This is a genomic window from Oceanobacillus rekensis (assembly GCF_002153375.1).
In the GTDB taxonomy this organism is placed as follows: domain Bacteria; phylum Bacillota; class Bacilli; order Bacillales; family Amphibacillaceae; genus Oceanobacillus; species Oceanobacillus rekensis.
The window spans coordinates 576715-634385 of record NZ_MTBQ01000001.1 but is presented as its reverse complement, the minus strand read 5'-3'; the positions used below and the strand labels follow the sequence as shown (position 1 = coordinate 634385).

The 57671-nt window shown below is 37.9% G+C and carries 54 protein-coding genes and 4 pseudogenes (2 of these 58 only partly in view); 36 read left to right on the top strand and 22 right to left on the bottom strand.

Going from position 1 to position 57671, the window contains the following annotated elements; translation table 11 throughout:
* The 8 genes from BV906_RS03255 to BV906_RS03220 form a co-directional block, all read left to right on the top strand.
* Positions 1–590, top strand: the 3' end of a protein-coding gene (locus BV906_RS03255; protein WP_087972022.1) for a glycoside hydrolase family 32 protein. Its footprint begins 913 nt before the window's first position; only the last 590 of its 1503 coding nucleotides appear in the window; its start codon lies beyond the left edge, outside the window; it ends in the stop codon at positions 588–590.
* Positions 591–975: 385 nt separating this feature from the next.
* Positions 976–1803 (top strand): PHP domain-containing protein, encoded by an 828-nt coding sequence (locus BV906_RS03250; protein WP_087972021.1) that lies wholly within the window; start codon positions 976–978, stop codon positions 1801–1803.
* Positions 1800–2594: a sugar phosphate isomerase/epimerase family protein gene (locus BV906_RS03245; protein ID WP_087972020.1), complete on the top strand. Its 795-nt coding sequence runs from the start codon at positions 1800–1802 to the stop codon at positions 2592–2594. The genes BV906_RS03250 and BV906_RS03245 overlap by 4 nt, the downstream gene beginning before the upstream one ends.
* Positions 2591–3376 carry a 5'/3'-nucleotidase SurE gene (gene surE, locus BV906_RS03240; protein ID WP_087972019.1) on the top strand — a complete coding sequence of 262 codons (786 nt, stop codon included), beginning with the start codon at positions 2591–2593 and terminating at the stop codon, positions 3374–3376. The genes BV906_RS03245 and surE overlap by 4 nt, the downstream gene beginning before the upstream one ends.
* Entirely contained in the window at positions 3377–4426 is a 1050-nt protein-coding gene (locus BV906_RS03235) for an ABC transporter substrate-binding protein (RefSeq protein ID WP_087972018.1), read from the top strand. It abuts the gene before it with no gap.
* A 31-nt stretch (positions 4427–4457) separates the two neighbouring features.
* Positions 4458–6200, top strand: a complete 1743-nt coding sequence (locus BV906_RS03230) for an ABC transporter permease (RefSeq protein WP_087972017.1) — start codon at positions 4458–4460, stop codon at positions 6198–6200.
* Complete coding sequence (locus BV906_RS03225) at positions 6197–7273, top strand: ABC transporter ATP-binding protein (protein ID WP_087972016.1); 1077 nt, start codon at positions 6197–6199, stop codon at positions 7271–7273. Before BV906_RS03230 ends, BV906_RS03225 begins: the two co-directional genes overlap by 4 nt.
* Positions 7274–7860: 587 nt before the next feature.
* On the top strand, positions 7861–9072 hold the full coding sequence (locus BV906_RS03220; protein ID WP_087972015.1) for an SEC-C metal-binding domain-containing protein: 1212 nt from the start codon (positions 7861–7863) through the stop codon (positions 9070–9072).
* Positions 9073–9257: 185 nt separating this feature from the next.
* Here the strand turns inward: BV906_RS03220 and BV906_RS19325 are convergent, their stop codons facing one another.
* Both BV906_RS19325 and BV906_RS03215 read right to left on the bottom strand, forming a co-directional pair.
* Positions 9258–9398, bottom strand: coding sequence for a hypothetical protein (locus tag BV906_RS19325; RefSeq protein WP_176330224.1), 141 nt, complete (start codon positions 9396–9398; stop codon positions 9258–9260).
* Between the two features lie 417 nt (positions 9399–9815).
* Positions 9816–10715: a LysR family transcriptional regulator gene (locus BV906_RS03215; RefSeq protein WP_087972014.1), complete on the bottom strand. Its 900-nt coding sequence runs from the start codon at positions 10713–10715 to the stop codon at positions 9816–9818.
* A 144-nt stretch (positions 10716–10859) separates the two neighbouring features.
* Between BV906_RS03215 and BV906_RS03210 the strand changes: the two genes are divergently transcribed.
* The 6 genes from BV906_RS03210 to BV906_RS03190 all read left to right on the top strand — a co-directional run bounded on the left by BV906_RS03210 (position 10860) and on the right by BV906_RS03190 (position 14812).
* Positions 10860–11567, top strand: coding sequence for a CoA transferase subunit A (locus BV906_RS03210; protein ID WP_281254104.1), 708 nt, complete (start codon positions 10860–10862; stop codon positions 11565–11567).
* A 10-nt stretch (positions 11568–11577) separates the two neighbouring features.
* Entirely contained in the window at positions 11578–12243 is a 666-nt protein-coding gene (locus BV906_RS03205) for a 3-oxoacid CoA-transferase subunit B (RefSeq protein WP_087972013.1), read from the top strand.
* A complete protein-coding gene (locus BV906_RS03200) occupies positions 12236–13432 on the top strand; it encodes an acetyl-CoA C-acetyltransferase (protein ID WP_087972012.1) in 1197 nt (398 codons plus the stop codon). Before BV906_RS03205 ends, BV906_RS03200 begins: the two co-directional genes overlap by 8 nt.
* A gap of 90 nt (positions 13433–13522) precedes the next feature.
* Positions 13523–13681 carry a 3-keto-5-aminohexanoate cleavage protein gene (locus tag BV906_RS19085; RefSeq protein WP_140321947.1) on the top strand — a complete coding sequence of 53 codons (159 nt, stop codon included), beginning with the start codon at positions 13523–13525 and terminating at the stop codon, positions 13679–13681.
* A 33-nt stretch (positions 13682–13714) separates the two neighbouring features.
* Positions 13715–14137: an acyl-CoA thioesterase gene (locus tag BV906_RS03195; protein WP_087972011.1), complete on the top strand. Its 423-nt coding sequence runs from the start codon at positions 13715–13717 to the stop codon at positions 14135–14137.
* Between the two features lie 357 nt (positions 14138–14494).
* Positions 14495–14812, top strand: coding sequence for an iron-sulfur cluster biosynthesis family protein (locus BV906_RS03190; RefSeq protein WP_087972010.1), 318 nt, complete (start codon positions 14495–14497; stop codon positions 14810–14812).
* A gap of 219 nt (positions 14813–15031) precedes the next feature.
* Here the strand turns inward: BV906_RS03190 and BV906_RS03185 are convergent, their stop codons facing one another.
* Both BV906_RS03185 and BV906_RS03180 read right to left on the bottom strand, forming a co-directional pair.
* Positions 15032–15916 carry a fructose bisphosphate aldolase gene (locus BV906_RS03185; RefSeq protein ID WP_087972009.1) on the bottom strand — a complete coding sequence of 295 codons (885 nt, stop codon included), beginning with the start codon at positions 15914–15916 and terminating at the stop codon, positions 15032–15034.
* Positions 15917–16058: 142 nt separating this feature from the next.
* On the bottom strand, positions 16059–17189 hold the full coding sequence (locus BV906_RS03180) for a CAP domain-containing protein (RefSeq protein WP_087972008.1): 1131 nt from the start codon (positions 17187–17189) through the stop codon (positions 16059–16061).
* Between the two features lie 516 nt (positions 17190–17705).
* On the opposite strand from BV906_RS03180, the gene BV906_RS03170 reads away from it, so the two are divergent.
* The gene (locus tag BV906_RS03170) at positions 17706–18152 is read left to right on the top strand and encodes a cupin domain-containing protein (protein ID WP_245843859.1); all 447 of its coding nucleotides are present in this window, start codon (positions 17706–17708) and stop codon (positions 18150–18152) included.
* Positions 18153–18470: 318 nt separating this feature from the next.
* Here BV906_RS03170 and BV906_RS03165 read toward each other — a convergent pair whose 3' ends face one another.
* Entirely contained in the window at positions 18471–18815 is a 345-nt protein-coding gene (locus BV906_RS03165; protein WP_342744337.1) for a CHY zinc finger protein, read from the bottom strand.
* Between the two features lie 838 nt (positions 18816–19653).
* On the opposite strand from BV906_RS03165, the gene BV906_RS03160 reads away from it, so the two are divergent.
* Positions 19654–20508: an MBL fold metallo-hydrolase gene (locus BV906_RS03160; RefSeq protein WP_087972005.1), complete on the top strand. Its 855-nt coding sequence runs from the start codon at positions 19654–19656 to the stop codon at positions 20506–20508.
* Between the two features lie 139 nt (positions 20509–20647).
* Here BV906_RS03160 and BV906_RS20200 read toward each other — a convergent pair.
* The 3 genes and pseudogenes from BV906_RS20200 to BV906_RS03145 form a co-directional block, all read right to left on the bottom strand.
* Positions 20648–20722: pseudogene (locus BV906_RS20200) on the bottom strand (YjcZ family sporulation protein); the annotation flags it as partial.
* Between the two features lie 157 nt (positions 20723–20879).
* Positions 20880–20996, bottom strand: coding sequence for a YjcZ family sporulation protein (locus BV906_RS03150; RefSeq protein WP_087972003.1), 117 nt, complete (start codon positions 20994–20996; stop codon positions 20880–20882).
* A 226-nt stretch (positions 20997–21222) separates the two neighbouring features.
* Positions 21223–22728: pseudogene (locus BV906_RS03145) on the bottom strand (efflux RND transporter permease subunit); the annotation flags it as partial.
* A gap of 352 nt (positions 22729–23080) precedes the next feature.
* Between BV906_RS03145 and BV906_RS03140 the strand changes: the two are divergent.
* Together BV906_RS03140 and BV906_RS03135 are read left to right on the top strand one after the other, a co-directional pair.
* Positions 23081–23272, top strand: a complete 192-nt coding sequence (locus BV906_RS03140) for a hypothetical protein (RefSeq protein WP_087972164.1) — start codon at positions 23081–23083, stop codon at positions 23270–23272.
* Positions 23273–23796: 524 nt separating this feature from the next.
* Entirely contained in the window at positions 23797–25740 is a 1944-nt protein-coding gene (locus BV906_RS03135; RefSeq protein ID WP_245843807.1) for an FUSC family protein, read from the top strand.
* A gap of 47 nt (positions 25741–25787) precedes the next feature.
* On the opposite strand, the gene BV906_RS03130 is transcribed toward BV906_RS03135, so the two are convergent.
* Genes BV906_RS03130 through BV906_RS03120 form a run of 3 tightly spaced genes read right to left on the bottom strand, consistent with a single transcriptional unit; the run spans position 25788 to position 27380 of the window.
* The gene (locus BV906_RS03130; RefSeq protein WP_087972001.1) at positions 25788–26093 is read right to left on the bottom strand and encodes a monooxygenase; all 306 of its coding nucleotides are present in this window, start codon (positions 26091–26093) and stop codon (positions 25788–25790) included.
* Positions 26093–27031: a DsbA family protein gene (locus BV906_RS03125; protein WP_245843857.1), complete on the bottom strand. Its 939-nt coding sequence runs from the start codon at positions 27029–27031 to the stop codon at positions 26093–26095. Before BV906_RS03125 ends, BV906_RS03130 begins: the two co-directional genes overlap by 1 nt.
* Positions 27032–27041: 10 nt before the next feature.
* The gene (locus BV906_RS03120) at positions 27042–27380 is read right to left on the bottom strand and encodes a winged helix-turn-helix transcriptional regulator (protein WP_087972000.1); all 339 of its coding nucleotides are present in this window, start codon (positions 27378–27380) and stop codon (positions 27042–27044) included.
* A 158-nt stretch (positions 27381–27538) separates the two neighbouring features.
* Between BV906_RS03120 and BV906_RS03115 the strand changes: the two genes are divergently transcribed.
* Positions 27539–28411, top strand: a complete 873-nt coding sequence (locus tag BV906_RS03115; protein WP_087972162.1) for a transporter substrate-binding domain-containing protein — start codon at positions 27539–27541, stop codon at positions 28409–28411.
* Positions 28412–28489: 78 nt separating this feature from the next.
* On the opposite strand, the gene BV906_RS03110 is transcribed toward BV906_RS03115, so the two are convergent.
* Positions 28490–28882, bottom strand: a complete 393-nt coding sequence (locus BV906_RS03110; protein ID WP_087971999.1) for an RDD family protein — start codon at positions 28880–28882, stop codon at positions 28490–28492.
* Between the two features lie 120 nt (positions 28883–29002).
* Between BV906_RS03110 and BV906_RS19990 the strand changes: the two genes are divergently transcribed.
* Together BV906_RS19990 and BV906_RS03105 are read left to right on the top strand one after the other, a co-directional pair.
* Complete coding sequence (locus tag BV906_RS19990) at positions 29003–29128, top strand: hypothetical protein (protein ID WP_281254103.1); 126 nt, start codon at positions 29003–29005, stop codon at positions 29126–29128.
* Complete coding sequence (locus tag BV906_RS03105) at positions 29121–29489, top strand: DUF1801 domain-containing protein (protein WP_087971998.1); 369 nt, start codon at positions 29121–29123, stop codon at positions 29487–29489. Before BV906_RS19990 ends, BV906_RS03105 begins: the two co-directional genes overlap by 8 nt.
* A gap of 64 nt (positions 29490–29553) precedes the next feature.
* Here BV906_RS03105 and BV906_RS03100 read toward each other — a convergent pair.
* Positions 29554–29724, bottom strand: a pseudogene (locus BV906_RS03100) (5-methyltetrahydropteroyltriglutamate--homocysteine S-methyltransferase); the annotation flags it as partial.
* Positions 29725–29914: 190 nt separating this feature from the next.
* Between BV906_RS03100 and BV906_RS03095 the strand changes: the two are divergent.
* The 3 genes from BV906_RS03095 (at position 29915) to BV906_RS03085 (ending at position 31721) form a co-directional block, all read left to right on the top strand.
* Positions 29915–30757, top strand: coding sequence for an aldo/keto reductase (locus BV906_RS03095; protein WP_087971996.1), 843 nt, complete (start codon positions 29915–29917; stop codon positions 30755–30757).
* Positions 30758–30888: 131 nt separating this feature from the next.
* Positions 30889–31122, top strand: coding sequence for a hypothetical protein (locus BV906_RS03090; RefSeq protein WP_087971995.1), 234 nt, complete (start codon positions 30889–30891; stop codon positions 31120–31122).
* A 416-nt stretch (positions 31123–31538) separates the two neighbouring features.
* Complete coding sequence (locus BV906_RS03085; protein ID WP_245843805.1) at positions 31539–31721, top strand: Spo0E family sporulation regulatory protein-aspartic acid phosphatase; 183 nt, start codon at positions 31539–31541, stop codon at positions 31719–31721.
* A 248-nt stretch (positions 31722–31969) separates the two neighbouring features.
* On the opposite strand, the gene BV906_RS03080 is transcribed toward BV906_RS03085, so the two are convergent.
* The gene (locus BV906_RS03080) at positions 31970–33181 is read right to left on the bottom strand and encodes an MFS transporter (RefSeq protein WP_087971994.1); all 1212 of its coding nucleotides are present in this window, start codon (positions 33179–33181) and stop codon (positions 31970–31972) included.
* Positions 33182–33329: 148 nt separating this feature from the next.
* Positions 33330–33737 (bottom strand): annotated as a pseudogene (locus tag BV906_RS19710) (purine-cytosine permease family protein); the annotation flags it as partial.
* A 240-nt stretch (positions 33738–33977) separates the two neighbouring features.
* Between BV906_RS19710 and BV906_RS03070 the strand changes: the two are divergent.
* From BV906_RS03070 to BV906_RS03060, 3 genes are all read left to right on the top strand, one after another.
* Entirely contained in the window at positions 33978–34742 is a 765-nt protein-coding gene (locus BV906_RS03070; protein WP_087971993.1) for an alpha/beta hydrolase, read from the top strand.
* A 235-nt stretch (positions 34743–34977) separates the two neighbouring features.
* Positions 34978–35829 (top strand): 3D domain-containing protein, encoded by an 852-nt coding sequence (locus BV906_RS03065; protein WP_087971992.1) that lies wholly within the window; start codon positions 34978–34980, stop codon positions 35827–35829.
* A 269-nt stretch (positions 35830–36098) separates the two neighbouring features.
* Complete coding sequence (locus tag BV906_RS03060; RefSeq protein ID WP_087971991.1) at positions 36099–36356, top strand: hypothetical protein; 258 nt, start codon at positions 36099–36101, stop codon at positions 36354–36356.
* Positions 36357–36430: 74 nt separating this feature from the next.
* Here the strand turns inward: BV906_RS03060 and BV906_RS03055 are convergent, their stop codons facing one another.
* Positions 36431–37000: a biotin transporter BioY gene (locus BV906_RS03055; RefSeq protein ID WP_087971990.1), complete on the bottom strand. Its 570-nt coding sequence runs from the start codon at positions 36998–37000 to the stop codon at positions 36431–36433.
* Positions 37001–37615: 615 nt separating this feature from the next.
* Entirely contained in the window at positions 37616–39154 is a 1539-nt protein-coding gene (locus tag BV906_RS03045; protein WP_087971988.1) for a multicopper oxidase family protein, read from the bottom strand.
* Positions 39155–39454: 300 nt separating this feature from the next.
* On the opposite strand from BV906_RS03045, the gene speD reads away from it, so the two are divergent.
* Positions 39455–39892 (top strand): adenosylmethionine decarboxylase, encoded by a 438-nt coding sequence (gene speD, locus BV906_RS03040; protein ID WP_087971987.1) that lies wholly within the window; start codon positions 39455–39457, stop codon positions 39890–39892.
* Positions 39893–40177: 285 nt separating this feature from the next.
* Here speD and BV906_RS03035 read toward each other — a convergent pair whose 3' ends face one another.
* Together BV906_RS03035 and BV906_RS03030 are read right to left on the bottom strand one after the other, a co-directional pair.
* Positions 40178–41626 (bottom strand): glycosyltransferase family 4 protein, encoded by a 1449-nt coding sequence (locus BV906_RS03035; protein ID WP_087971986.1) that lies wholly within the window; start codon positions 41624–41626, stop codon positions 40178–40180.
* Positions 41623–42726, bottom strand: coding sequence for a CotS family spore coat protein (locus tag BV906_RS03030; protein WP_087971985.1), 1104 nt, complete (start codon positions 42724–42726; stop codon positions 41623–41625). The genes BV906_RS03035 and BV906_RS03030 overlap by 4 nt, the downstream gene beginning before the upstream one ends.
* A 209-nt stretch (positions 42727–42935) precedes the next feature.
* Here BV906_RS03030 and BV906_RS03025 point away from each other — a divergent pair, with 209 nt between their 5' ends.
* From BV906_RS03025 to BV906_RS03010, 4 genes are all read left to right on the top strand, one after another.
* On the top strand, positions 42936–44228 hold the full coding sequence (locus tag BV906_RS03025; RefSeq protein ID WP_087971984.1) for a UDP-glucose dehydrogenase family protein: 1293 nt from the start codon (positions 42936–42938) through the stop codon (positions 44226–44228).
* 28 nt (positions 44229–44256) lie between these two features.
* Positions 44257–45309 carry a glucose-1-phosphate thymidylyltransferase gene (locus tag BV906_RS03020; RefSeq protein WP_087971983.1) on the top strand — a complete coding sequence of 351 codons (1053 nt, stop codon included), beginning with the start codon at positions 44257–44259 and terminating at the stop codon, positions 45307–45309.
* A 34-nt stretch (positions 45310–45343) separates the two neighbouring features.
* Positions 45344–46345: an NAD-dependent epimerase gene (locus BV906_RS03015; RefSeq protein WP_087971982.1), complete on the top strand. Its 1002-nt coding sequence runs from the start codon at positions 45344–45346 to the stop codon at positions 46343–46345.
* A 395-nt stretch (positions 46346–46740) separates the two neighbouring features.
* Positions 46741–47556: an STAS domain-containing protein gene (locus tag BV906_RS03010; protein WP_087971981.1), complete on the top strand. Its 816-nt coding sequence runs from the start codon at positions 46741–46743 to the stop codon at positions 47554–47556.
* 214 nt (positions 47557–47770) lie between these two features.
* Here the strand turns inward: BV906_RS03010 and BV906_RS03005 are convergent, their stop codons facing one another.
* Positions 47771–49261, bottom strand: coding sequence for a BCCT family transporter (locus BV906_RS03005; RefSeq protein ID WP_087971980.1), 1491 nt, complete (start codon positions 49259–49261; stop codon positions 47771–47773).
* Positions 49262–49869: 608 nt separating this feature from the next.
* The gene (locus tag BV906_RS03000; protein WP_087971979.1) at positions 49870–50301 is read right to left on the bottom strand and encodes a S1 domain-containing RNA-binding protein; all 432 of its coding nucleotides are present in this window, start codon (positions 50299–50301) and stop codon (positions 49870–49872) included.
* Between the two features lie 226 nt (positions 50302–50527).
* Here BV906_RS03000 and BV906_RS02995 point away from each other — a divergent pair, with 226 nt between their 5' ends.
* Complete coding sequence (locus BV906_RS02995) at positions 50528–51382, top strand: DegV family protein (RefSeq protein WP_087971978.1); 855 nt, start codon at positions 50528–50530, stop codon at positions 51380–51382.
* A gap of 238 nt (positions 51383–51620) precedes the next feature.
* On the opposite strand, the gene BV906_RS19705 is transcribed toward BV906_RS02995, so the two are convergent.
* Positions 51621–51743, bottom strand: a complete 123-nt coding sequence (locus BV906_RS19705) for an aspartyl-phosphate phosphatase Spo0E family protein (RefSeq protein WP_281254111.1) — start codon at positions 51741–51743, stop codon at positions 51621–51623.
* A gap of 268 nt (positions 51744–52011) precedes the next feature.
* Here BV906_RS19705 and BV906_RS02985 point away from each other — a divergent pair, with 268 nt between their 5' ends.
* From BV906_RS02985 to BV906_RS02975, 3 genes are all read left to right on the top strand, one after another.
* Positions 52012–53229, top strand: coding sequence for an EAL domain-containing protein (locus tag BV906_RS02985; protein WP_087971976.1), 1218 nt, complete (start codon positions 52012–52014; stop codon positions 53227–53229).
* Between the two features lie 385 nt (positions 53230–53614).
* Complete coding sequence (locus BV906_RS02980) at positions 53615–54805, top strand: exonuclease SbcCD subunit D (protein WP_087971975.1); 1191 nt, start codon at positions 53615–53617, stop codon at positions 54803–54805.
* A gap of 27 nt (positions 54806–54832) precedes the next feature.
* Positions 54833–57671, top strand: partial view of an AAA family ATPase gene (locus BV906_RS02975; RefSeq protein WP_087971974.1) — the 5' portion only. Its footprint extends 254 nt past the window's final position; the window shows 2839 of its 3093 coding nt (coding positions 1–2839); its start codon is at positions 54833–54835; its stop codon lies off the right edge, out of view.

Below are 57671 nucleotides of genomic sequence, written 5' to 3'. Positions count from 1 at the left end.
CGGAGGAAGGCGACTCCATTCATCCAACTACGAGATATGAATGGATCCATACTTTAACACTGCCTCGCCAGCTAGAATGGAATAATGATAAGTTGTTGCAAAATCCTGTTAAAGAGCTTCAAAGCTTACGTGAAAACAAGGTAGTATATACAGATATACCATTATCGGAAGAGAGTATATCGCTTCCAAATATTCAAGGAAATGTATTTGAAATGGAAATAGCGCTCGATGCAGCAGATGACTATTCCTTCTCCATTGTGTTAGGGGAAAATAATCAGGTTCATTTTGATAAATCAACCGATACTTTTTCATTAAAGCGACTAAATCTTGCTGATGGTAATTCATTTGAATATAGATCCTGTTTGTTGGAAGATCTTAGAAACATAAGAATATTTAAAGACACTTCATCCATCGAACTGTTTATAAATGATGGAGAAGAAGTATTCTCTGCAAGGATATTTGATTATCCTGATGATAAAAATGTTCAATTCAATGCAACTGGCAATGTAAGTATGGATATCAGGAAATGGGATTTACAAAAATTAAATGCTTTTAATATGAATAATCTTAACCAGACGATAGAAATTTAAAGGTAGTCATCTATTTATAAAGATAACGAAAGTTCAGTTGGCAGACTGGATTTATCGTTATCTTTATTTTTTTATAGATTCATTTACAATTAGGGCATTTAAAATGATGATTAATCAAAGAATAGAACTTTTAACCCTCATATCTCCAACTGATATTAACTTCTTGTAAATTTTACACATTCAATTTACATACATATTTTCCCAATTGAAATGAAACCGCTGTTATTAGCTTTCTAACAGACTATCAAACATAAATGGGAAATATAGTAAATATTCCAATTGTAAAGCCAGTTTACAAAACTCACTATAATTCTTTAAATTGGGTTTAATCTTCCTTAATATACTTTATTTATAATGAAGTTAGATAAAGAGAAAGGAGGATTTCATGAACTTAATGGAATTACATATACATTCTACATTTTCTGATGGAGAGCAGACGCCAGCGGAAATCTTACAAGCCGCTCAGATGAAAGAGATACAGATGCTGGCTTTCACAGATCATGATGAAATTGGTGCCTTTCACGAGGTTCGAGAATTGGCAGATGAACTTGGCATCTATTTAATACCTGGGATTGAATTGAATACAGATGGTGCCGATGGGGAGCTGCATATACTTGGATACTTTTTTGACCCTGATCATCCGAAAATGGTTAGCCATATTGAATGGCGCAAGGATGAACGTAAGAGATGGGCGGAGAGGATTATCGAAAAGCTCCAGACGCTAAATTATGATGTGACGTTTGCGGATGTTCTGAAATTCGCACCTGGTGATATTATCGTTCGCACCCATATTGCAAAGGCGTTGGTTGGGAAGGCATATTTTCATTCTGCAGAGGATGCCTACCAGCAGCTATTAACTAAGGGAAATCCGGCATTTGTTCAGCGGAGTGCCTTCTCTGCAAAGGATGCGATTGCTTTAATCCATGCCTGTGGCGGAGAGGCATATCTGGCCCATCCGGGGGCATATCCTTTTTCAATTGATGAAGCAGCATTACTAGCTTATGGGATTGATGGAATTGAAGTCTATCATTCGAAGCATAGCGAAAAAGATGTTTCCTATTGGAAGGAATTCACCGAAAAACTTGGACTATTGAAGGCTGGTGGGTCGGATTGCCATGGTCCCGGATCGCGTAATCCCTATCCGATTGGCAGCATTCAACCGGATGAAAAGGCAAAGGAACATTGGCTGGAAAGGGTAGGTGTGTCGGGATGAGATTTTATATGGCTTCCACTCTATGCTGGAGTAGCCATCCGGCAGAAGTAATTACTATAGCAGAAAAGGAAGGCTTGCAAGGTGTGGAATTATGGGCTGAGCATATGTATTATCATCAGGCAGATCCCGAAGAAATACGTCTTCTTGCTGAGGCAAAGGGACTTGCGCTTACGCTGCATGCTTCCAGTTGGGATTTGAATATATGTTCGCTTAATCAAGGGATTCGAGAACAGTCCTTGGCTGAATTGAAGAAATCGGTCAATCTGGCCAACGTACTGCAGGTAGAACATATGACATTTCACCCTGGCCGCTTCACGGTAAAAAGCTATTTGCAGGATGAGCATCGATACATGTTGGTGCGCAATACAAAAGATCTCGTAGACTATGCGAAGGAGAAACAGGTCATTCTCTCACAGGAGTTAATGGAGGAGATACCGAAAGAAATGCTTACCGACCCGGAAGCAATGAATACATTTTTAGACCAAGTCGGCGAAGGATTGCATGTTACGTTGGATATTGCCCACACACCGTTGTCAGAAAGTAGCTTGGCATATTTGGCCAAGTTGGAGCGAGTGAACAGTATCCATCTTAGTGATTCGAGCATGGAACAATTCCATGTCCCGCTTGGAAAGGGATCTATTGATATTGTACAGGTACTTCATGCCCTGTCTGAAACAAATCTGCCGGTTGTACTGGAAGGGATGGATACCAGCCGCGAATTATCATTTTTACAACAGCATCTGAGCTTTTTGCGGAAGGCTGGTTGGATAGAAAGGAAGACAAGAGATTGAAAATATTAATCACAAATGACGATGGCATCTTTGCGCCGGGTGTGGAGGCACTGGCTGATTTACTTTCTCATTTTGGGGAGGTTGTCGTCGTTTGCCCGGATACGGAAAAAAGTGCCTATAGTCATAAGATAACTTTGCGTCAACCATTGAAACTGAAAAAGGTGGATTTCATACAGAACGTGGAGGCTTACGCAGTCAATGGTTCCCCTGCCGACTGTGTGAAAATTGCTATGGAAGTGCTATTAAATGAAAAGCCAGATATCGTTTTTTCAGGTATCAATATCGGACCGAATGTTGGGAGAGACATGTATTATTCGGGAACGATTGCAGCAGCACAGGAAGCCATGCTGTATCAAGTTCCGTCTGTGTCAGTCTCCTTGGAAACATTCAAAACATCAAAAGTCAAATTTGATATCGTGAAACAGCTGCTTTACCAGGTTGTGGAGGTGATTCTGCAAAATAAAATAGTGAAAAATGTCATGCTCAATGTGAACCTGCCGTATACGTCCAAAGAACTTTGTAAAGGTGTCCGAGTCGTCCCGATGGATTTGTCCATTTCGCGTTATAATTTTGTTCCATTAAATGATCCACATGGACAGGATTATTATTGGCTAAAGGATAATTACGAAGAATTGAAAGTGAATAAAGGATCCGATTACGACTTGCTGAAAGCGGGCTATGTGACGGTTTCGCCAATTGATTTAAAGCTTACACAAAAACGTAAAATTGATCAGATTAATCGTTGGTTTCATAAAATTAATTATAAACAGGAGGAAATGTAAATGAAAAAAGTTCTGCTTATGCTAATATTTTCTATCGTCTTTCTTTTACTTGCTGCATGTGGGGATAGTTCCGAGGAAGAAACATCTGATCCAACCAATGAAGGTAATGCTGAAGCTGAATCAGCTTCCGAACTTAGTGGAGAAATTGAATTCTATACATCACAGCCGGATGTGGATGCAGAACAACTAGTAGATGCATTCAATGAAATATATCCAGAGGTGGAAGTAAATATTTTCCGTTCTGGTACAGAGGAAGTAATCAGTAAAATCAATGCGGAAAAACAAGCGGGAGAGGTTGCTGCGGATGTGCTGCTTGTTGCTGATTCCGTGACTTTTGAAGGGTTAAAAGAACAGGATCTATTGATGGAATATGTTTCTCCTGAGACTGAAACGATTCCAGAAGAGTTTGTCGATGAAGATGGAATGTATACAGGGACAAAAGTTATGGCAACCGGTATTGCTGTTAACACGGAAAATGTCTCTGAACTGCCAGCTTCATGGGATGTGCTGACATCAGAAGAAGCAGCGGATCAAGTAGTTATGCCAAGTCCTCTATATTCTGGTGCGGCAGCATATAATCTGGGTGTGATTACACGAAATGACGCTTTTGGTTGGGAATATTATGAAGGCATCAAAGCAACGAACCCTATGATTACAGAAGGGAACGGTGCCGTTATCGAGAATGTGGCTTCCGGTCAGAAGAACTATGGGATGGTTGTCGATTATCTTGTAGCTCGTGCTGCGAATGACGGTTCCCCTGTTGAATTGGTTTATCCAGAAGAAGGTGTCCCAGTTATAACAGAACCAATTGGAATTATGGCAAACACCGAAGAGGAAGAAATTACAAAGGCATTTGTTGATTTCGTTCTTTCTGAGGAAGGACAGCAGCTTCAGGCAGAGATTGGCTATACACCGATTCGTGAAGGTATTGAAGCACCTGAAGGATTAAAAGCTTTGGATGAATTCGAAGTCCTCCAAGCTCCAATTGAAGATCTGTACCAAAATAGGGAAGCAGATAAAGAACAATTCGATGCACTATATTCAGAATAACGTCTAACTTGACTGTAGGGTGATACTAGTTATGAACAAAGATAAAAATTATGAATCTAATCAAGGGGAAATGCGCAGTCGCGCTATTTCCTCTGTATTCTTTCATCCAATGCTCTATAAAATGATTGCGATTATGCTCGTGGGTATCTTTTTCGTCATTCCAATTCTGCGACTAGTATTGATGAGCTTTATTGGCGATGATGGTTTTGGTCTGCAATTCTATCAAGATATTCTGACCGATAACAGAACATGGCAGGTACTGCAAAACACGTTGTTTGTTGTTTTTGGATCGACAATTATATCATTACTATTGGGAACTGCTTTTGCTTGGATTGTAGCTTATACAGATATCCGGCTAAAAAGTATTGTCCAGTTATTCATCTTTTTACCATTCATTATTCCATCTTACATAACTTCCCTGGCCTGGGTACAGTTTTTTGGACCAGCAGGATTATTGGAAAATATATTTGATTCGCTCTCCATTCCGATCACAGGCTGGAATTTATACAGTATGTCGGGAATTATCTTCGTCATGGGAATCAGTCATTTTCCACTTGTTTACTTATTTACCGTGAATGTATTCCGGCAAATTCCACGGGAAATGGAGTTGGCGGCACGGGTGTCAGGTGCCGGGCGTTGGATGTCTTTTTCCAAGATTGTCTTTCCAATGGCTTTGCCGGGGATTGTTGGAGGCTCCTTTATCGCATTTCTTGGAGGGTTGGATAACTTCGGAATTCCTGCCTTTTTGGGAACCCCAGCCAATATTTCTGTGTTGTCGACATATATTTACCAAAAGGTGATTGGCTTTGGAACGTCAGCATTTAATGAAGCTGCAGTGCTCTCTGTTATCCTTGGCGTCATTGCAATTATCGGAATTAGCCTCCAGTGGCTCGTTTTGCGGAAATCAAAACGGATTGAAACGATGAAGGTGGACCATCAACCGCGTTATTATTTAGGGAAAAAGAAAGGCATAGTGGAAAGCGTTATTTGGCTATTTTTCATCATGACTAGCATTTTTCCGTTATTATCCATGGTCATGACATCTTTCTTAAAAGCCTATGGACTTGATTTTGTCTGGGAGAACTTTTCTCTGGAAAATTATGCGTACATTTTAACAAGGGATTCGACGCTTGATGCGATTATGACTAGTGTGAAACTAGCTGGTGTAACAACAATTATAGGAATTGTAGCAGGGACGGTTTTTGCCTATTTTCGCGTCAGAAAAGCGAATACAGCAACCAAGTTAATGGAAAATGCGATTACAATTCCATATGCATTGCCTGGAACGGTACTTGCTTTGGCCATGATATTTACCTGGATGGAGCCTATCCCAGGCTGGAATCCAGGTATCTATGGATCGGCAGCAATTCTCTATATCGCTTATATAACGAGGTTTCTAGTTTTACAGGTGCGAAGCGGAATTACGGCTTTTCAGCAGGTAGATATTGAGGTGGAAGAGGCAGCAAGAATCAATGGGACCAATGGATTTGGGAAATGGAAGAAAATCATGGTTCCATTGATTGCCCCGGGGATCTTGAGTGGTGCGATGCTCGTCTTTTTGAGTGCATTAACGGAATTGACCGTATCCTCGCTCTTGTATTCCTCGGAATCGGAGACCATTGGCGTATCTATTTTAAGCTTTCAGCAATCAGGCTATACGCTCTATTCCACTGCATTTTCCAGTCTGATCGTTGTCCTGATCATCGCCGGTTACTTTATCTTGTTCGCTGGTCAAAAAGCAATTAGGAAAAGAAAGGTGAGGAGCGAAAAATGAGTACGACCTTATCGAATATCAACAAGCAATTCGGAAAATTCCAAGCACTTCAGGATATTGATTTAACGATAAATGAAGGGGAATTCTTAGCTATCCTTGGGCCATCAGGGTGTGGGAAAACAACCTTGCTTCGTCTGCTGGCAGGATTCGAGTCGCCTACAAATGGAACGATTGAAATTGATCAAAAGGAAGTTGCCAATGCAAGAAAAGTCACACCACCGGAACAGCGAAATGTGAGCATGGTTTTCCAATCATTTGCACTCTGGCCGCATTTGAATGTGCGTGAACATATCCAATTTGCGATGGACCATCACCGGTTTGTCGATCTTTCTTGGAAAGAAAAGGGAAAAATCGCAGAGCGTATCGAGGATGTTTTACATACTGTCGGGCTCGGTGATTTTGAAAAAAGGATGCCTGGTGAACTTTCCGGTGGACAAAAGCAGCGCGTATCGCTAGCGAGGGCAATAGCACCGGAACCGAAGCTGCTGCTGATGGATGAACCATTGAGTAATTTGGATGCGGAATTACGGATGGAAATGCGCCATGAAATACAAAAGCTGCATCGCTTAACAAAAGCGTCCATTTTATATGTCACCCATGACCAAGGAGAAGCACTGGCGATGGCAGATCGAATCGTCGTCATGAATGGTGGGGAAATTGAACAGATTGGAACGCCAGAAGAAATCTATTATCATCCCGTGACACCGTTTGTAGCAACTTTTGTTGGAAAGGCAAATCTCTTTAAGGGGACATGGGACGAATGCTTATTCCAGCATCAGGGAACAGGGGTGACCTGGGAAGATTACGGAATTTCACAGCAATTAAAAGAAAAGAATCTCTTTCCGATTCGACCAGAACAAATTCATCTATCTAAACCGGTTCCAAGTGAAAATCAGATACTTGGAAAGGTCATTACGAGACAATTCCAAGGGAAAGAATATCATTATTCTATTGAAATTGATGGTACCGTGATTGTTGCCCACCTTCCATTACAGGAGAAATTTGAGATTGGGGAGACGATAGCGATCACACCACAATTTCAAACTGCCAAGCAAGCAGAAATGATTCTTTAAAGATAGTAGTCTTACATAAAAACCGAACAGTGCCTGGCACTGTTTGGTTTTTATGTATGTTGTTGCAGGTAATTACATTATGAATTCCTATATAAAATCCTACTTAAAAACTGAAATTCCCACTAGAATAAAAATATCAAATATACATGTAAAAATGGGTTGGTAAATCAAATGTCGTTTAGTTGTTGAAATTTAGCCTTCATGATAAACTAAGTAAATACTAGAATTATTGGACTAATTTGGCTAGTGTTTCAGACAATGATCTATATGGTAGCTTTATAGAAAATTTAACTACCAAGATAGTCAAGATATTTAAAAGGAAATGAGAGTAACGCAGAAACATGATATTCGTAAAGTAGATGAAATTCCGACCATCACTCTATTGAATTATTGGATGCTAGAGCAGATATTTCCTCTTTAAAAACAGATTAATTAAAGCGTGCAAAAAGGCAGGCTTATTTTTTTTGACAAGTAAAGTATAAACCATCTTGGCAGTCGTCCATTTTCTATTTATGGTAACAATTCAAATGCTGTACATGAAAAAAAGTGACTGATGCATTAATAAATTATAGAGAGTATGTGACCCAATGAATGATAAAAACAATAAAGAAGTAGAAAAAGCAATGCAAAAAGCTATAGCAGGGTTAAAAGATTTAAGTAGAGATATGGAGAGTAAAGCACATAAAAAGCACTGGAACGAAATAAAAGTTCCTTTCTCGCTGCATGAGGGACTTAGTAAATACACGAAATATGAGTTAGAAGATATAAGAAAAAAATTACAAATAAAAAATGCCAGTAGTTTAAAAAAGGCTGATCTAATTTTATTATTACAACAAAGGATACCAGAATATCTCGAGAAAATTTATCATTTATGGGGTAGTGAACGTTTCAAGTTGGTAATGAAAATAGCTAGTAATGGTGGTTATATCACTGCTCCCGATTTAACGATCGATCAAATCAACTATTTTCGGGGAAATGGATTGATTTATACAGGGACTTTGGAAGGCAAGAAGGTATGGGCTGTGCCTGAAGAGCTGATTGAATCCATTTTAGCTATGAAAAGCAATGTATTAATTAGGGGTATATTAAACAGAAATACAGAATGGATCAAGCTAACTCGCGGTCTATTATTTTATTACGGAACGTTAAGCAGCATCCAACTAGTGGAAATGTTAGAAAGCTATACAAAAGAAACGATACCATTTGGAGAGTTTTTGGACGTCATATACGATGTGAATATTTATCGTAAGGAAATCAATTTAGATCTAGATAGCTTCTCGGATAGTAGCGTATTTGATTCGAAAAGAGTTAAACAGGAACATCAAATAAGGAAGCGTGTACCGTTTTATCCATTTACGAAACAACAACTGCTTTTAGCTGGGGAGCCCGGATTTGTTGATAGAAATCACAGCTATGTACAGTTAATGGATTTCCTTACCGAAAATTTTGAAATCGATAGGGAAGAAGCGGATAGTTTCGTAGAAGATTGCGTCTATGCAACTAGGATAGGTGATAGTCCTAACGATGTTATGAAGCTTTTAAGTGATTCTTTTGATTTGGGTAGTATAGATATGCTTCAAGCTTCAATGGATAAAGTAGTACAACTCGTGAATAACACTAGACAATGGTTTCTTAAAGGAAATACACCAAGAGAGTTAGGTGAACAAGAGAGAAAACATTTACAACCACTGCCAGCTCCAGAGGCTATTAGTAAAAATGAAAAAGTGGAGAAGATAGGCAGAAATGAGCCATGTCTATGCGGGAGTGGAAAAAAATATAAAAAATGCTGTGGACGGTAACGTTTCGGTGTCAGCATCCATTTGTTTATAACATCTCTTTGCGATTCCTTATCTATATCATTTGAAAAGTTATAGTCGAGTCAAGAAACCCCACTTATTATTATAAATATAAGTGGGGTTTCTATTTGACTTCGATTTCTATATCTAGCTCTAATGACGGTTCCGTTTCCAACACTTCCTTTTCCTCAACGTGCTAATTTACTGTATTCACTGATTTGATCTTCCGTTATTTCATTGACGAAATGATAAAAGCTAACGGATTCCATTTCATATCTTTCACAAATAGACAAGTAACCACGATATGCTGCCAAACACATATTAATCATTATTTCTTCCTCCTCTTTGTTATATAACAGTTATTAAAATGTATCCATAATATATAACAGTTATTCATTTCTGTCAACAGTTATTTTTAGAATTATTTAACAACAAATTTTGGGGCTGAAATAAAGAAGAACATGGTGCCTTATAGATTATTTTGGACTTATCCGAAGTTGCAAGCATACACTTAATCATTTTTTCATGGATATTCCCATTCCCGTGAATGATTACTTTAGCAATGATTGAACCATAGAAAACGGTACATTATAGCCAGAATAGCAATGTGTATCTACTCTAATCCTTGGTCCTCGTGGCATCTCCGATATTTTAATCAACAGCATCATGTTTCATAAAAAAACTAAAAAAAGAGCCTTATCAATATTAATAAGACTCGTGACGCTCCCTTTGTCAGTGCAGAGAATTTAGGGATGCTGTTGAAAGGAGGACGTAATAAAGTTAATCCATATAGACACGACTGAGGAGAGGTAACTATCTTTACGACGTAAGATAGCCAAATTCCAATCTAATTCAGGATCGGTTATCTGAACAACAGCACATTTTGTGAGATCTGCATGTTCACAAATCGTTTCAGGAAGAATGCAAATGCCGTTTTCGGATGCCACCATCTTCATCATAAAATCCCATTGGCTGCTTTCTTGAATGATGATTGGTTCGAATCCAGCCTTAATACAAGCATTACGTACTTGATCATAAAGCGAAAAGTCTTGATTAAACATTAGGAATTCTTCTGCTTTTAATTCAGATAACGAAAGGCTTTTTCGATTGGAAAGTGGATGATGGATAGGCAACACAAGTTTTAACTTTCGTTCAACGATTGGGGTTACATCAAATATCTCTCTGTCAATAGGAAGAATGGTAATGCCTAGATCAATCTGACCATCAAGTATGGTTTGTTCAACTACCCGAGATCCTTCTTCTACAATAGTTAGCTTTATATTGGGATACTTCCTTCTAAAAGTAGCGATAATACTAGGAAAAAAACTAGAACCTATGACAGGCGGCAGCCCAAAGCGAATTTCTCCCGAATGTGCATGCTTTTGTTCGAATGCAACTTGGAGAAAATCTTCCATTTGGCGTAATACTTTTTTTGCGTATGGTAGAATCGCTTCTCCTTCCTTGGTAATTTGTAAATGGCGGGTTGAACGATTAAATAATAGAATTCCCAGTTCTTTCTCTATTGATTGAATAATCTTACTTAATGCAGATTGAGATATATGAAGATTTGAGCTCGCATGTGAGAAGTTTAGTTCCCTACAAACCTCTAAAAAACAACGAATTTGCTTGATGTCGATTGGTCGCACTCTCCCTTGTATTTTTAGTTATTCCATTTTAGAATATAGTTATTACATTAATTCATTTTACTTATTATTCAAAATTTAGTAAAGTGAAAGGTGGAAAACGATTACATATACTAGATTTAATAAACTAATAAGGGAGTGTGAAATTTGAGTGCAAAACAGGTAACGTCCATGTCAGAGATTATTGATGTCATTAAAGATGGTGACACCATAATTTCAGGTGGGTTCGGTCTTTGTGGTATACCCGAAAAAGCTATATTAGCATTAGCTGAGAAGGGGGTAAAAGATCTAACTATTGTGAGTAACAATTGCGGTGTGGATGATTGGGGACTTGGATTGTTGTTGAAAAATCACCAAATTAAGAAGATTATTGCTTCTTATGTCGGTGAAAATAAATTATTTGAGACGCAGTATCTAAATGGTGAACTTGAGGTTGAACTTTCCCCACAAGGAACGCTGGCGGAGCGAATTCGTGCTGGTGGGGCAGGGATTGCAGGGTTTTATACACCAACAGGATTCGGCACAGAGATTGCTGAAGGAAAAGAAGTAAAAGAAATGGATGGAAAGATGTATGTCTTAGAAAAGGCGATTAAAGGAGACGTTGCCCTTGTTAAAGCATGGAAAGGGGACCCTTACGGAAATTTGATCTACCGTCAGACAGCAAGGAACTTTAATCCATTAGCAGCTACAGCTGGAAAAATAACGATTGCGGAGGTTGAAGAACTTGTCGATGTGGGAGAATTAGATCCTAATTTCATCCACACACCAAGTATATATGTTCAGCATATTGTTGAAGGAAAATCATATGAAAAACGAATCGAAAAAAGAACAGTTCGTAAAAAACAGCTGAATTAGGGGGGATGCAATGTTAACGTCTCGTGAACGTATTATTAAACGGGCTTCTGAGGAAATTAAGGATGGAATGAATGTAAACTTAGGGATTGGTATGCCAACGTTGCTAGCGAATGAAATACCAGAGACAATCGATGTATTCCTTCAATCAGAAAATGGGTTGCTTGGTATTGGTCCCTATCCATATGCAGGGGAGGAGAATGCTGATTTAATAAATGCCGGGAAGGAAACAGTTACTGCTCGAGCTGGAGCTTCCTTCTTTGATAATGCCGAATCATTCGCAATGATAAGAGGAGGGCATATTGATCTTGCAGTTCTTGGTGGAATGGAAGTATCTGAAGATGGGGATTTAGCCAACTGGATGATTCCAGGAAAGATGGTCAAAGGCATGGGTGGCGCGATGGATTTAGTCCAAGGGGCTAAAAAAATTGTTATTATTATGGATCATGTCAATAAGCACGGCGAAACAAAAGTGCGAAAAGCATGTACATTACCCGTTACAGGACTCAAAGTCGTCGATCGATTGATAACGGACCGTGCTGTTTTTGATTTTACAAAGGATGGAATGGTATTAACAGAAATTCTTGGAAATGGAACAATCGATGACATCAAAGCATGTACTGAAGCATCATTTACTGTATCAAAAAAATTACTCGAAGGAGTGTCAAAAAATGACTGAAAAAATTGAAAATATCGTACTCGTACAACCTGTCCGTACCCCAATTGGAACTTTTCTTGGTTCACTAAAAAATGTATCAGCCGTTGAACTCGGTTCGCTTGTCCTTAAGGAGACCATTTCCCGTGCGAATCTACCGGTTGAAGAGATTGATGAAGTAATTATGGGTAATGTCTTGCAGGCAGGGCTTGGCCAAAATCCAGCAAGACTAGCTGCAGTAAAGGCTGGGATTCCTGAAAATGTATCAGCGATGACAATCAATAAGGTTTGTGGTTCGGGTCTAAAAGCAATACACCTTGCAGCACAGGCAATTTTAGCAGGTGATGCAGAAGTGGTTTTAGCCGGTGGTATGGAGAGTATGAGTCAAGCACCTTACTTAAGCAAGACAGCAAGACAAGGCATGAAAATGGGAGATCATAAGCTTGTTGACAGCATGGTTCAAGACGGTCTGACTTGTGGTATTCATGACATTCACATGGGAATAACTGCAGAGAATATCGTAGAAAAATATGAGCTAACACGTGAAGAGTTGGATGAATTTGCTGCTTTAAGTCAACAAAAAGCCGGAGAAGCTCAAGCACAAGGAAGACTGAAAGAAGAAATAGTGCCTGTTACTATTCCACAACGAAAAGGTGAAGCAATTATAGTGGATGAAGATGAACATATTCGTGCGAATACGACTGCTGAAGGGCTTGCGAAGCTTCGTCCGGCATTTAAGCGAGATGATGGGAAGGTAACAGCTGGAAATGCTTCTGGGATTAACGATGGTGCTGCAGCGATGATTGTTATGAGTGAGACGAAAGCAAAGGAGCTTGGCATTAAACCATTTGCTAGACTCAGAAGTAATGCAAGTAGCGGTGTTGACCCACGTATCATGGGAATTGGGCCTGTCCCAGCAACAAATAAGGCTTTAGAGAAAGCTGGTATTACAATAGATGAGATTGATTTAATCGAAGCGAACGAAGCCTTTGCATCACAGGCAATTGCTGTACAAAGAGAGTTAGGTTTTGAAAAAGAGAAACTAAATGTGAATGGTGGCGCCATTGCTTTTGGACACCCAATCGGAGCAAGTGGGACACGTATATTAGTCACACTACTTCATGAAATGCAGCGACGCGATAGCCAATTAGGACTTGCGACTCTCTGTATTGGTGGTGGACAAGGAGTAGCCACAATTGTTGAAAAGGTTTAACTACCTATTACTCTATCAAAATAGTAAATAAACCAGATTAAAAGCATTCGTATGAGCAAAATATCAATCTAGTAAAAAGCAGTGACTATTATGGAAAAACAACTTGTCATTATCACGGCAGCTAAAACTGTAGACTTTGAGACAAAAGACCATACTCCTTATTTACAAACGCCATTAGAAAGAGAAGTGGCGACACCAGATGAATCTAGAGAAATGATTAGATTAAACATAAAGAATCCTCTAAAATGAGAGTTTATGGTTGAATATTGAGGAGGTTTAAAAATGGTCGTAGAGTACCCGCTGAAAGTAAGATGGGGAGATACAGATGCTGCAGGGATTGTTTTTTATCCAAACTTTTATAAATGGATGGATGAAGCGACACATGAGTTTTTTTCGCATATCGGATACCCAACTTCTACGTTATATAAAGAGCAACAAATCGCAACGCCCTTACTTGAGACGAAATGCGAATTTAAAAGTCCGCTCTTTTTTGAAGATGAAGTTATAGTACGGAGTATTGTTACAGAGTTGCATCGAAAAGTATTCAAAATTAGCCATACGTTTATTAGAAAAGATGTTATGGTTGCAACAGGGTATGAACTTCGTGCTTGGACGTCGTTTAATGCTAAACCAAAAGCCACTCCAATCCCAGATGAAGTAAGAAATAAAATGATGCCTGAGAATACTGAAGAATTTAATGATTGATGATAGAACAAAATAAATGAAAGCACCTGCAGAGAGCCGGATTGGCTTGAACCAGGTGCTCTTTCATTATACATAGTATGGGTTTATGAAGACAAAAAGGTATAAGAAAAGTATCCTTCTTTCTATTAAATATTATCCCGTAAATTATTCTGATTATTTTGCCGCTTAGTGCCGAGGTATTGTTAGCATTTAACATAGGGCATAGCTGGTCTATTGCTTAGAAACTATTTACGGAAATCATTATTAAGATAAAATGTTAATGTTAATAGATTATCTACCTTAATAGGATTAACGATTGGGGTGGGGAGGTACATACTAATACAAGAGGCAGTTTAAAAACTAGAAAGGGGAGACAAGGTGAAAATAGACATTCGCGATAAAGCAGCTGAAGAATTATCCAAAGTTATATTCCAGGAAGGTGAAGGAATACGAATTCTTGCTGAGTTTGTAGGTACTTGCTCCATTGCAACAGACATAGAATTATCCATTGAAAAAGCGAAGGAAGATGATTCCATCATTACTGAAAAGGGGATTCGATTTTTTGTATCCAAAGTCTCGGTGGAATCCTTGCCAGAAGAGATTATTTTAGATTTCAAAAGTGGTTTGGGATTTAAGATTTCATCTAAAGAGGAAACACTTGGCTATAACTTTAAGTTAAATAAACATAAAAAGTAAGACAACTTTCATTTTGAAGGAATATTCAGAGCCAGTAAGAAGCATGGGGACGGTTCTGTGCAACAAACAGAACATACAAATTTCCTGAAATTTAAGAGCCTGTCCCAATTGCTTTAGTTTCTAAAGCGGTGAGGGCAGGCTCTTTTTTTGGGTGGTTCTCTCCGTTACTTTAAAGAGACTTGGAAGCAGGAGAAACGTCCCTATGCTTCCGTTATTATTCTAAATAGAAGCCTCATAAATGGATTTCACAGCTTTTTCCAGTGCGCTATCAAATGCTTCATCGGTTTGGCTGGCACTTAGATCCTGGCTTAAGGCTCTTGAGAAGCTAGCGATAAGACCGTCATTTGTTTTAAGCTTTTCATTTGCCACGTCTGTGGAATACCCACCAGAAAGTGCCACAACACGAACAACCTTAGGGTGATCGATCAATTCCTTATATAAATTTGCCTGTGTAGGAATCGTTAATTTCAACATGACAAGTTCGTCATTACTCAAGTTATCGAGATGGCTTCGTATTTCCGCTTTTAGAAGTTCTTCGCATTTTTCCTTTTCTGAGCTATTAATGTCTACTTCTGGTTCAATAATTGGGACCAGACCGGCAGCAATAATTTGTTTGCCGATTTCGAATTGTTGATCGACTACAGCTTTAATGCCTTCTTGGTCGGCTTCTTTGATTACAGAGCGCATTTTTGTGCCAAAAATATGACGTTCATTTGCACGCTTCAAGGTTTCGTCAAGATCAGTGATTGGTTTCATCAGCTGGACGCCGTTTGCTTCCTCAGCAAGTCCTTTATCGACTTTCAAAAAAGGTACAATGCCTTTCTTTTCAGCTAAGTAATCGCCAGTGTACATCCCTTCAATTTCACGATCCATCGTTTGTTCAAATAAAATGGCACCCAGAATATAGTCAGAATCAAATGCAGGTGAGGTAATTATTCGTGACCGCATTTTATGAACCAAATCGAACATCTCATCTTCACTAGAATATGCATCCTTTGAAATACCGTAAGCAGCAAGGGCCTTAGGTGTGCTGCCACCACTTTGGTCCAGTGCAGCGATAAAGCCTTTTCCGTTTTTGATCTTATCCAATTGATTTTGATTCATCATTTCCACTCCTCTACTGTGTTAATTTTATCTTCGCAATCTAATTGTAGCAATAATTTGAAAAATTTTATAGTTATATGCATAATTTTGTAATATCGCGAGGTATAATAGGATTATATTCAGAATGAAATGTCACCAAAAATTATTTAGTAATATAGTTTTCCGTATAAAATGGTTGTGAGTCCGTGCTGAATGCGACACCGACCGCAAGGGATTGGAAACCTTCATGCAATTTGTTTTCCCGATGACCGAGGGAATTCATTAATCCCTCATGGGCAAATATGCTGCTCGGTTGTCCTACAGCAAGATTTTCCCCTGCCATCCGATAAGCAATCGCATCCTCAGTCATTCGGTCAAAGGGGGATTGTCCCTCAAGATTTGTGTGGCCGAAATAGTTATTGTCAGCCATGTCAGTACTGTGATCGCGAGCCGTTTTTCTTACGGATTCTTCCCAAGATAATATGGGAAGGCCATGATTGACTCTTGCAGCATTGGTGAGATCGAATAATTGATATTCAAAACCTTCTTTTAGTTCTTTACTAGGTTTAGCAAAGTATTTTTCTTTTTGTTGTTCAAGTTCCTTGCTAATGATTAGAACTGCTGTTACTGTACTATCTTCATGCTTATCGTAAAAAATGGTTACATAATTATTATCGATATCAAACATATTATATTCTTGATTGTCTTGAATTTGATAGTTGACGAAACCTTTTCTAATGGAATTTAAAGGATCTGGTAACGTAGATAGTATAGATTCTCTTGAACTTTCAAATGTAATTCCATGTGTTGATGCTAGTAAGTCTTGATTTGTATATAAACCGATCACTTGATCTTGTTCATCATATGCTGCCATGAAAAAGTTTTGATAATTTTCATGGTAGCTCGCCCAATCAACCCCGTATTCATTAAGAGAAGATCTTTCGTGCTTTCCAACTTGTTGCTCCACTTCAGAACGCTCATCGCCTAGTTCAATATTATGAATGGAAAAGGATTGTTCAGAGGGGGGATCAAGATTGGGTTTCTCAAGATTAGGTTTTGTGGATTGTTCGTTCTTTTGCAGGCCTTCTGATAAATTATCATATAATTGTCGAAATTCTTGTTCTATCGTATCTATTGCACTAATAACTTTCGGGTTCTCTTTTATTCCATTGATATCGGAGCGAATGTCTTCATAAACACCCTGAAAACCGGACTGTGAGAAGGTGTCACCATAAAAATGCCAAATAGTCCCTACCACAAGTAATAAAGCGATAATATTCCATAATTTTGACAAAATCCCACTCCTGTCTATCTCTACTATTTCGTTATTCTTCTGTATTGTAGCAAGTTTTACCCATATGAACAAATGAAGCGGAAGCGATACTTTTAGATGTATAAAGGTATATTTATTACCAGTCTCTACAGATTTAATATTATTTAACAGTGGGCAGGCATCATTATTATGCCTGTGGTAAAATTTATATCAGGAGTTATCTCTAACATGCTTAATATTAAACCTAGTTATGGAGGTATTCACATGGACAAAACACAGAACAAAAAAATACTCATTCCCATATTCCTCATCATTTTCCTTTTTGCAGGTCTATTAGATTTAAAATACAAAGGATTATTTTATCGCTTATTGCCGAGTTCTTTACAATCTAATAGTGATACTTTTTTTAAATAATATGAAATCCAGCACCATGTACGTTTGCCCATCATCATGCATAAGATAAATTTATCATGTGTGAAGGGAAGAATATAAATGTACGTAAATAGTTGTCCATGTCCTTACTGTGTTCAAGCTTCAATGTATCATTACGGAAGACAGTCCATGTACTGGCTTGATTTACAAGATTATGGTAGACAGTCATATGTAGTGAATATAGAAGATGCTGCGAAGCAAAACAATACATTTCGTACTGCATTATGGACCGGTAATCATCTTCAGGTAACGTTAATGAGTATTGGTGTAGGAGAGGATATTGGTTTAGAAGTCCACCCAACGACTGATCAGTTCCTCCGTGTGGAAGAGGGGCAAGGAGTTGTCCAAATGGGTGATTCCAGAGATTATTTAGATTTCAGAGCACGTATTTTTGATAATTATGCCATCATGGTGCCTGCGGGGAAATGGCATAATCTCACGAATACGGGTGATAAGCCGCTCAAACTATATACCATCTACGCTCCACCTGAGCATCCATTTGGTACAGTTCATGAAACGAAAGCAGATGCAATGGCAGCTGAGCACCATTAGGAATAATTAAATAGAAGCAAGAAAACTCCACCAATATTTGAATTGGTGGTTTTTTTACTTATCGTTATTAGTGATGACCAATATATAAGTTATGCGACTAATTTGAAAGGGTACAGTAATTATACAATCATAATCTCTCACTAATGAGGAGGGAATAATAATGAGCAGGTAAGTCCTTGTCCAGTGATGATTATGAAGTAAAACCGTCCCTATGCTTTCAATAAATGAAAGAGTTGTAATTCTGTTTATGAATTGCACCTCTTGTTATCTTATGGGATTCCTCTAATTTATCGATTTGCTAAGTGACTCGAGTCTTACTTACCACATTACATTGCTCATTTTTTCAAAGTATAAATCATAATGTAGGGAACAGCTAGGATTGAATGCTGCATGACATTTAGGGCATGCGTAGCCACTATTCAAATACTCTTGTATCGTCAGTTTTTTTCCGCAAGATCCGCATAAAATGGCTTTTTCAAAAAATTTACTTTGTGGCCAAACTGACTTTTTGTTGCATCCATATTCCTGATGGCATTTGAAACATGGGAAATAGTCTCCACAACAATAAAACCTAATCGCAATTCTATCATTTTCTTTATGATAATGTTTACAACGAGTCTCAAGATCGGTTGCACCTTTTACTGTAATGCTATGAATTATCAAGTGAATCAACTCCTATCTATTAGCTAATGGTTTCCGGGTTTGTCATGTAATTCCACCATTTTTGCAATAAAACTCTGTTCATTGCGATAAGATTTTCACAGCTGCAAATATGGAAAACTATCTATTGGTAAAGTGAAAATCATTGATACACCGCAATTATCATAAAGGGAGCAAGTTTGTGATATTCGCTTCGACAGAATTCATCGTAACAAATAAATGCCAATTGTAAGACCAGGAGTAAAATGATTTTTTGGAATCAAATTTTTCGTCTCTGTTATATAATCATAGAGGAATTAAATAAGTAATGTCAATCAATTATTATATAAGTTGACATTATTGATAAATAAGATATTTTTCAACAGTTGTATTTTTATTCCTTGATTAGTGTTTAAGATAGTTAATTATTATGAGTGCCTGCCTTCATTATTGTGATAAGTAGTGGGTAGGTATCATTTTTAATAGAAGCCGTTTAAATCATTATATATAGGAAAAAATATTGAAGTATTACATTAGACTAGGAGATTACATGTTTAGTTGCTGCAACTCAGTAAATTTGAACCGCCTCATTTCTGCATAGGTTGCATCCGTGGGGAGTTTTTATAATTCGCAAAGATGGCCGGATTAAAAGCCTTAATGACCCTAACTTACATATTGTTATATGTTAAAACAACTTTAAGATATACTATTAGGAACAAGGGGCGATTCTCTTGCTTCCACAATTATTTATTTGTTCGATTTTTATTCTTTTTAATTTATGAATGACCTAAAACTTTAATGGATGAGGGACATCACTCCTGACCTTATAGTTCCACAACAAAAAACGAAAGTAGGTAGTTAAATGCTAAGAAAACTTACCAAAAATGTACATTATATGCCCCATTATTCTGAAACGGATCGTCCGACACTCGGTTTGATTTCTGGTGATAATTATAGTTTAATCGTTGATTCGGGGAATTCACCTGCACATGCAAGCGACTTTCTTGAATTGGTCGATAAGATGGATATCTCACCGGTGAAGTTTGTTACCATTACTCATTGGCACTGGGATCACATCTTTGGCATGAAAACGATGGATTTATTAACGATAAGTCATAAGGATACGAAAGAGAGAATAGAATATCTGAAAACTTTAAAATGGGATGATGCTTCATTAAATAGGCGTGTTGAGACTGGAGAAGAAATTGAATTTTGCAGTGAGATGATGAAACGTGAGATGCCTACACGTGATCATTTGGAATTAAAGGTGCCGGATTTAGCATTTAATCATAAAATTGAAATTGATTTAGGTGGCGTAACTTGTGTGATGGAACATGTAGGAGGCGTCCATGCCGGGGATTCAGCCATTATCTATATTCCTGAGGAAAAGGTAATATTCCTAGGTGACTGCATTTATCAAGATTTCTACAGCGGGGACTGGAGTTATGATTTGGAAGAATTCAACATCCTGGTAAATAAAATCAAAAGATATGATGTAAATTACTATGTAACAGGCCACCAAGATCCGAAAACACATGAAGAAATGGATAGCTTTTTTGATGAGCTAATAAGTATCGGTGAAATTGTGGGGAAAGAAGTTTCGCTTGATAAAGCTTTAACCAAATTTAAGGAAGTACAAAAGACAATGCCAAATGAAGACCAGGTGGAGTTTATCCAAAACTTTGTGAGCGGTAATCAAAAGAAACAGAGAAACTAAGAAGGAAGCATGGGGACGGTTCTTTTGCTTCCGAAATTATTTATTGTAAGATGCAGAGGAACCTTATACGATCCAAGCAAAAAAAGTCTGACCGAGCGGGAAGGGCCCAGGCAGACTTTTATCAATCTATTCGTTTAACTTAAAACCAAGCTGCACCTACAATAATGAGTAGGATAAACAATACAACAATTAGGGCAAATCCATTGCCAGCACCGTAACCAGTTCCACCGACAGGCCCGCCATAGCTATAGCCATGGTCACATCCGCATCCAGCAACAGGTCCGCCGTGTCCGTATCCGCCAACTTCAGGTCCAAATCCAAATCCCATATATATCTCTCCTAACATAAATTTTTTAGTCTATTCTTAAATTTTAATATCCATATCCACCATGTCCGCCAAAAGATGCGCCGACAATAATTAAAAGGATAAATAACACGACTACAAAGGCAAAACCTCCACCATACCCAGTACCAGTTGTTTCGCTCATAACTATCACCCCCATTAATTAACATATGGAAAGACCCAGAATGTGACAGGGCGCAGACATGCAGTTTTTATTTTTGTGATATGTTTAGGAGGTTCAGGCATGTGTCGATTAATCAATTATAGGAAGCAAGAGAACCGCCCCGTGCTTCCTCTTCTTCTGTGTTTATATGGATTCAAGCATTTGTTTCTCAAGCAAAATGTGTGGGGGACAGGAATGTTAAAAACCCCTAATAAGATGTATATCCTATTAGGGGTTTTTTTAAATTCTCTTGTATATCTTTACGGTTTTTCTTAAATAGTTTGGATAGTACTTCATAAACAAGTGGGACGATAATTAACGTTAATATCGTTGAACTTGCAAGACCACCAATTACTGTAATACCAAGACCTTTGGAAACTAAACCGCCAGCACCGGAACCAATTGCAAGTGGGATTAATGCGCCAATAGTTGCCAGGGCTGTCATTAGAATTGGACGGAGACGTGTTGCACCAGCTTCCAGAATCGCATTACGCATTGTAAGACCATCACGTTCCATCCGGATAATCCGGTCCACAAGCACAATGGCATTCGTTACAACAATACCGATTAACATGAGTAGTCCCATCATGACAGATACGGAAATTGTTTCGCCTGCAATCAGTAGACCTACCAATGAGCCGATCACTGCAAATGGCAGGGAGAACAGAATTGCAAATGGTGCGACACCTTCACTAAATGTTACAACTAGAATGAAGTAAACAATCGCAATGGCTGCAAGCATTGCTACTCCAAGTTGTGTAAATGTTTCGGTCATGTCTGCTGCTACACTAGCAACACCGATTTCTACACCTTCTGGTAATTCCAGATCTTCAATCGCAGCATCGACTTCAGATGTTGCGATTGAAATATCATCGTCTAGAATGGTTCCTGAAACAGTTGCATAGTACTCATTGTTACTCCGAGATAGCGTATTTAATGTTGTATCTTCCTCAACTGTTACCAAATCAGAAAGCGGCAAGGTTGTTCCAGGTGCTGCAGGGATCGCTATAGACATCTCCAGCAGTTCATCAATGGATGTTGGTGCTGCTTCCTGTTCCTGTTGCACAATGACATCCAATGTTTCGCCATCTTTTTCAACAGTTGTAACAACATCAGGTGTTGAAGTAGTGCTTAACATGCCTACGATCTGTCCAGTCGTCAATCTGTACTGAAGCAGTTCGTCTTGATCGATTTTAAGTACATGTTCCACAAAAGCGTCTTCTGTACTTGATGAACCATCTTCCAGTCTGTCATTTTCATTCATAACATCTTCAACCATGGAAACACCTTTATTCAGGCTGTCGAGGTCTTCACTATAGAATGTATAGCTGACTTCGTTTGTTGCCATTGCCATGGAAGAGAAGTCCTGACTGATCCATTCACCGGATTGGTCAATAGTTGTTACGTACTCTTTAATTTCATCGCGAACTTCTGGGAAATCCTCCATGTCAGGATCAAAGATAAGGTACATTAATGCACCGTCTCCGCCCATCATAGCGGCTGTTGGGTCTGCAGAATCATTAACAGATAACTGAACAATATCAATATCTTTACGTTTCAATAATTCGTCTTCGACCACTGCAATGTTTTCCAGTGTATCTTCCATTAATTCACCTGTTCCAGGCGAATAGGTTAAATACATTACTTTTTCTTCTTCTTCACTGCCAAGGAAACTAATGCCGATTAAAGGTGTTAGCAACAAGCAACCCATCAATGAGCCGAGCAGTTATAAAAGGACTACTTACAAACATCAAACATCACCCCCATTGTAAATGGACCACCTATATACTAACTAACTATTTCGAAAGGAAGCGCGGGGACGGTTTTTTTGCTTCCGAAAATTGAACAGCATACGAACCACCGCGCTAGAGGGCAAAGATGCTTTTAAACTTAGGTACTGTGGAACCTGGATTAAAGATTTATCTTGTTAGAGGTTGGTAATATAATACTTTGTTGAAGGGAGCAGGAGTAGAACTGTCTCCATGCTTCCGATGTTTTATTATATTAGTAGTAGGGTAGATTTTAAGGGAGGCAATAGAATATCGTACTACGGAAGGATGTTTCATATGAGTCAAAAATTTGATGAGTTAAAACAGAAGCTTAAGAATGTAGACAAAGCTAAAGCGGGTCAATTGGTTAAAGAGATTAAGCAGGCTCGTGATGATGGTGAAATTGATGAGAATGAAAAGAATGATCTACTTAATTCAGCAAAATCGATGGTAGGAGATTTGGATATCGGTGGATTTTTTAATAAATAAGAAGCATGCTGGTGTATGAATGCACCAGCACTTTTTATGAAATGACTTAGTTGAGAGGTATGGGATGTGAGAAGTCACTACTATAGATTTAAACGAGGTTTAGGTATAAAATATAGTTTTGCAGAAAGGAATAAATATTACTCCACTCTTTAAAATTAGTTAAAATCACCATTCAAATAGATTGTATGAAGTTCCATATTAAAAGAGAGCTATATATCCTATACTTACTATATGCAAAGATTTTATCGTTTATTGGTTACTACTTTACTTTGAATTCCGTGCCATAAATGATATATCCTTGGTTATAATAAAAAAATACGCTAGTACTTTCTATATAGCACAATTGGAAATCAATTAAAGTGAAACGTATTTTAAACGGACAGGGAATAAAAATTGTTCGATTTCAAATGGCAGTTGGTAGCTTTCGGCATGAAAGAGCGGTTAGAATTGACAAGCAGGTACCATTTTTATAAAGGAAGCACAAGAACCGTCCTCATGCTTCCATTCTGAAAGAAGTGATTTGTTTGGGTGGTAATAAGGGGGGAAGGGCATCTGTTGTCCCTTCCATTGTTAAGCAGGCTTTGGCAGTGAATCGGAGGCCGTTTCCGTGGCTGAAGGCATTTTCAGCCGGGTTAGCTGCAAGTCTACCGATTATTATTGGGTTATTATTTGGAAATCTGGAATATGGATTAATAGCTGCGTTGGGTGGTTTTACATATCTTTACGTATTTAACATTCCATATGCACAACGGGCTAAAAAATTATTTTTCGTTGTTCTTGGTATGATGTTGGTCACCGCATTGGGAACAGTTGCCGCTCCGTATCCACTGGCGGTAGCAGTTTTGATGGGACTTATTGGGGCAATCGTTATTTTTATCTTTGGTGCTTTACGGATTGCGGGACCTTCTGCTATCTTTTTTGTATTGGTTTTCTCAATGACAACAGGGATGCCAGTCGATCCGGGAGAAGTGCTATTGCGTGCTGGTCTCGTTTTCCTTGGTGGAAGTTTGTCATGGATTATCGCGATGATTGGTTGGTTTTTTGATCCACATGGCCCGGAAAAAGATGTCATAAAGCGCGTTTATTTCGAGTTGGCTGCATTTCTTGATTCCGTTGGTACAGAAGAAAATGCTACGGCCAGGCAGCGGATGATGTCCGTTTTACATGAAGCGGATGAAACACTTGCAGCAGGTTATATATCATGGCGGGAAACAGAAATATTTAAACGTCTATATGTGTTAAAAGATCATGCAAACACAATTTTTATGTATGCACTGGATAACTTTTCGGAAAGTAGGGAAAAGTTACCGCCCGAACTGGGTGATACTATTCGAGGATTTGCCGTTTCGATTGATCAGAAGAAGGGTGAAAGTGTTTCTGGAAAGATTCTTCAACCTAATGAAATGGATGAAAATGTTAGTCGATTGTTTGCAAAAATTTACGATGCAGATGCGATCATGAATGAACCGACGGGAAAAATTAATCAGGCGATTCAAATTTCCAAATTATCACCTAAGACTATTTTTGGAGGAGCCTTTGATAAAAATTCGATTGTATTCATTACATCTTTACGCTTTGGTTTTGTTACAATGATTGCTGCAATTATCGCCTTCCAATTAGATTTGGAACGCTCGTATTGGGTGCCTTTATCCTGTGTGGCAGTCATGTCGGGTGCTACGATTATTTCCACATACAATCGTGCCATTCAACGAGCGCTTGGTACGGTGATAGGAATTCTAGTTGCCAGTTTGATTCTTGCGATGCACCCTTCAGGATACTTGATTGCCTTCTTGATTTTAATATTAACGTCCATAACAGAGTTGTTTATCGTGAAAAATTATGGATTAGCTGCATTGTTTTTCACGCCGAATGCATTACTGATGGCGGAAAGTACAACACAAGGCAGTTATAACTTTGCTTATTTTGCCTCCGCTAGAATTGTTGACGTTATAATCGGTATATTGATTGGTCTGATTGGTGTATGGTTAATTGGAAGGAAGTCTGCTTCTAGTCGTCTTCCACATTTAATAACGAAAACGGTTCGAAGTCAGGCACAGTTATTATTAGTCCTTTTCTCTAATCAAGGAGAAGGGTTTCAGGCAAGGGAAAGTAGAGAATTACGGAAAATGCGCACAAATCTCACTAATTTAGAAACATTGTATCAAACAGCATCTGGCGAGATTCCAGTCAACCGTAAGTCATTGGATTATTATTGGCCGGTTACCTTTTCCATCACACAGTTAGGATATCTTTTAGAAGATTGCGCAAAGGCAACTGAACGTCCTGTTCTTTCAGATGAAGCACTTGCCCAATTGCTTTACGTCTGTGAAATGATGGCAAATGCAGCAATTCGAAAACGCTCACCGTCGATAAAAAATATCCCTGAGATTGAAGGGTTTCCAAGTATACAAAAATATCTACTTAAATTACAAAAGGCACTACAAATGGACCGGAATGTTACCCTGTAAATAAAAACTGTAAACCCTTGATTAGTAAGGTTTACAGTTTTCTTAATTTATTTTATGGGACCGTTCGTAACCGCGGTAAGTTTGGAATTGATGGCGAATATTTTTGCGTTAACATCAGTTACTCCGAATCCAGCCAGTCTTTTTGTATGCATTTCTAAGTAGCTTTCCGCTGTTTCTTTTGTTTCGAAAGTATAAATTCCACCAGCTTGGTTTGTTTCAGGGCTTTCTGTCCAGATTTTCCACAGAAATCCTTCTTCCTCATTGATACTTTTTGCTAAATCATGAAATGCATCTGCCATTTCATCACCAAATGGCCCTTCCAATTTAAAATCAACTTGTAAGACATATGCCATTATAGATTCTCCTCATGCGTTTGTTTCTTTATAAAATATGTTTCTCCAAGAATTTCCTTTGCTTGAAAATCATCTGATGGAAGCTCTTTTTCAATATATGCGCTAATATCCGCTTGTTCAATATCATACATGACTTCAATCTCTTTTGAAAATAGAAGTTTTTCTTTTTCAAGCAAGCTTGGAAGTGCTGGTTGTAATTTTGGTTGAATTTCTGCTGTATCGAGAACTTGCTCAAGCCCTGCAACATAGGATTCAAGTGCGCGACCTCCAACAATTTTTACGCCTTTATTTTCCGAATTGATCATAATAATTGATGGGAATCCTCTTGCACCTAGTTTTGCAGCGAGTGCGAAATCTTCATTTAGTAACTGCTTTGTGCTTGGTAGTTCTGCTTCTCTAATAATAGCTTCTCCGTCGAGACCTAGATCACTTACGATTTCAACTAAAATGGATTTCTCTGCAATATTTTGATTAAAAGCAAAAAGTGCTTCTCTTACGCGACGTAAATAGACACTTGCCAATTCTTCGTTTTGTTTTTGAATGACCTTAAATACACGGGATGGGGGAAAGGATGACTGAACAGGGTTGTCAATCATGAGTGACCCATCAATCGGCATACGTGTTTGTACGCCAACTTCTCTCCAATGTCCAGCAACATCTGCCGGTTTATAGATTCCGTTTGCAGGATCAATTGGACCGTCATGCCATTTTTCAAGCAATCCTCCCATGACCGTATGAAAATTAAAATGATCGCCATACTGTTCGGTGAAACGACGGAGAACTGGCTCCAGTGCCCAGCAATGTGAACAGATTGGGTCTGTCACATAATAAACATCAATTGTTTTCTTGGGCTGATTGAAATCAATGATCTCCATTTCCTCATCTCCAGCTACACCACATACGCCTGTTTCCATGTCGCAAATCATATTATTTTTGATCGTCAATTTATTATTCCTCCCTTTCTATTGGAATTTCTACATTCATATACTGCTTAGCCCATTTTTGAATTGGCTTTAGACTGTCGGCCAGGGTTCTGCCTTTTTCAGTTAATTGATACGAAATTGTAACAGGGGAAGTCCCGTCAACTAATTTTTCAATTAATTGGTATTCCGCAAGCTCTGTTAGTTTCAGGGACAGTGCTCTGGATGTAATTCCTGTTAAATCACGCTTGATATCTGAAAAGTGGGCAGTGTTATCAGTACATAAGGATAAGTAATGGATGAGTTGGCCATTCCACTTTTTCCCAATTATTTGAAAGGAGGCTTCAATATAAGGACAAGCCTTCATTTTTACCACCTCTTTGTATAGATTATAACAAGTATAAAAAATATATCAAGTATAAAATGTATACTTTTTTAGGAAATCATAATTAGCTTGGTAAAGGATGATGTCTGTGTGCTATGATAACTTTTACGGAAGATAAAACAAGGAGAGGGAGTATAGAATTGAAAAATCTAAACCGCGTACTTATTTTAATGGCTTTAATATTGTTTATAAGTGCATGTAGTGATACTGCTAATAATAAGACGGAAAGTGAAAACGATGAAAGTACAACGGATAAAAGGTGGGAAGAAATCCAGGGAGCAGGGGAGATTGTTATAGGGACATCGGGTACGTTATTCCCTGCATCCTATTATGAAGATGGCAGTGACCGTTTAACGGGTTATAGTGTTGAGATAATGCGAGAAGTAGCTGAACGTCTGGAGTTGAACATCTCCTTCGAAATAATGGGGAGTGACAGTATGCTGCCAGCGATTCAAAGTGGGAGGGTGGATGTTGCTATCAATGACATCGAACCCACTGAGAAGAGGAAAGAAGAGTTCAATTTTAGTGATCCCTATAAATATTCCTATACGACAATGGTAGTCCGCAAAGATGATAATTCAGGAATAAATTCATTGGAAGATTTGGCAGGGAAAAAAGCTGGCGGAGCAGCAACAACTGTACACAGTCAGATTGCTGAACGCTTTGGAGCAGAGGTTGTTACATACGGCAATGCTCCGAATGAAGCCTATTTACGTGATGTACACAACGGCCGAACAGATGTAGTAATCAATGATTATTATCTGCAGAAATTTGGTATTGCGGAATTTCCGGAATTTGATATCCATTTACACCCTGATTTAAAATTCCGACCGACTGAGCAGGCGATCGCGATTCCAAAAGATGCGGATCAACTAACAGTGGAAATAAATAACGTACTACAAGACATGCGGGACGACGGTACCCTGTCAGAATTGGCTATTCAATTCTTTGAAGAAGATGCCTCGCAAAAACCGAATGTAGAAATCAAAGAGATCGAAGGTCTGGATTTATAAGTAGATGGAAGCACGGGGACATTCCTCTTGCTTCCATCCCGTTAATTATGGAAGCAAGAGAATGTCCTGATGCCTTCCTTAATTGAGTTCTCTTACTATGGTGTTTGAAACTTGGTCATGGGGAAGTATGGAACCTTCTTGTTTTTCAAATCCTTTGTGGTCTTTTAAGTAATCAAATGTACTCAGCGTATCGCGGTAGGCCATGCGCTTGATAATCTGACTGGGTGTCAGTTCAGAGCCATCTATATTGTCCAGTACTAGCCCCATTTTTTTGTACCCAAATGTTTGTCCACATTTCCGCATCTGTGCATATTCAAGTGACCATAAAACTGCCGTTGGAGTAACTAACGCATGAAATGCCTCGTTTTTCACTTTCTTTCTCAGTAAATACTCTACACCCGCCGTAACTGCAGTTGAAATAGCTAAATCTATGAAAATCGCTTTTGTCCGTTTCTTTGTAATGAATTCCATAAAACTTCCTCCTTAATTTTTTCTTTAACTATAACTATAACTATAACTCTTATACGAATATTGAACAAATAGGTTTCATTTACCAGACTAGAAAACCAAAGCTAATGGGAGAGGTATTTAATGGAGTTTGTCGATATCCTTATACTTGGACAAATTCCGGTCGAGGATTTGGTTTTTAGCGAAAAGATCACATTACCTTGGTATAATAATAATCACTACTATAATAAGGGGATATTCTATGAATAATAAAGTTAGTAAAAGTAAAGAGGTTGATCAGTATATTCTGGATTTGCCAAATGATATTCGAAAGATTACAGATTCTTTAAGGGAAATTATTCTTAATTCCGCACCAGAACTTATTGAAGAGTATAAATGGTCTATGCCGAATTATTCGTACAATGGTTTAGTTTGCTATCTGCAAACAGCCAAGCAACATGTTAATTTTGGCTTTCATAAAGGTAATGAACTTCAAGAAAAGGACAACAATAATTTATTCCAAGGTACAGGAAAAACAATGAGACATATTAGAATAAAAAAGATGGAAGATATTAGACCAGAAGTTTTTACCAATCTGATTCAAGCTGCAATAGCATTGAATGAGAAGTGATACAATTGCTTAATAAAAAATTGATGCATTCTCTAATAAAGAAATGTATCGATTTTTTATTATGTTATTCCCAAATTTCTTTAGACAAGTCTACAATGAATTTCAATTTCTCCCATTGCTGCTCTTCCGTTAATTTATTGCCGTGGTGTGTTGAGGCAAATCCACATTGTGGGCTGATGCAAAGCTGTTCCAATGGCAAATATTTGGAAGCCTCCCTGACACGGTTAATGATTACTTCATACATGGTAACATTCAAAATCTATCACTTGCTATAGCTTAAAGCTATGGACGGGATGTTTCTTTAGCAACTTTTTTAAAAATATTGCTACATGTTTACAATTATCAATTGCCAAGTCTCATATATTTGGATTTCAATTCATATAGGTGGTAATCTTAAGGTATAACCTAAAGGGAGTGTTTCGTTTATGAGTTCATCAATTCCGGAAATTACACTTAATGATGGTGTGACGTTGCCTGTTATCGGTCTAGGTACATATAAACTTAATGGAAATGAAGGTGCAACAGCGATAAATAATGCGATTGATGCAGGTTATCGACTAATTGATTCCGCTTATAATTATGAAAATGAAGGAACTGTAGGGGAAGCTGTTCGACGCAGTACGGTTCCAAGAGAAGAATTAAGAATTACATCCAAATTACCCGGTCGTTACCAAACGTACGATAAAGCTGTAGCTACGATTCAAGAATCCTTATACCGTGCAAATTTAGATTACTATGATTTATATCTAATTCACTGGCCGAATCCGATACAGAATGATTATGTAGAGGCATGGCATGCATTAATTGATGCTAAAAAATGGGGGTTAATCCGCTCGATTGGAGTATGTAATTTCTTGCCCGAACATTTAGAGCGTTTAAAAAAGGAAACTGATGTGATGCCAAGTATTAACCAAATAGAATTACATCCGTTTTTTAACCAGGAAGAACAAAGAAAGTGGCATGAAGAGAATAATGTGCAGACCCAATCCTGGAGTCCATTAGCTCGAGTAAATCATGTTTTAGAAAATGAAACACTGCGAAATATTGCTGAACATCATAACAAGACGGTTTCACAAGTTATTTTACGTTGGCATCATCAACTAGGATCAATTCCAATTCCTAAATCTTCATCACCAGAACGACAACGTGAAAATTTATCTATCTTTGACTTTTCTCTGAATGAAACAGAAATGAGTGAAATAGCAAAATTAACACGGCCAGATGGCAGACAGAAAAATCAAGACCCTGCCATATATGAAGAATTTTAATCTGAGCGTGGGAAACGCTGGGAAGGTTCTTTTGCTTCCAACACTGAGGATCATGGTGCGGGAGCAGGAGAACCATCACCATGCTTCGTATACATAGGAAGATACAAAAGCGAGCGAAAGGATGAGGTTTCTTGTGGGTTAGGAGTCAAGATGGAAAAGAATTGGTAGAATCTAAATCATTTTCGATAACTAAGAATTTCGGCGGTAAGAAGAAGAGTGCGATTATAGCTACTGTTCCAAACGGCTTTTGGGGAAGTAAAACTATTTTATTAGGATTGTATGATACAAAGAATATTGCTATGGATGAATTAAAGAGACTTCAAGATGCATTAGTTAACAGTATTGAATTATTTGAAATTCACTAATCAGTAAAGGAAGTATACAGTCCCCCGATTTTATATTAGCAACCCGAATATATTAAATAGGTTCATAGTTCAGAGGATAAAGGAAGCAGGAGAACCGTCTCCATGCTTCTTTTTTGTATGTTTATTATTTAAGAATTTAGGGTAAGTCTAATCGTGAGGGTAATGAAGATGTTAAATTAAACAATGCAAAGTAATGTTCTGAAATATCCTGTCATTTTAATTTATTTCCGAGATGATAAATAAGACTGTAGACACTGTTGGATGTAAGAGTGAAAGAAAGATTGTGCGATTAGCAAGACAATTCTTGCATTGGCTCACTGATGTGAAAGTATTTTGCTTAGTGAAGAAGCGTTTTGGCTGATACAATTTTCCACTAATATCTTACAGACGAACTTAAAGTGGAAAGGATGTAAATTTTGTCTTATATTGCTGATTTACAGATGAAGATTGAATTAACGAGGAAAAAAATGTATAAAATCTATGAAAATGATCCAAATGACCCTCATTTAATAACTACCTCACAATCGTTGGATAAACAATTGAATGAGTTGGAACGTTTGCTAAATGAAGAGGAAAAGATGATTACTTTTGATCGTTAGAAATGATTACCATCATTCGTAACTAAATTTCCTTCCAACAACTCGTTATTATGAGATGGTTATTAGCACACCAAAAAGACTCACTAATTCTGATGATGGATTAGTGGGCCTTTTTGGTGTCGGAAGCACGGGGCGGTTCTCCTGCTTCCAACAGTGTATGTGTTAAATGAAATAGTTACAAAAAGGAGCCTTAAATGGGACGTGACTGTATAAAGTATGAGAAAAATTTATTTACTAAAAATAAATGATCATGCATTCGAACTATCAGCCAGTATACTGCGCTTTCTCGCAGCAGCTTTTTTCCCGTGTAGGAAATAGTACAGGAAAATGGTTAGAAAAACAATGACAGCCATTGTTAAGTACATTCCCCGATATCCTACAAGTGGTACAATAAAGCCAATAAGGAATGGCCCGATTCCCATTCCACTATCCATACATATGTGGAAAGTTGATGCTGCCAGGCCGACCCGATGTTTTGGTGATTCTATAACAGCAATAGCTTGCGCAGTAGACATCATCGTTCCAAATCCAAGCGCTAAGAGTGCACCAGACAAGAGAAGAATGAAGCCGTTTTGTGCCTGACTGAGCAGTAATAAACTCAGTGTAAATAGTACCAACGCTGGATAAATGATAATGTTATCTCCTTTTACATCTTGCAATCTACCAGCGACAGGCCTAGAGATAAACAAGAATATTGCATAAACGATAAAGAAGACATTTGCAGCATCTTCCAATTGGATAGCAATGGCATAGGAATTAATGAAGGAAACGATTCCTGAATAGGCGATACCCATAAACACCATCATAATCGAAATTGGAAGAGCGCTTTTTTCAAAGAAATCTTGAATTTTAAATCCTGACTTCATCGCTTGAAGCTGATCTGCTGTAATGTTTGCTTCAGGTATCTTTATAAATAACGTAAATAGAATGGTAATGACTGAAAAAAGTGTACATACGATGAAAATCATCCTGAAATCGGCATGTTGTGTAATAAATAGCCCTAGAAATGGTCCGAAAGCTGTTGCGGCAGAAGCGCTCAACATGTAATAACTTGTTCCTTCTCCTTTACGTGCCATTGGGATCATATCCATCGCAGCAGCTGACATCACTGTGGTCGCAATTCCGAAAGCTGCGCCATGCATAAAGCGGACGAACAATAACAGATTTAAATTAGTAACAGGAAAATATAGAATTGTAGTAATTAAGAATAATAGTAAACCACCATATAATAACTTTCTGCGTCCCACAACCTCTATGTATTTTCCCGCAAAGAGACGTGTACATAACGCACCAATAATAAAAATACTCGCTGCCAGCCCAGCTTTACTCTGGGAAGCATTAAATTCTTCAATGGCATAAACAGCCAGTGTTGTCATTAATAAATAAAAATTCAATGCCACAAAAAAGTTCGCCGACGATATAATAACAAAATCCTTTGTCCACAGCTTTGGTTTAGTCAATCTCTACCTCCCCGTGCTTCTTTTAAAGTTATGCAAATTTTACTTTTTTTGTTAATCTGTTCCATCTTTCTGATGTAATATTAACCTTTTGTCAATATTGCCCGTACAACGGTTAGGAATGCTGCGAGTATGGCCGTGAAAAACGCCGTGTCATGACCATATTGAGGTGATTTACAATTAAGCCAAGCATTAATACCATCGCAGCTACACCTGTAACTACAACCCAGAAGCGTCTTCCAGGTGTAAATTTAAAAATATTTTCAAAGAAAATGGCTAGTTAAAATGATTCACTATAAATGTTCGTTTTATTGATTCTTAATTGTATTAGATAGTGAATAGTGCACCCCAAACACCAAGAAGTAAAACAATATATACCCCCGGATTTGGTTCTCCTAGACGAACACCAAACTAAATTCCTAGACCACCCATGACACCGAAAGAGAAGATCTGCAGGATAAACCAAATCGCAAATATACCGATTTTCATAAACGGGCTAATCGGAAGCGAGTAAGGGTGTTAACCCCATGATTCCGTGCTGCATCCCAATACAGAGTAGATGCCTTGATTTAAATAGTGCGTTGTTTTTTAAAAAAATACAACTTTCTTAATATATCATTGATATGCATGTAAATCAAAAAACGTATTTTATATTAGAGAATATTCAAGAATAAGGAACAACAAAGGAAGGATCATCTACATGCCTTACTATAAAATTGTTTATTAATCTTGAGTAAACTGGTATGATTAGTATTAGATTATAAATAAATGAGTTAAACATAGAAGGAGGAAGATCTTCATGCAGTATAATTATCCAGTTATTCGAGGTGCAGAACAGTTTCACATCAAACGAGGCGATACGGGTGTGCTTATTTCTCATGGTTTTATGGGATCGCCGCAAAGTATGCGGTATATAGGTCAAAAACTAGCAAACTATGGATATTCTGTGCTTGCTCCAAGATTAGAGGGACATGGTACACATTATTTTGATTTAGAGAATTGTAATCATCAACAGTGGTTTGAATCATTGGAAAGAGGGTACCAGGAATTAAAGCAGCATTGTACAACCATTTTTGTGATGGGCCAGTCCATGGGTGGAACACTAGCACTATGGCTCGCCGAAAAGTATCAAGATATGGAAGGTGTCATCCTTATAAATCCAGCGTTAACAATTCCAACCTATGAGAATTTAAAAGGGGAGATAGGACCGAGGTTTCTGGATGAAGGAATGCCTGACATTAAAGCAAAAGACGTGCATGAAACAACTTATTCGAAAGTCCCAATTAGGGCGATACATGAGCTACAAGCGTTAATGGAAGAGACACCGCAAAGACTTCATGCAATTAATAGTCCTATTCTTTGCCTGAAGTCAAAAGTGGACCATGTCGTGCCACCAGAAAATACAGATTACATTATTGAAAATATCCGTTCAGAAGAGAAACAAAGCGTTGTATTGAAAAATTCTTACCATGTAGCATCGATGGATAATGATAAAGATCAAATTGTAAAAAGTTGTCACGATTTCGTTCAAAGTCAAGTAAGGTTGAAGGTACGTATTAGTTAAATCCCGCAAAAAAACATAGAATAAAAGAAGTCTAAAATCATGAATCAGAAATAAGGAGGAAGTATGCTTGCTTCTTATATGCAGAAGATAGAGTAAATAGAACCAATTTATTCATATTTATTAAATTTTTAATATATTGTGATTATTTGTAATACCCTCTTAAACAAGCTGTAACCACAGAAGGGGTTTCTCTGTGCTACGATTGTCTTGTCGATAATAAAAGGGGGACTACATAATGAAAAAGTTAGTATCCGTATTGATAGGGCTGGTCATTGTAAGTGTTGCTGCGACATCGGTGTCAGCAGCTGATTATGAAGTAAAAAAGGGAGACAGTCTTTGGGAAATAGCGAATGAAAATAAAACAACTGTTGAAATATTGATGGAAATAAATGAACTTGAATCGTCTTTGATTTATCCGAACCAGGTTTTGAAGCTAGTTCAAAAGGAAGCGGAGTATTATATGGTGCAGGAGGGAGATACCCTGACACATATTAGTAATGCATATGGCGCTGATGTAACGGTCGGAAAGCTGAAAGAATGGAATGGGCTTTCTTCCAACCTAATCATAACGGGACAGAGTTTAAGTGTGAATGGTATGGGAGCTGAACTGACAGCAACTAAAGCCGTCGAGCAAACAGTCGAAGAAGAGGTAGTTGAACAAGAAACTGAGGTAGAAACAACGGCTAGTAGTGTGGAAGTAAGTGAACCGGTAGAAGAGCCTGCTGATGCAGAACCATCGGAGGAAAAAGTTGAATCAACTGAAAAGGTAGAGGAAACAACAACCGAAGAAGTTAAAGGTAGAAGCTTTTCTGTTGAATCAACCGCCTATACTGCCGGCTGTTCTGGCTGTTCTGGTATTACTGCAACTGGAATTAATTTAAATAATGACCCATATGCTAAAGTCATTGCCGTTGACCCCAACGTTATTCCGCTAGGTACCGAAGTATACGTAGAAGGCTATGGATATGCCGTGGCCGGTGACACTGGCGGTGCCATCAAAGGAAATAAAATAGATATTCACCTCCCAACAAAAGACGAAGCATACAACTGGGGAAGAAAAACAGTAAACATCACCATCATAGAGTGATTTGGAAGCATGGGGATATTCTCTTGCTTCCTTGTGTGAAGCAATTTCCGTCTAAAAAGAATATGTAAAATGCTTATCCTCATATATTGAGGATAAGCATTTTTTATTTTCGTATGATACTGATTAAAATTTATAATGGGAATAGTTAACAGGATACAGTTACTTTCTTTTTCCACATTTGTTTTATATCTATTCCATTATTTACTTTTAAGATAAGTGTATTAGGGGAAATTTATAAACATGGAATTTCACTTAATGAGAATGAGAGTGTGGTGAAAACATTGTATTTAATTAGTTTGAATGGATTATGTCAGATTATTGATGTGCCAAGGCATACAATGAAAGGGTGGATCGATGACTATAATATGTATATTCCGAAAGCGGAAATCGATGATACCACCTATTTTGAATTGGAAGCAATTGATATAATAAAGTTTATTAAAAAATATACAGATCAGAAACAGGAAAAAGTGAAAATACAAACTATGTTAGCGAACACAACCTTTGTCTTAACTGAGGAACTGTAAGAGAATGAAGCACGGGGACGGTTCTCTTACTTCAATAATTGGAAGCAGAAGAACCGCCCCCGCGCTTCCACGTTTTATGCGTATTTTTTCTGTGTCACTGTAATTAATTTTGCTTGAATTAATCGTTTTCTCACCGTTATTCCAATCCAGCTGGCTAAATAGGCTTTAATGAATCCTACGACAAGAAATGGATAAACGCCTGCTATAATAGCTGCATTCCAGTTTAAATCCAGTACTATTTTCAGTTGGATTGTACCAAATAGTAGAGTTACAAACATGCCGGCGATATTTGCAAGGAACGCCATCCGAATGGAGAAATTTGTTTTTTCGAGAATCAGCCCCGTGATAAATGCTGCTGCAATAAACCCGAAAATATATCCCCCAGAGGGACCAACAAGTACTTGTGGACCTCCCGAAAAACCTGCAAATACAGGAATACCAACTGCACCAATGGCAGCATAACAAATCATTGCCAAAGCTCCATAGCGACTACCGAGAATGGTCGCTGCAATACCAACAGCTAATGTTTGTCCACTTATTGGAATGAGTGGGAGTGGAATTTCAATTTGTGCTAAAATGGCAGTGATCGCAGCAAAGATAGAACATTTAAGAAGAATTCGAAGCCGCGTGCTATTATTTTTCATTTCATATCAACTCCTTCTTGATTTTTTAGGATAGTAAAAGGCGATTAATATTCTTACTATTTGGATTATAGAATATATCATTAGCTATTGTCAACTTAATTTTATTCTTGGTTTACAAATGGAAGGGAAATCCCCAGGCTTCTCTGAAAAAGGGTTTCGCTTTTTTACGTTGTAGGATATAATTTAGTTATCGAGAATGTGAAAATGTCATGATGATAAAAATTAATAACTAGCGAAGTGGGTGATTTGAATGGCAATCGCAATAATTTTAACCATTATCGTCTGTGTGATAGGGGCAATATTGACTCTAATAGAAGTAGGGAAAAATGATGAAAATTATGATAAAGAATCTAAGCGAAATGTAACTCGTTTAACAGTCATCTACGTTATAGCAACTATATTATCTATAATAGCTCTAGTAATATACATTGTAAATCGTTAAAAATGGCACTACGATTAATTTTTAAAAAGAGATAAAAGATGCCATACAGGGGGGCATCGCAGTTGCAAAGCTGAAATGTCCCATTTTATATTTTCATATACTTTAAAAAAGCAATACAAATATTCGACAACCCTCGACAGAATTAGGGTAGTGACAGTACTTTCAGGCAGCTGCTATACTTCTTTCGGATCTATAACTGTAAATGGTCGCATCATATCATAATCTTCATGTTCAAGAATGTGGCAATGCCATACAAAGTCACCGGTATAGGGTGCAAATTTGGCAATAACACGGGTGATTTGGGCTGAAGGTGCTGTCACTGTATCCTTCCATCCGCGCTCATTTGGTGCTGGTGCTTGTGGCGGTCCAGTAAAAAGTATTTGCCCATCATTATTATAGCGTTCCAAATCAAATGGCTGATGGTCCAATACTTGGAATTGAATCAAATGAATATGGATGGGATGGCCGAAACCGGTTATATTTATTAACGACCAAATTTCAGTTGCTCCTAGATGTGGCTTTTCCGTAATCGGGTCATCCCATTTTTTATTATCAAGTAATAGTAAGGGACGCCCATATTCATCCTCTGAGCCAACTAACTTCAGATTACGAATTGTTGTAATGTTATTCTCTTTCAAAGAAGGTATTTGTGATAAATTTTGTGGGAGTTTGCTTGTATCCTCCTTTTTAAGTGGCTTTGTAACATGGAATTGCATGATATTTCCGAGATCGGCAGAGGGATCAGCATCTGGCCCAAGGTCATTTTTTAATGTAACCTGCCCTCCTCTAAAATGGGAAAAGTCAATAATAACATCGACCCGTTCAGCAGGCTGCAAGCGAATTTGTGGTATTTCCAACGTTTTTCTTAATAATCCACCATCTGAACCAATTTGATAAAAAGGCTGGTCTGAATCTAGTTTCATTTGATAACTTCTTGTATTTGACCCATTCACAATCCGAAAGCGATATTTACGCGGTTCCACTTCTAGATAGGGCCAAACTTTCCCATTAACTAATATCGTATCTGCAGCATATGCAGGAAGAATGGATGGGTTGGGAAGATCGTCTGTTGTGTCATCTGGCTGCTCTGGATAGAATAGGGAACCATCTTGGTTAAAGGTTCGGTCTAGAATCATCAGCGGAATTTCATATTCGTCAGCAGGTAGTTGAAGTGCTTTTTCCTTCCTATCCCGGATGACATACATACCAGCAAGTCCTGCATAAACATTCAATCTCGTAATCCCCATTGCATGGTCGTGGTACCATAGCAAAGCAGCGCGCTGATGATTAGGGTACTCGTAAACTTCACGGCTAAATGTTGGACCGGTTTCAGCAAATCCTCGTGTATACCAAGCTTCCGGATATCCATCACTGTCCGGCTTCGTTTCGCTTCCATGTAGGTGGACAACAGATCTTACAACAGGTATATGTTCTAAATGATGGATTGAGCGATCAACAGGAAGGATATGCCTGTTTGGCAGGTTATTGGTCCATTTCACACTTACGGATTCCCCGCGGTTTGTCTCAATCGTTGGTCCTGGAAACTGCCCGTTATAGCCCCAAAGCTTTGTCGGTGGCAAATCTCTGTGTAACTTTTTTCTGAATTCCTCCATGCTTACTTCATAATAAGCCCCGTTCTTTGTCTTCCTGTCGGGCTTTAGTATTTCTATCATCGGCAACCGATCCACAAATTTCTCAATTTTTGGACTCATTTTCTCATCTCCATTCCTAAGACATTTGTAATAGTAGATGACAAACGCACAAATTTGGGAAGGCTGGTATAATGGTTTGGGAAAAATAATTTACCTTCCTTACAATCTGGAGTTTGATGTAACGTACAAGAAAGTAAAAGTGAAAAACAGATGGAACTGGATAAGGCTATGTTACGATGACAATAGTTAAGAACAATATCTAAAAGAGATTATTCAGGAATATCATTAATATAAATAACTAGGAACGTGTTGACAAAAGCTTAGCGTTTCATATAACAGGTATAAAGGAGAATGCGTAAAATGGAATTAGGAAAAACGGCATTAGGGAGACATGTTTTAATTGAGTTTTACGGTTGTCCGAGTGAATTAATTGAAAACAATGCTTTAATTGAACAGCATATGTGTGGAGCTGCAGATTATTCAGGTGCAACGATTGTTGAATCGGTTTTCCACCATTTCAATCCATATGGAGTTTCAGGTGCTGTTATCATTAAAGAATCGCATTTGACGATCCATACATGGCCGGAATATGGTTTTGTTTCTGTAGATGTTTATACTTGTGGTGATTCCGTAAACCCATGGAAAGCTGCTGACTACTTATCCGAAAAACTGCAAGCTAAAAAAACAGAATCAATTGAGGTACCCCGTGGAACAATTGATAAAATTCGCCAATTTGCAAAAGAGGAAATGGAAGATACGAAGGGGAATCCAAAAGAAGAATTAGAGGGTGTCAACTAATGAATGTACATCCTGATACGAGCGTTTACAAATAGCATGTGCCACTTCTTGGTTATGGGCATGGGCTGTTCGTTCTCACATCAAGAACTATCGATTCGGCTTAAAATCTTGAATGCTACGATGAACTAGTTTATATATCGTTTTAGGGAAATACACCGTACATTCGGTGTATTTCTTTATCATGTTCTTTTAAGACTTACTCAAATAGCATGTGAGCCAAAGGTCAGTCCCAATTTTTACTAATTTTGTCGTAAACTTGCGACCGACACAATACTCTTTTTTAAGCTAAATGCTTTCTTCCTGATCATATTCTTCTGATAACCGGATACCTTCAATGTCCCGCAGCTTTGCTTCGATTTTCTTTAAAATTAGTTTCGTGTGTTTTTTAAACTTAGGATCAGACTCTTGTTCTAGTTGTGCTTGTAGAAGCAGCCTAAGAACAATCAGGCCTTCTACATAAGTGGAAGAATTTATACTAGTATCATTTACTCTAACCGGGTTCGTGAGAGAAGATTCATGGATAATCTCCGCACCCACTTCACTCGGATAATTGATATCCAGAATCTCATAATCTTGACCCTCCATGTTTTCAACATGATCCCAAACGGAAGAAATATCGTTCACAACACGTTCCCAAGTATAGTGTTTCTCAGCTAGGGTGCGCCCGTATTTTCCCATTTCTTTACCTTTCTCCGGATTGGAGAGAAGATATGATAGGTGTTTAACAAATTCTCCTGGGTCTTCGGGTTTTTCTACCAATATTCCATTTTTATAGGGTTCAATGACTTCTTTATTTCCACCACGATCCGTCGTAATGATTGGTAATGCTGCCGCCATGGCTTCATAGTGGACTCGGGCCAGTGGCTCTTGCCATTGAGAAGTACAAACAAATATGTCAGAGGCAACGAACCATTCATGGATTTTATCGGGGGTGACAAATCCTGTTTGAATAACTGGGATTGGAAGTCGCTCAGCGAGTGCGCGAACATAGGCAATATAATCTGTTATTGAATTGTTGCTGAACCATTTACTTCCCATAATTACTAACGCAATATCATCATGCTTTTTTGCTAATTCAGGAATTGCACGAATGAGTACATCAATCCCTTTATTTGGGGAAAGTCTGCCAGCGTACAAGATAACCTTTTTAGAAGAGAGGTTATGAGCTTCTCGCATTTTCGTCCTTATATCGTTTGCCTCCTTCGAATAAGAGGGAACAAAACGGTCTAAATCAACACCTGAATAAATTGTTTGCAGCTTAGGAGCAGCTTCCGGGAACAAATCTTTAATTGTTTTGCCAATATAATTGCTGATAGTAATTATTTTATCAACATTTTTAACTGCATTTGCCCCTTCAATTGCATCGATTTTTTCCCGTTTAAACATATCATTATGCATACTTAAAACAATTTTGGATTGGGGTGAAAGTGCACGAACAGCATTTACTAAGCGTGGTCGGTTAAAAATATGAATTAAGTCATAACTTACCTGTGTTGATTTTAAGAACTGTATAATATTTTCCCGGTAAATTTCCAAAAGACCGCCATCAACCCGAATATAACGGATATTATCTCGCATTTCCTCATTTGGAAGTAATTCGTCATTTCTCCCCAACACGGTAATTTGGTGTTTTTGCTTTAAAGCAGGGAGTGCACCGTCGATATACGTTTGAATTGCTCCTCCACGAATGGCTGGAACAGGTAGTTTCTCCGTACAAATGATTAGAATTTTCATGTTACTGTTTTACCTCCTTTCCGATCACTGGCAAGTTCTTCGAGAACAGGCCATTTTTGCTTATCCAGTTCAATGATCAACTGTAATTCCTCATCTAATTTCTCTGTCATAAATGTGGTGGGAGAATAGACAATAAATTTCAATTCCTTATAAAATAAATTCGGCAATGATAAATCGATGAGTAACATCTCATATACTTCATCTGAAATTGGATTTGCTTGATCATAAGCTTGAATCATTGCTCTTATCCAATCAATGTCCCATTTTTTTAGATAATGCATTCGGTCAATAATTAGTTTTCTTAAGTCACGAATCGTAATGTCATACGATACACCATCCAAGTCAATTACATACATTCCGTCTTCAGCTAGTTGTGCGTTGGACCAACCATAATCTTGATGAACAAGACCAGCTTCCTTTGTGCCTTTAGCAAGTATTTTATTATAAGGTGAATTCTCCAGCCGAACACGTGCTTCGCGGGTTTGATTTTCAAACATATCAACTGCCGATAGTATGGTTGAACTTGCCGGCATATCGCTATAGGCTATTGCGATATTTCGAAACCAGCCTAATTTTTTCTCGATTCTTTCGTAAGTTCTAGGCCAACGATGAAGCCTGGAAATGTGTTCTGCATCTGCAGGAGGTACATATCCATGTGAGAGCTTATGAAATTCCCCTAAAGCATGGCATAGTATTTTGGTGCCTTCCAGATCCTCCGGCAGTGGTTGTAGTGTCTCAATCCATTTTGCTACAAACCAAATCTTTCCGCACATTTCAACATAGTTTTCTCCATCTATTGTTTTTATAATTGCTGGAACTTTTGCCTTTTGTTCTTTTACTAAATATTCTTGTGCACCTAGACTGAATTTGCTGTGTGTTGGTCTACGGTGTAATAACTTTAAACTGAAAGGTCCTTGATCCGTTTCAATTTTCCAAATGGCTCCCCCCTTTTTGTCCTTCGTAGCCATTACGGTCATTTGATGAACATTAAAATCGTAAAACGCTAGAACTTCCTGTGCTATATCCTCGATATACTCCGGAACATAAAGAGAATCGGGAGCATTCTCTTCTGCCCATGGTTTAATTGTTTGATCCGTCATTATTTCACCTCCGTAGTAAGCATTGTATTCAGCGAGGAAAGTAAAGTATGGTTTGATTCCTTACAAATAGACGAAATAGATAAATCGTTTAGAGACCATACGATATAGTCGTACGCCTTATTTGAGTTTTTCGATTTAATCGCCGTTACTGAAGCTGGAAATAGCAATATAGTAATCGTATGAATCATTTATAAGTGGGGAGATATATGATGAAGGTTTTAATTATAGGAATGGGTTACGTTGGTACGACAATGGGAGTGGTATTCGCTAATGCTGGACATGAGGTTACAGGCTTAGACATCGATGAGGGGAAAATAGATTCATTAAAAAAAGGGAAATTATATTTTTACGAGCCGGGCCTGCAAGAGATGCTAGTAAATCAAATGGATCATCAACGATTAAGCTTTACAACAGACACTAAAAAGGCGATAGAAAATCATGACATCCTCTTTATAACAGTAGGCACGCCTCCCCTTGAAAATGGCAATGCTGATTTAACCTATTTAAAAAAGGTTGCTCAAATGATCGGACGCTTTAAAAATAGGGAGAAAACGATAATTGTAAAAAGTACTGTACCAATTGGAACGACAAGTAAAGTAGAGCAATGGATTAGCGAGGCAGGAGCAGATTCCAACCCCGTGAATGTAGCAATGAATCCTGAATTTTTACGAGAAGGAAGTGCATTGCAAGACGCACTTTACCCAGACCGTATCATAATAGGAAGTGATAATAAGACAACACTTAAAACATTGCATAAACTCTATCAAAGCTTTAGTTGTCCTATATTAAAAACAACTGCAATGGCAGCGGAAACGATTAAATATGCTTCCAATGCATTTCTCGCAACTAAAATCTCTTTTATAAACGAAATGGCAAAACTTTGCGATACCCTCGGAGTTAACATTAAAGATGTATCAAAAGGCATGGGATTGGATGACCGCATAGGCCCCCACTTCTTAGAACCTGGACTTGGCTATGGTGGTTCATGTTTTCCTAAGGATATAAAGGAGTTATTATTGACAGCTGACACCTATCAACGTCCACTTCATCTATTAAAAGAAGTAGAGAAGATTAACAAAAATCAAAGCTCTTATTTCATAGAAAAAGTGAAAAACAGTTTTGATACGTTAGAAGGTAAAAGAATTGCTATATTTGGATTGGCTTTCAAGTCCCATACAGACGATACAAGAGAATCCGTCTCCTTTCCAATCATAGACCAATTACTTGAGGAAAAGTCGAATGTTGTTGTACATGATCCGGTTGTTCAACTATCTAAAGATTGGGTCGGCAAAGGGGTACAGCAATCTAGCGATCCATATGAGGCTGTTAAAGGATGCGATGCTATTCTCATTTGTACAAATTGGCCTGTATATAAAGAACTAGACTGGGAGAGGGTACACCAGTTAGTAAAACAGCCATATATTTTTGATGGGAGAAATATGCTGGAGGCCAAAAAGGTAAAGGATTTACAGTTCCATTATAAAGGAATTGGTTATTCCTGATGGGCTATCTATAGAAAGGGTGTAAGAAATGAAGGGTTTAATCCTGACCGCTGGAAAAGGAACAAGGTTAAGGCCTATGACGTATACAAAGCCTAAACCGTTATTGCCAGTTGCGAATCAACCCGTAATAAATTATGGAATAGAACATTTATACAATTTGGGCATACGGGAAATAGGTTTGGTGATTCAGCCGCATGATGAGGAAATATTTAAGAACTATGTACAGTCATATAAGATCAAAGATATAAAGTTTCATTATATTTATCAGTATGAACAAAAAGGACTTGCACATGCTGTAGGCAAAGCGGAGGATTTTATCGGATCAGATTCCTTTGTTTTATTGTTGGGAGATAACTTGATCGAAGAATCGTTAGCTTTATTAATGGATTCATTTAATAAAGAAAAAATTAACGGTACGGTGATGGTGACGAAAGTAGATTCTCCTAAAGATTATGGTATAGCAGAAATTGAAAATGGAAAAATCAAAAACCTGGAAGAAAAGCCGGTAAATCCTAAATCTGATTTAGCTGTTATTGGAGCATATATATTTGATGCAACTATTTTTAAAGCTATTCACTCGATTTCTCCCTCTGCAAGAGGTGAATATGAAATAACCGATGCAATCCAATGGATGATAGACCATGGTTACGCAGTCAATTATGTGAACACAAACGAACCAACATTTGATGTCGGGACGGTGGAACGTTGGTTAGAAGCCAACCAGTCTATGCTTAAAAAGGTCCCATCACAATGGGATGATGATTTTGAAGAGGGAATAACTCAAAATTCTATTATTATTCCACCTGTAATCATTGGAGAGAACTGTAAAGTTGAGAATTCTGTAATTGGCCCATATGTTTCTATTGAATCCAATGTGGTTATAAAACAATGTCATATAAAAAACAGCATTGTTTTAAAAGGATCTTGTTTGAGAGATGTGCCTTATGAAATTACGGATAGTGTATTCGGAGAAAGGGCAAAAATGATTGGGAAAAATATCAATAATAATTCAATTTATGGGATTTTCGGTGACGATTCAACCCTGCACTTTTCGAACTCCAATTCAAATAAGAAAGAGTAAGGGAAAAGAATCCCTAAATTTAGGAGGTGAGGGTATGATTTTAGTAACTGGCGCAGCAGGTTTTATAGGTGCGCATCTAACAAAACGGTTACTTATTAATGGTTATCCTGTTATCGGAATAGATAACATGAATGATTATTATGATGTGGAATTAAAGGAAAACCGTTTAAAATGGTTAGCAAATGAAAGATTTACATTTTTACGAATGGAGCGGGAAAATCAAAAACAAATAAATGAACTATTTAAGCAATACCAACCCACTGTAGTTATCGACCTGGCTGCCCAGGCAGGGGTCCGATACAGTTTGGAAAATCCTCATGCCTATATCAATTCCAATATCGTCGGTTTCATTAATATACTTGAAGCTTGCCGCTACCATAAAGTTAATCATCTTATCTATGCATCCTCAAGTTCTGTTTATGGTGCAAACACAAAGTTACCATTCTCCGTTCATGATAATGTCGACCATCCCGTAAGCCTATATGCCGCTACAAAAAAGGCAAATGAACTGATGGCACATACGTACAGCCACCTTTATGGATTACCTACAACAGGCCTTCGGTTTTTCACTGTATATGGGCCGTGGGGACGCCCGGATATGGCATTGTTCCGGTTCACCAAAGCAATATTGGAAGGTAAACCTATTAAAATATTTAATCATGGGAACATGAAGCGGGATTTCACTTATATTGATGATATTGTGGAAGCAATTGTAAGGGTTATTAACCATAAACCTACCCCAAATGTGGCATGGAGTGGAAACAATCCAGATGCCGGCACAAGTTTTGCCCCATATAAAATTTACAATATAGGTAATAATAATCCGGTTAAACTAATGGATTTCATTGCTGCCATTGAAAAGAACCTCGGTGTCGAAGCAAAAAAAGAGTACCTGCCATTACAAGACGGAGATGTACTTCAGACTTATGCTGATATTGACGAACTCATCAAAGATGTAGGTTATAAACCAGCAACATCCATTGATGAAGGTATAGGTGAATTCATTGATTGGTATAAAGATTATTACGATTACTAATAAGTAGATTAGCAAAATAAATAGTAACTTGAATAACAATAAATGGAGCGCATTTCGAACAATTGAATGCGCTTTCTTTGTTAGGGGAAGGACCAATTTTACGAACACTATGAAATGAGGAAACCCAAACGATATACATTTATCATTAATCCAATTAGATTCTAAAATCGCGGATTGCAAGGGAAAGGGGGAGATTTTACTTTACTTTTCATTTCTTTTATTTTATGGTTTATTTTGAAGGGGATTAGCCTCTAGCATTATATTCTACCAATTTTCGCCTCCCTATTATCGTTGCAAGTAACTATTAAAAGACAAAATTCAGGAAATATTTAAGGAAATAGCTGTAACCAATCATGACTTTTACGTCGAGAGAATAATAGAAGGAAGGAACCTAGATGACCCCAATATTACGTTTCTCTAAGTATATAAGTGAACATACCGAAACATTGGCTACTGAGGTAGTCTGTGCAGTTATGCAAAAAGGACAGTTAGTTGTATCGAAACGGGAAGAAGAACGGGCAACACATATGTATTATGATTTATTTAAGTTTTTGGGTGATTCACTTTTGAATGATAGTGACGAAGTAATTCCAGCTTCGCTTATGGAGTGGAGTAAAAAAAATTCGGAGATGCAACTATCATCTCATGGAGAAATATCAGAAATTATTAGAAGATATCCGCCAACAAGAGAAATCCTGAATGACATCGTAACTGAGATGAGTATAGAATTTGACTTATCTGTTCAGGAAAATGCTTCGATTATAAAGTGGATCAATAGTATGTTGGATGTTAGTTTAAATGAAACATTACTTTACTACAAACGGCTTTCCAATCAATTAAATGAAGATACACGAAAAGAACTCTTAGAGCTATCTGCACCTATTGTACCAATACAAGATGGAATAGTTATAGTCCCGATTATTGGTGACATTGATTCGGATCGAGCCAAACACATTATGGAAAATGTAGTTCCGAAAATTTCTGAATTGGATGTAACTCGCGTTATCGTTGATTTTTCAGGTACGTTAACCATTAATAGCGATATTGCAAATCTTTTCTATCAGTTTGGAGAAAGACTAGGTCTAATGGGTATTCATATTGCCGTAACAGGTATTCGTCCAGAAATTGTACAAACAATTATACATAGTGGTATCGATTTATCTTCGGTGAAGTCATACGCAACGGTAAAACAAGCACTTGGAAAATTTTAATAGAAAACCGAAAAATAACTAGAAGAGAACAGGAATTGACATTAAAGGGAACAATTCCTGTTTTTTTCTAGTTTCACACAAATACTTGACCACCGTTCACATGCTGCGTTTGTCCATGAAAATGCGGAAGATGGTTACGTAGCAAGGTATCCGGACCCACCCGGTAATCACTCACTGACTACTGGGTGGGTCCGATTATAATTTTATTAAGCAACTACGATGGTTTTGCCTCTTTTTTTCTTTCCTTCAGAAGGGCTTTATAAAAAGAATACACCATGAGCACCATAATAAATGAGAAAGGCAATGCTGCAACAATCAAAGCGTTTTGCAATGCTTGGAGGCCACCACTATATAGTAACACTGCAGCAGTTGCCGATTGAATAAAGCCCCATACAAACTTGACCGATGTGGCTGGTGATAAAGAGCCATTTGTTGTTTGCATAGCCAATACGAAAGTTGCGGAATCAGCAGATGTGATAAAAAAGGTTCCAATTAATAACATCCCAACGATAGATAAAATAACACCGAACGGAAAATTGCCAAATAGGCCAAATAATGCTTGTTCATCGGGTAGACTAGCAATATCTATTCCATTATTTTGTGCTTCGATACCGGATATACCAAAAGCAGCGAACCATAGAAAACTTATGACGGAAGGAACAAGCAAAACTCCCAAGAGGAATTCACGAATCGTACGTCCTCTGGATATCCGGGCAATGAAAATCCCTACAAAAGGTGACCAGGCAATCCACCAAGCCCAAAAAAATACCGTCCAGTCGAGAACCCACTGGCGTTCTTCTGCATCATTTGGTGCTAATCGTAAACTTTCTGTAGGCAGACTTTGTATATAAGAACCGATTGTCTCGGTTAACGAATTCAAAATGTATTGCGTAGGGCCAAGAATCAGTGTTATTGCAAATAGTAAAACAGCTAAAACCATGTTGACATTACTCAAATATTTGATTCCTTTACTAAGACCAGTGTAAGTAGACAACATAAACAGGATGGTTACTACAAATATAATGATGAGTTGGACCCAAAAAGAATTCTCGATTCCGAGCAGATACGTAAGACCACCATTGATTTGAGTTGCACCAAATCCAAGTGTCGTTGCCACACCGATGATGGTTGCAAATACAGCAAGGATATCAACTGTTTTCCCCCAGCCGCGATTCATATGATTCCCAAATAAAGGCTCAAGCGTTGCACTGATTAAACCACGTTTTCCATGGCGAAACATAAAATAGGCGAGAATTAAAGCGATGATCGCATAGATTGCCCATGCATGAATGCCATAATGAAAAAACGTTACACGTAATGCGTCCTCGAGCGCTTCTGTGGTACCTGGTTCAGCGGTTGGGGGAGTTTTTATATAGTGGGATAATGGTGAAGCTACCCCGTAAAACACGAGCCCAATTCCCAACCCAGCGCTAAATAGCATAGCGAACCAGGAGGGATAACTAAACTCAGGTTTATCGTCTGGCCGTCCTAGTTTAATCTTTCCAAATGGGCTGATGATTAAATATAAACAAAATACAAGAATAATCGTTACAATTAATAAGTAATACCAACCAAAATGAACCGAAATATAACCCATAATAGTGCCTGATATGCTTTCAAAGCTCTCAGGAGCAATGGATCCCCAGAGAGATAGGGATAATGTAATTGCCAATGTGATCCAAAAAACGGATGTAACTTTCTTCATTTCATTCCCCTTTCTAGTGTAGAGCTGTTTTAGAATATTACTGTTAGTGCGTGTTCAAAAAGGAGGATGAAAAGGACCGAGCAGTTCGAGGCGGCGTAGCTTTGAGCAACGGAACGTATGTAGTTAATACGTGAGTAACGGAAAAGCAAGCCAACGAAGAAATGTGAAGTGTCATTTTCATCGGACTTTTTGAACAACCTCTGTTAGTATTTCTTAAATCTAATCGTCTATACCATTGCCTGAATGGATACTTCAGAATGATACCGGGACGGCAGCAACAGCAAAAGTCTTCGGAAGTAAATCTGAGGTACGTTACGATTTATAGATTTTTGTGGCAAAAACTACAACTTATGAAAAATAGTCCTTCTAAATAGAGGAAACGGGTCAGCTTTGTGTTTCTTTATGTGCAGTACATAGGAGCATTAAATGAATTTATGCTGTTTTTATATAAAGGGAAGAGGCGAATAGTTTTTATTTACTAACCAAAAGATATGTATGTCGTGGAGTACTTGGTGAGTTAGTTTAGATTAAGAAGCTTAAAATAGACAAGCAAAAAGGCAAGCCGTTTGTATTCTACGGCTTGCCTTTATCTATTTGTATACTATTAATTATCCGCGTCGACCGCCTCTGCCGCCCCGTTTTGACTCGGTACTGCGTTTGAGGGTATATAAATTTTCCTCACTTGATTTTAAGAAACTAGCCATTTTATCTTCAAAACTTTCCTTAGGTTTGAAATTTCCTTTTGGACGAGAGTCTCTGGAATTTCTATTTCCCTGGCGTTGTGGACGCTGGGAATAGCCTTCAGGTCTGTCTATAGCCTTTTTAATGGATAAGGAAGTTTTACCGTCCTTCTCACTGATAACTTTCACTTCAATTTCATCGCCTACAGTAAGATGATCATTCACATCCTTTACATAGCTGTCAGCCACTTCACTGATATGCACAAGGCCTGTTTTTCCTCCGGGTAATTCTACAAATGCTCCAAAATTAGTGATACCTGTAACCTTACCTTTTACCTTACTACCTACTTCGATTGACAAAAATTTTCCCCCTCAAAATTGATAACACAAATTTATTATACCAAGGATGGAATACAATATCAATTGGATGTTGAAGGATTTTTGAATTCCATATTAATTCTTACATAATATCAATATATACGGCTACATATAATATATTTAGTATCTGATATTAATACTTGGTATAATAATTAATTCCCTGTATAATCTTATATTAATAATAAAAATAGAGGGGGACTAAAGTTTAATGGCAAAGAAGAAAATTGCTTTCGTGACAGATAGTACCGTTTTTTTGACAGAGGAATTACGATCGCATCCTGATGTATATATAGTGCCAATGGTAGTTATCTCGGAGGGGAAGGAATATGAGGATGGTGCTGCGTTGTCCACAGAACAATTGTATGACATCATTCGGAAAAACAAAGAAGTACCTAAAACCTCTCAACCTTCCATAGGCAGATTTAAGGATTTGTACGAACAATTAAAAAAAGATTATGATCATGCAATAGCCATTCACGTTTCTTCCAAACTAAGTGGAACAATTTCTAGCTCAACAGCAGGTAAAAATCAGGCGGACTTTGATGTGGAAATTATTGATTCTTATTCTCTTTCCTTCGCAATCACGACGCTTCTTCAGAAAGGGGTTCTATTGGCAGAAGCCGGTGCCGATATCGATAAAATTGCCAATGAACTTCGGGAAGAAACAAAAAGATCAAAAAATTTAATCCTGTTGGGAAGTTTGGAGCAGTTGTATAAAGGTGGCAGAATGTCCAGTGCTCAATTTTTACTAGGCAATTTACTTAAAATTAAACCTATACTTTCCATAAATCCGGACGGAGAACTTGCTGTTTATGAGAAGGTACGTTCAGAGAAAAAAGCAACAAAAAAACTAGTCGCATTATTAAAACAATCCTGTGAAGAAAATCAGGTTACAGAAATAGGTATTATGCAAGGTAATTCACTAAATAGGGCAGAGGAATTAAAAGCAATGATTTTACAGGAAATCCCGGAATTAAAAATTACCATTGGAGATATTAGTTCATCACTCGCTGTCCATGGTGGGGAAGGAACATTGGCAATGTTCTGGAATATTGGAAACTAAATTTAGTTTGAGAGTATCGTTTGTTCGTTTAGAAGCTTTATTTTTTTGACTCGTCATTACAATTATAAGTATGTTGTTAGTTTATTGATTAATTGGGGACTGGTGTACAAGCAGAAAGTAGACAACTTGTTTGATGAGTTGACTGCTTTTTTTCATTTAAGCCGTTGAGATATGAAATGATGCTACTCCTCTAACATGAGAAAAATCAGGGAGTGACCACAGTGCCCCGTTAAATGACTTAACACTTCGTTAAGTTGTTTAGCAATGAGTCTAACTCCTGACTGCATGCTATTGTTTCACTGGAGGATAACCCGTTTCTTTGTGCGAGCGAAAACATTTCATTTCTTTTTCTAACGATCATCAAGATGATTGATTCTCTATCAATCTTATTCTTTTCTATCAACATGATTTCACCTTAACCTTATCTAAATTTATCACGCTTAGTATTATCTCAAATATGAACGAATAAAGAAATAGCTTCGACAAAGGAAGACAAAATGATATATTATCCTACACCCGAAAGGTTAGAGGGAAATTTTGGCAGAGCAAGCAATTGACAATGAATTCGACAAAATCCGAGGGGTGATAGGGAACGTTTATGGTATAATTTTGGGGTGGAGGTGATTGGTTTGGATCCGTTAGATGTTATGTTAAATCTGGATCAAGTTGTTCCATATTATAAACCTGTAATAAGTGCTGACACTCAATTGATTGTCGGTTATGAGGTTATTGCTTTTTATCGGGAAGCGGATGGTAGTTTGGAAAATCTTGACTGGTTTTTTGATGACTCGTCCATACCTGATGATTTTCGTCTAGAAGTGAATAATTATATACAACAAAAGGCTATCGATAAACTAATGAATGAAGAACAGTCGATACTACTGACATTTTACTATGAGGCTGATTTATTAGTTAGGGATAATGGGGAGGCTTTATTATCTATACTGCATAACAATCAGGAAAAGGGATTAGATCTGCATCGAATTGTCATTGAGATTAAGAATACATCCGTAACGGAGCAACTGGATAACTTAGATAATTTGATCAAGTATATGAAAACACTAGGTGTTCGTATCTCACTCCATATGGAACAACCAAATGGAAGTCTTGATCGATTGGCAATCCTGCAGCCGAATATAGTTAAAGCAGATACTGGGTTTTTGAAAGACGATTTATTGCCACATTTATATAGGGATGTTCATTACTCCCTTGCGATGCTTTCGAGGAAAATTGGTGCTGCATTATTATTCAAAGGAATTTCCTCGTATAATCAGCTTAACTATGCCTGGAGAAGTGGTGGTCAATATTATCAGGGACGTTACTTAAAGGAACCACAAGCAGAATTTGTTGACCAGAATAGCTTGCAAGAATTTATTCAAACAAACTTTCGCCAATTTGTTAGTTTTGAGAGAAAAAAGGTACTGGCTCAATTACATCTTATGGAACAACTTAACAAGCAGTTCAGAACGACATTAATGACAATTAAGGCCGAAACTGCTTATGATGACACGATTCTTACGGTCGGAAATGCCTGTAGCGATTTTGCATTTCGGGTATATATTTGTAATGAAGAAGGAATTCAATTATCTTCCAATGCGGAGAAAAATCAGGACGGGGAATGGGAATTGGTGAAAAAAGGAAGAAATAAAAATTGGAGCTGGCGTCCTTATTTCCTTGAAAATATTATGCGAATGAATGTCGAGAAAAAAGGGTTGCTCTCTGATTTGTATACAGATATAAAAAAGGCCGAACTAATTCGAACGTACTCCTATCCTCTTACAGATAAACGATATATTTTCCTGGATGTACCGTATGAATATTTGTATGAACAGGAAGGTCTGTTATAATCTTACACACTTACGGAATACTTTGGGGTCTCACTTCAAGGTATTCCCTTCCCGGCAACCCACAAAAATCCACATCATGATAAACTAGTACCATACAAACTAAAAATCTACTACTAGAGGTTGTTCAAAAAGTCCGTTGAAAATGACACATCGAATTTCGCACGAATGCTTTCTTTTCCGTTACTCACGTATTAATTGCATACGTTGAACAGAATTCTGCACCTCCGTCTACAAGTATATTCGGGGGAGAGGATTCCTCGGTGCAAGCAAGCATTGAAGCAAATTCACTGAAGTAGGCTCGCCGCCTCGAACTTCTCGGTCCTTTTTATCCTCCTTTTTGAACACAGACTACTATTAAAATATAAAACAATTGGGGGAGAAATATATGAAGTTTTTCCATACAGCGGATTGGCATTTAGGTAAACTTGTACAAGGTGTTTATATGACCGAGGAACAACGGTATGTCCTGAAGCAATTCATTGAGGCGATAGAAGAAGAGAAACCAGATGCTGTTATCATTGCCGGCGATTTATATGATCGTGCAGTACCACCAATTGAAGCAGTTCACCTTCTGGATGAAGTGTTGGAGACAATCGTATTAAAATTAAAAACCCCGGTTATCGCTGTAGCCGGTAACCATGACAGTCCAAGCCGTCTAAATTTCGGAAGCAGCATCATGAAAAATAATGGTTTTCATATTGTCGGTAACTTTACAGACGATTTTAAACCGGTCACCCTAAACGATGAGCATGGGGAAGTACATTTTCATTTAATACCATATTGTGATCCGAGTATGGTGCGTAATGTTCTGGATAATGATGAAATCCGTTCGCATAATGATGCAGCAGAAAAAATTATCGATCAGATAAAGCAAGAGATGGATCCGACCAGCAGGCATGTAGCGGTTGGACATGCATTTATAACTCCATTTGGCGAAGAGGAAGAAAATACAAGTGATTCGGAACGTCCACTTTCTATTGGTGGGGCTGAATATGTGGATGCACATCATTATATGCCATTCCATTATACTGCTTTAGGGCACTTGCATCAGGCGCACCATGTGTTGGATGAGAAGATCCGTTATTCCGGTTCCATTTTAAAATATTCAATTTCTGAAGAGCATCATAAAAAAGGGTTCCATATTGTAGAGATGGATGCAGAAGGAAATATAACACTTGCGAAACGTCTGCTGCAGCCAAGGCGGGATATCCGAACGGTTGAAGCGACATTGGAGGAATTATTAACACACCCTATTAATGAAGATTATGTTTTTGTGAAACTACTAGATGTGGCACCCGTTCTTTCGCCAATGGAAAAGGTCAAATCTGTATATCCGAATGCAATGCATGTGGAGCGAACTAATCATGGCCTTTCATCAGCATCGGAACAAAATGAGAAAACGGTAAACCGCAGTAAAATGAGTGATCTGGATTTATTTAAAGCTTTCTATAAGGAAGTAAAAGGCGACGAAGCACCTGAGGAAACGGAAGCGATTTTCATAGAAGTGCTAGATGATTTGTTAAAAGAAGCGAATGAAACTAACACGGATACGAAGAAGGAAGTTTTATCAAACTAAGGCATATGGCAGAAAGGAGACTAAACATTGAAACCACTCAAATTAACGATGACGGCTTTTGGACCATATAAAAATACAGAAGTTATTGATTTTACCGAGTTGAATGGAATGAATTTATTTGCGATTTCCGGGAATACCGGTGCAGGGAAAACGACCATCTTTGATGGGATTGCCTTCGCATTATATGGTAGTGCAAGTGGAACGGACAGAGAAGATAATAAAATGCTTCGCAGTGATTTTGCTGATGACAGTGTCCATACATCCGTAGAATTGGAATTTGCTTTGAAGCAAAAAGTTTATCGTGTTTTCCGCCAATTGGGCCATGTGAAAAAAGGGAATAAATCGAGAACAGGGGAGCGCTATGAGTTTTTTGAAAAAATAGATGACAAAGAGATTCCATGTGTTGACAGGCAAATCGTTTCCGAAATAGATAGGAAGGTCGAAGAAATAATTGGTTTGACACAGGATCAGTTTAAGCAGATTGTTATGCTTCCACAGGGGGAGTTTCGTAAACTACTAACCTCTGAAACAGAGAATAAGGAAGCCATTTTGCGCAGGCTTTTCAAAACGGAGAATTACAAGCAATTAAATGAACTGCTAAGAAGTAAAAAAACAATCGTGGAGCATGACTTTAATCAAATGAAACAAACGAGGGACCATTATATCGGAAATATCTCTTCAGTTTTACCTATTCGCGATGAATCCTTATTAACTAGTGTCTTTGCAGCAGAACATTATAATGTCCACCAGGTTATTGCGGCTTTGGAAGAAGAAGCAGAATTTTACCAGAAACAAATTACCTCGGATGAAGAAAAATATAAAGAGACATATAATGCACATGATAAGGAACAAAGGGCATATCACCAGGCCCAGGCATTAAATGAACGTTTTCTTGAAAAGGATCAGAAGGAGAAGTTATTAAAAGAACTAGAAATCCGGGTCCCTGAATTTTCAGAAAAAGAAAAACAACTGGAAGCAGCAGAACGGGCAAGCACGATTGAAGTTTATGAAAAACAAGTAGAGGATTGGCGTAAGGAAGAAAAGTTGAAAGTACAAACACTTGTAAGTGCTGATGCTGCTGAAAAAACTGCTGTAAATAATCTAGAAAAGGCAGAACAAGCCTATAAAGGGGAAGAAAATAAAAAGGAACAACGTGAAACAGTAGGTAAAACACTTGATCGACTTCAAGATCATTTACCGGTTGTAAAAGATATTGATGAACGAAAGCAGTATTTAGCTGATCTTGCTAGTAAAGGTAAGCAAACATATACTGCCCTTGAGAAAGTAAAAGCGAAACTTAATGAACACAACCAGCAATCTGAAAACTATAAGCAACAAATAGATGAATTAGACAAAGCTATAAGTCATTTGCCAGATAAGCATCAGAAATTAACTGAGATGCGAGAAAAGGCAAGGGTATTGCAAGGTTATAAAGAATTGACAGATAAGCAGGGGAAACTTGCTAAAGATGTAACATATAAAGAGAAAGAGTATGTGAACACAAAAGAAACCTATATGAATCTGGAGAAGGCATGGCTTGCGAATCAGGCGATTGTTTTGGCGAACCATTTACATGATGGTGAGGAATGTCCTGTTTGTGGAAGTTTATCACATCCGAATAAGGCAACAACTGAAGAAGATATGGTAACGAAAGAGCAATTGGAAGCATTTAAGAAAAAACTGGATATGAAGGATGAATTATACCGAAATGCTGCTGCAGATGTAAAAGTAAATTTAGCCCAGCTTGCAGATAAAGAAAAAGAAATTTCAAGCTATGGAATTAAACTGGATGCAATCACATCGTTATTTAGCCAATTGGTGGAATCAGGAAAGCATTTAGCAAAAGAAGTTAAAGAGTTAACAGCTTCAAGGGAGCAATTAATGAAGCTGAAAGAAATACAAGAAAAGATTGTTGTAGAAATCAAGCAATTGGAGCCTGAACGGGAGAAGCTCGACAGGACATATCAAGAGCAAAGAACGACATATAAAGCCGATTTGGCAGTGTATGAGGAAAGATTACGCAACATTCCAGAAGCAGTAAGAGTCTTAACTGAGTTGCAGAAACAAATTAATGAAGCTAGCGCCACTAAAGTACGTCTTGAAAAAGCATGGGAAAATGTCCAGACTTTATTTCAGAAAACGAAAGAGGAATATACAAAAGCAGTCTCCAACACTGCACATGCAAAATCCCAATTACAAGAAACGAAAAATAAGCGGGAAAGTTTTGAACAGCAATTTAAAGATGCACTCCATGAAGCTGCATTTGTCTCTGAAGAAGCATACCATCAAGCAAAGATGTCTCCGGAGAATCTACAAACACAGAAGGTAGAAATCAAGCAATTTAATCAACAACTTGTAACTATGAAACAACAAGTTACCGATTTAAAGGATGTATTAAAAGAGAAAACACGCGTAGATCTAACAATGCTCGGCAAGAGGCTAGAACAGCTAAAACAGGATTATGAGCTGGCATTGAATCAATTAAATCGTTCTAAAGAGCATCAACGGGAAGCGGCTGACTTAAAAATAAATATTATGGAAGCAAACGAGCATGTTAGGGATAGTGAAAAAAAACTTGGAGTGATTTCGGATCTATATGATGTTATTCGAGGACAGAACGGCCGGAAAATTTCATTTGAACGCTATTTGCAGATTGAGTATTTAGAACAGATCATTGATGCGGCAAATAGCAGGTTGAAAGAACTATCGAATGGGCAATATTATTTGACGAGAAGTGACAGGCAGGAGTCCCATGGAAAACAAAGTGGCTTAGCACTTGACGTCTATGATTCCTATACAGGACAAACCCGTGATGTGAAAACTTTATCTGGTGGAGAGAAGTTTAATGCTTCCTTATCCCTTGCGC

Coding starts and splice junctions, on each gene's coding strand:
- BV906_RS03150 (WP_087972003.1), bottom strand. CDS start 20,996: ATGAGCGAAACAACTGGTACTGGGTATGGTGGAGGTTTTGCCTTTGTA.
- BV906_RS03065 (WP_087971992.1), top strand. CDS start 34,978: ATGAAAAAGTTAGTATCCGTATTGATAGGGCTGGTCATTGTAAGTGTT.
- BV906_RS03005 (WP_087971980.1), bottom strand. CDS start 49,261: ATGAAGAAAGTTACATCCGTTTTTTGGATCACATTGGCAATTACATTA.
- BV906_RS03035 (WP_087971986.1), bottom strand. CDS start 41,626: ATGAAAATTCTAATCATTTGTACGGAGAAACTACCTGTTCCAGCCATT.
- BV906_RS03120 (WP_087972000.1), bottom strand. CDS start 27,380: ATGAAGGCTTGTCCTTATATTGAAGCCTCCTTTCAAATAATTGGGAAA.
- BV906_RS03140 (WP_087972164.1), top strand. CDS start 23,081: ATGAGTCAAAAATTTGATGAGTTAAAACAGAAGCTTAAGAATGTAGAC.
- BV906_RS03185 (WP_087972009.1), bottom strand. CDS start 15,916: ATGAATCAAAATCAATTGGATAAGATCAAAAACGGAAAAGGCTTTATC.
- BV906_RS03010 (WP_087971981.1), top strand. CDS start 46,741: ATGACCCCAATATTACGTTTCTCTAAGTATATAAGTGAACATACCGAA.
- BV906_RS19325 (WP_176330224.1), bottom strand. CDS start 9,398: ATGATTAATATGTGTTTGGCAGCATATCGTGGTTACTTGTCTATTTGT.
- BV906_RS19705 (WP_281254111.1), bottom strand. CDS start 51,743: ATGATCGTTAGAAAAAGAAATGAAATGTTTTCGCTCGCACAAAGAAAC.
- BV906_RS03160 (WP_087972005.1), top strand. CDS start 19,654: ATGCTAAGAAAACTTACCAAAAATGTACATTATATGCCCCATTATTCT.
- BV906_RS19085 (WP_140321947.1), top strand. CDS start 13,523: ATGGAAAAACAACTTGTCATTATCACGGCAGCTAAAACTGTAGACTTT.
- BV906_RS03170 (WP_245843859.1), top strand. CDS start 17,706: ATGTATCATTACGGAAGACAGTCCATGTACTGGCTTGATTTACAAGAT.
- BV906_RS03130 (WP_087972001.1), bottom strand. CDS start 26,093: ATGGCATATGTCTTACAAGTTGATTTTAAATTGGAAGGGCCATTTGGT.
- BV906_RS03095 (WP_087971996.1), top strand. CDS start 29,915: ATGAGTTCATCAATTCCGGAAATTACACTTAATGATGGTGTGACGTTG.
- BV906_RS03020 (WP_087971983.1), top strand. CDS start 44,257: ATGAAGGGTTTAATCCTGACCGCTGGAAAAGGAACAAGGTTAAGGCCT.
- BV906_RS03015 (WP_087971982.1), top strand. CDS start 45,344: ATGATTTTAGTAACTGGCGCAGCAGGTTTTATAGGTGCGCATCTAACA.
- BV906_RS03235 (WP_087972018.1), top strand. CDS start 3,377: ATGAAAAAAGTTCTGCTTATGCTAATATTTTCTATCGTCTTTCTTTTA.
- BV906_RS02995 (WP_087971978.1), top strand. CDS start 50,528: ATGGCAAAGAAGAAAATTGCTTTCGTGACAGATAGTACCGTTTTTTTG.
- BV906_RS03205 (WP_087972013.1), top strand. CDS start 11,578: ATGTTAACGTCTCGTGAACGTATTATTAAACGGGCTTCTGAGGAAATT.
- BV906_RS03070 (WP_087971993.1), top strand. CDS start 33,978: ATGCAGTATAATTATCCAGTTATTCGAGGTGCAGAACAGTTTCACATC.
- BV906_RS03045 (WP_087971988.1), bottom strand. CDS start 39,154: ATGAGTCCAAAAATTGAGAAATTTGTGGATCGGTTGCCGATGATAGAA.
- BV906_RS02980 (WP_087971975.1), top strand. CDS start 53,615: ATGAAGTTTTTCCATACAGCGGATTGGCATTTAGGTAAACTTGTACAA.
- BV906_RS03030 (WP_087971985.1), bottom strand. CDS start 42,726: ATGACGGATCAAACAATTAAACCATGGGCAGAAGAGAATGCTCCCGAT.
- BV906_RS03110 (WP_087971999.1), bottom strand. CDS start 28,882: ATGGAATTCATTACAAAGAAACGGACAAAAGCGATTTTCATAGATTTA.
- BV906_RS03055 (WP_087971990.1), bottom strand. CDS start 37,000: ATGAAAAATAATAGCACGCGGCTTCGAATTCTTCTTAAATGTTCTATC.
- speD (WP_087971987.1), top strand. CDS start 39,455: ATGGAATTAGGAAAAACGGCATTAGGGAGACATGTTTTAATTGAGTTT.
- BV906_RS03200 (WP_087972012.1), top strand. CDS start 12,236: ATGACTGAAAAAATTGAAAATATCGTACTCGTACAACCTGTCCGTACC.
- BV906_RS03105 (WP_087971998.1), top strand. CDS start 29,121: ATGAATAATAAAGTTAGTAAAAGTAAAGAGGTTGATCAGTATATTCTG.
- BV906_RS03220 (WP_087972015.1), top strand. CDS start 7,861: ATGAATGATAAAAACAATAAAGAAGTAGAAAAAGCAATGCAAAAAGCT.
- BV906_RS03195 (WP_087972011.1), top strand. CDS start 13,715: ATGGTCGTAGAGTACCCGCTGAAAGTAAGATGGGGAGATACAGATGCT.
- BV906_RS03245 (WP_087972020.1), top strand. CDS start 1,800: ATGAGATTTTATATGGCTTCCACTCTATGCTGGAGTAGCCATCCGGCA.
- BV906_RS03225 (WP_087972016.1), top strand. CDS start 6,197: ATGAGTACGACCTTATCGAATATCAACAAGCAATTCGGAAAATTCCAA.
- BV906_RS19990 (WP_281254103.1), top strand. CDS start 29,003: ATGGAGTTTGTCGATATCCTTATACTTGGACAAATTCCGGTCGAGGAT.
- BV906_RS03025 (WP_087971984.1), top strand. CDS start 42,936: ATGAAGGTTTTAATTATAGGAATGGGTTACGTTGGTACGACAATGGGA.
- BV906_RS03230 (WP_087972017.1), top strand. CDS start 4,458: ATGAACAAAGATAAAAATTATGAATCTAATCAAGGGGAAATGCGCAGT.
- BV906_RS03250 (WP_087972021.1), top strand. CDS start 976: ATGAACTTAATGGAATTACATATACATTCTACATTTTCTGATGGAGAG.